This window comes from Chryseobacterium paludis (assembly GCF_025403485.1).
GTDB classification, from domain to species: Bacteria; Bacteroidota; Bacteroidia; order Flavobacteriales; family Weeksellaceae; genus Chryseobacterium; species Chryseobacterium paludis.
The window spans coordinates 4498529-4556199 of record NZ_CP099966.1; the positions used below are offsets into that span (position 1 = coordinate 4498529).

The 57671-nt window shown below is 33.6% G+C and carries 55 protein-coding genes and 1 pseudogene (2 of these 56 running past the window's edge); 29 read left to right on the top strand and 27 right to left on the bottom strand.

The genetic code is table 11. The annotated features are described in order from the left end of the window. Window positions 1-501, top strand: the 3' portion of a protein-coding gene (locus NG806_RS20435) for a porin family protein (protein ID WP_214832631.1). Its footprint begins 168 nt before the window's first position; 501 of the gene's 669 nt are visible here — the last part of the coding sequence; its start codon lies off the left edge, out of view; the stop codon is at window positions 499-501. A 70-nt stretch (window positions 502-571) separates the two neighbouring features. On the opposite strand, the gene NG806_RS20440 is transcribed toward NG806_RS20435, so the two are convergent. The 3 genes from NG806_RS20440 to NG806_RS20450 form a co-directional block, all read right to left on the bottom strand. Beyond that, the gene (locus NG806_RS20440) at window positions 572-1882 is read right to left on the bottom strand and encodes an ABC transporter permease (protein ID WP_261511168.1); all 1311 of its coding nucleotides are present in this window, start codon (window positions 1880-1882) and stop codon (window positions 572-574) included. 4 nt (window positions 1883-1886) lie between these two features. Continuing rightward, window positions 1887-2798, bottom strand: coding sequence for an ABC transporter ATP-binding protein (locus NG806_RS20445; protein WP_261511169.1), 912 nt, complete (start codon window positions 2796-2798; stop codon window positions 1887-1889). Between the two features lie 105 nt (window positions 2799-2903). Further along, on the bottom strand, window positions 2904-3254 hold the full coding sequence (locus tag NG806_RS20450) for a T9SS type A sorting domain-containing protein (protein WP_214832625.1): 351 nt from the start codon (window positions 3252-3254) through the stop codon (window positions 2904-2906). A gap of 119 nt (window positions 3255-3373) precedes the next feature. Between NG806_RS20450 and hemB the strand changes: the two genes are divergently transcribed. Beyond that, a complete protein-coding gene (gene hemB / locus NG806_RS20455; protein ID WP_214832624.1) occupies window positions 3374-4363 on the top strand; it encodes a porphobilinogen synthase in 990 nt (329 codons plus the stop codon). Window positions 4364-4417: 54 nt separating this feature from the next. On the opposite strand, the gene NG806_RS20460 is transcribed toward hemB, so the two are convergent. The 3 genes from NG806_RS20460 to NG806_RS20470 form a co-directional block, all read right to left on the bottom strand. After that, a complete protein-coding gene (locus NG806_RS20460; RefSeq protein ID WP_214832623.1) occupies window positions 4418-4600 on the bottom strand; it encodes a bacteriocin in 183 nt (60 codons plus the stop codon). Window positions 4601-4644: 44 nt separating this feature from the next. Beyond that, a complete protein-coding gene (locus NG806_RS20465; protein WP_261511170.1) occupies window positions 4645-5373 on the bottom strand; it encodes a hypothetical protein in 729 nt (242 codons plus the stop codon). A gap of 71 nt (window positions 5374-5444) precedes the next feature. Then, a complete protein-coding gene (locus NG806_RS20470; protein ID WP_214832620.1) occupies window positions 5445-5738 on the bottom strand; it encodes a TM2 domain-containing protein in 294 nt (97 codons plus the stop codon). A 104-nt stretch (window positions 5739-5842) separates the two neighbouring features. Between NG806_RS20470 and lptB the strand changes: the two are divergent. The 3 genes and pseudogenes from lptB to NG806_RS20485 form a co-directional block, all read left to right on the top strand. Next, window positions 5843-6568, top strand: a pseudogene (gene lptB, locus NG806_RS20475) (LPS export ABC transporter ATP-binding protein); the annotation flags it as partial. A gap of 646 nt (window positions 6569-7214) precedes the next feature. Then, window positions 7215-8294 (top strand): baeRF3 domain-containing protein, encoded by a 1080-nt coding sequence (locus tag NG806_RS20480; protein ID WP_261511171.1) that lies wholly within the window; start codon window positions 7215-7217, stop codon window positions 8292-8294. A 183-nt stretch (window positions 8295-8477) separates the two neighbouring features. Continuing rightward, window positions 8478-10205, top strand: a complete 1728-nt coding sequence (locus NG806_RS20485) for an ABC transporter ATP-binding protein (RefSeq protein WP_261513131.1) — start codon at window positions 8478-8480, stop codon at window positions 10203-10205. 71 nt (window positions 10206-10276) lie between these two features. Here the strand turns inward: NG806_RS20485 and NG806_RS20490 are convergent, their stop codons facing one another. Together NG806_RS20490 and NG806_RS20495 are read right to left on the bottom strand one after the other, a co-directional pair. Further along, entirely contained in the window at window positions 10277-10738 is a 462-nt protein-coding gene (locus NG806_RS20490; protein ID WP_261511172.1) for a carboxymuconolactone decarboxylase family protein, read from the bottom strand. A gap of 78 nt (window positions 10739-10816) precedes the next feature. Continuing rightward, entirely contained in the window at window positions 10817-11386 is a 570-nt protein-coding gene (locus tag NG806_RS20495; RefSeq protein ID WP_261511173.1) for a Crp/Fnr family transcriptional regulator, read from the bottom strand. 99 nt (window positions 11387-11485) lie between these two features. On the opposite strand from NG806_RS20495, the gene NG806_RS20500 reads away from it, so the two are divergent. Beyond that, complete coding sequence (locus tag NG806_RS20500; protein WP_214832610.1) at window positions 11486-12439, top strand: helix-turn-helix transcriptional regulator; 954 nt, start codon at window positions 11486-11488, stop codon at window positions 12437-12439. Window positions 12440-12455: 16 nt separating this feature from the next. Then, window positions 12456-13556, top strand: a complete 1101-nt coding sequence (locus tag NG806_RS20505; protein WP_261511174.1) for a linear amide C-N hydrolase — start codon at window positions 12456-12458, stop codon at window positions 13554-13556. A gap of 87 nt (window positions 13557-13643) precedes the next feature. Here the strand turns inward: NG806_RS20505 and NG806_RS20510 are convergent, their stop codons facing one another. Continuing rightward, the gene (locus NG806_RS20510) at window positions 13644-14147 is read right to left on the bottom strand and encodes a DinB family protein (protein WP_214832606.1); all 504 of its coding nucleotides are present in this window, start codon (window positions 14145-14147) and stop codon (window positions 13644-13646) included. Between the two features lie 185 nt (window positions 14148-14332). On the opposite strand from NG806_RS20510, the gene NG806_RS20515 reads away from it, so the two are divergent. The 5 genes from NG806_RS20515 (at window position 14333) to NG806_RS20535 (ending at window position 18753) form a co-directional block, all read left to right on the top strand. Further along, window positions 14333-14917, top strand: coding sequence for a hypothetical protein (locus NG806_RS20515; RefSeq protein ID WP_214832604.1), 585 nt, complete (start codon window positions 14333-14335; stop codon window positions 14915-14917). A gap of 120 nt (window positions 14918-15037) precedes the next feature. Next, window positions 15038-15607 carry a cob(I)yrinic acid a,c-diamide adenosyltransferase gene (locus tag NG806_RS20520; RefSeq protein WP_261511175.1) on the top strand — a complete coding sequence of 190 codons (570 nt, stop codon included), beginning with the start codon at window positions 15038-15040 and terminating at the stop codon, window positions 15605-15607. Next, entirely contained in the window at window positions 15597-16244 is a 648-nt protein-coding gene (locus tag NG806_RS20525) for a thiamine diphosphokinase (RefSeq protein WP_261511176.1), read from the top strand. Before NG806_RS20520 ends, NG806_RS20525 begins: the two co-directional genes overlap by 11 nt. A 111-nt stretch (window positions 16245-16355) precedes the next feature. Then, the gene (locus NG806_RS20530; protein WP_261511177.1) at window positions 16356-17231 is read left to right on the top strand and encodes a tyrosine-protein phosphatase; all 876 of its coding nucleotides are present in this window, start codon (window positions 16356-16358) and stop codon (window positions 17229-17231) included. A gap of 130 nt (window positions 17232-17361) precedes the next feature. After that, window positions 17362-18753, top strand: a complete 1392-nt coding sequence (locus tag NG806_RS20535; protein WP_261511178.1) for a type III PLP-dependent enzyme domain-containing protein — start codon at window positions 17362-17364, stop codon at window positions 18751-18753. 71 nt (window positions 18754-18824) lie between these two features. Here the strand turns inward: NG806_RS20535 and NG806_RS20540 are convergent, their stop codons facing one another. After that, complete coding sequence (locus NG806_RS20540) at window positions 18825-19487, bottom strand: HAD family hydrolase (protein ID WP_214832595.1); 663 nt, start codon at window positions 19485-19487, stop codon at window positions 18825-18827. Between the two features lie 207 nt (window positions 19488-19694). Here NG806_RS20540 and speB point away from each other — a divergent pair, with 207 nt between their 5' ends. From speB to NG806_RS20560, 4 genes are all read left to right on the top strand, one after another. Further along, a complete protein-coding gene (gene speB / locus NG806_RS20545; protein WP_214832593.1) occupies window positions 19695-20549 on the top strand; it encodes an agmatinase in 855 nt (284 codons plus the stop codon). A gap of 68 nt (window positions 20550-20617) precedes the next feature. After that, window positions 20618-21475 (top strand): bifunctional helix-turn-helix domain-containing protein/methylated-DNA--[protein]-cysteine S-methyltransferase, encoded by an 858-nt coding sequence (locus tag NG806_RS20550; RefSeq protein ID WP_214832591.1) that lies wholly within the window; start codon window positions 20618-20620, stop codon window positions 21473-21475. 23 nt (window positions 21476-21498) lie between these two features. Continuing rightward, complete coding sequence (locus NG806_RS20555) at window positions 21499-22209, top strand: class I SAM-dependent methyltransferase (protein ID WP_261511179.1); 711 nt, start codon at window positions 21499-21501, stop codon at window positions 22207-22209. 4 nt (window positions 22210-22213) lie between these two features. After that, a complete protein-coding gene (locus tag NG806_RS20560; protein ID WP_261513133.1) occupies window positions 22214-22822 on the top strand; it encodes an alpha-ketoglutarate-dependent dioxygenase AlkB family protein in 609 nt (202 codons plus the stop codon). Between the two features lie 37 nt (window positions 22823-22859). On the opposite strand, the gene NG806_RS20565 is transcribed toward NG806_RS20560, so the two are convergent. The 3 genes from NG806_RS20565 to NG806_RS20575 all read right to left on the bottom strand — a co-directional run bounded on the left by NG806_RS20565 (window position 22860) and on the right by NG806_RS20575 (window position 25803). Next, window positions 22860-24719, bottom strand: coding sequence for a CocE/NonD family hydrolase (locus NG806_RS20565; RefSeq protein WP_261511180.1), 1860 nt, complete (start codon window positions 24717-24719; stop codon window positions 22860-22862). 170 nt (window positions 24720-24889) lie between these two features. Continuing rightward, on the bottom strand, window positions 24890-25309 hold the full coding sequence (locus tag NG806_RS20570; protein WP_214832584.1) for an SH3 domain-containing protein: 420 nt from the start codon (window positions 25307-25309) through the stop codon (window positions 24890-24892). A 5-nt stretch (window positions 25310-25314) separates the two neighbouring features. After that, window positions 25315-25803, bottom strand: a complete 489-nt coding sequence (locus tag NG806_RS20575; protein WP_261511181.1) for a BON domain-containing protein — start codon at window positions 25801-25803, stop codon at window positions 25315-25317. Between the two features lie 202 nt (window positions 25804-26005). On the opposite strand from NG806_RS20575, the gene NG806_RS20580 reads away from it, so the two are divergent. Both NG806_RS20580 and NG806_RS20585 read left to right on the top strand, forming a co-directional pair. Beyond that, complete coding sequence (locus tag NG806_RS20580; RefSeq protein WP_214832581.1) at window positions 26006-27256, top strand: dicarboxylate/amino acid:cation symporter; 1251 nt, start codon at window positions 26006-26008, stop codon at window positions 27254-27256. 15 nt (window positions 27257-27271) lie between these two features. Continuing rightward, the gene (locus tag NG806_RS20585) at window positions 27272-27991 is read left to right on the top strand and encodes a phytanoyl-CoA dioxygenase family protein (RefSeq protein ID WP_261511182.1); all 720 of its coding nucleotides are present in this window, start codon (window positions 27272-27274) and stop codon (window positions 27989-27991) included. A 186-nt stretch (window positions 27992-28177) separates the two neighbouring features. On the opposite strand, the gene NG806_RS20590 is transcribed toward NG806_RS20585, so the two are convergent. Beyond that, the gene (locus NG806_RS20590; protein WP_261511183.1) at window positions 28178-30979 is read right to left on the bottom strand and encodes a GH92 family glycosyl hydrolase; all 2802 of its coding nucleotides are present in this window, start codon (window positions 30977-30979) and stop codon (window positions 28178-28180) included. Window positions 30980-31072: 93 nt separating this feature from the next. On the opposite strand from NG806_RS20590, the gene NG806_RS20595 reads away from it, so the two are divergent. Next, window positions 31073-33415 (top strand): outer membrane beta-barrel family protein, encoded by a 2343-nt coding sequence (locus NG806_RS20595; protein WP_261511184.1) that lies wholly within the window; start codon window positions 31073-31075, stop codon window positions 33413-33415. 14 nt (window positions 33416-33429) lie between these two features. Here NG806_RS20595 and NG806_RS20600 read toward each other — a convergent pair whose 3' ends face one another. Next, window positions 33430-33891: a hypothetical protein gene (locus NG806_RS20600; RefSeq protein ID WP_261511185.1), complete on the bottom strand. Its 462-nt coding sequence runs from the start codon at window positions 33889-33891 to the stop codon at window positions 33430-33432. Window positions 33892-34047: 156 nt separating this feature from the next. On the opposite strand from NG806_RS20600, the gene NG806_RS20605 reads away from it, so the two are divergent. The 5 genes from NG806_RS20605 (at window position 34048) to NG806_RS20625 (ending at window position 39062) form a co-directional block, all read left to right on the top strand. After that, window positions 34048-35157, top strand: coding sequence for an Mrp/NBP35 family ATP-binding protein (locus NG806_RS20605; RefSeq protein ID WP_261511186.1), 1110 nt, complete (start codon window positions 34048-34050; stop codon window positions 35155-35157). Window positions 35158-35201: 44 nt separating this feature from the next. Then, on the top strand, window positions 35202-35450 hold the full coding sequence (locus NG806_RS20610) for a NifU family protein (RefSeq protein WP_214832573.1): 249 nt from the start codon (window positions 35202-35204) through the stop codon (window positions 35448-35450). 112 nt (window positions 35451-35562) lie between these two features. Then, a complete protein-coding gene (locus NG806_RS20615) occupies window positions 35563-36129 on the top strand; it encodes an NfeD family protein (protein ID WP_214832571.1) in 567 nt (188 codons plus the stop codon). A gap of 28 nt (window positions 36130-36157) precedes the next feature. Further along, a complete protein-coding gene (locus NG806_RS20620) occupies window positions 36158-37741 on the top strand; it encodes a flotillin family protein (RefSeq protein ID WP_214832569.1) in 1584 nt (527 codons plus the stop codon). 706 nt (window positions 37742-38447) lie between these two features. Further along, window positions 38448-39062, top strand: a complete 615-nt coding sequence (locus NG806_RS20625; RefSeq protein WP_214832567.1) for a response regulator transcription factor — start codon at window positions 38448-38450, stop codon at window positions 39060-39062. Between the two features lie 70 nt (window positions 39063-39132). Here NG806_RS20625 and NG806_RS20630 read toward each other — a convergent pair whose 3' ends face one another. The 4 genes from NG806_RS20630 to ppk1 all read right to left on the bottom strand — a co-directional run bounded on the left by NG806_RS20630 (window position 39133) and on the right by ppk1 (window position 46431). Continuing rightward, window positions 39133-42174 carry a choice-of-anchor I family protein gene (locus NG806_RS20630; protein ID WP_261511187.1) on the bottom strand — a complete coding sequence of 1014 codons (3042 nt, stop codon included), beginning with the start codon at window positions 42172-42174 and terminating at the stop codon, window positions 39133-39135. Window positions 42175-42448: 274 nt separating this feature from the next. Continuing rightward, on the bottom strand, window positions 42449-43108 hold the full coding sequence (locus NG806_RS20635) for an NAD-dependent epimerase/dehydratase family protein (protein ID WP_261511188.1): 660 nt from the start codon (window positions 43106-43108) through the stop codon (window positions 42449-42451). Between the two features lie 369 nt (window positions 43109-43477). Beyond that, a complete protein-coding gene (locus NG806_RS20640) occupies window positions 43478-44362 on the bottom strand; it encodes a Ppx/GppA phosphatase family protein (protein ID WP_214832562.1) in 885 nt (294 codons plus the stop codon). Continuing rightward, on the bottom strand, window positions 44359-46431 hold the full coding sequence (ppk1, locus tag NG806_RS20645) for a polyphosphate kinase 1 (RefSeq protein ID WP_214832560.1): 2073 nt from the start codon (window positions 46429-46431) through the stop codon (window positions 44359-44361). Before ppk1 ends, NG806_RS20640 begins: the two co-directional genes overlap by 4 nt. A 622-nt stretch (window positions 46432-47053) precedes the next feature. Here ppk1 and dnaK point away from each other — a divergent pair. Further along, a complete protein-coding gene (dnaK, locus tag NG806_RS20650) occupies window positions 47054-48949 on the top strand; it encodes a molecular chaperone DnaK (protein WP_214832558.1) in 1896 nt (631 codons plus the stop codon). A 261-nt stretch (window positions 48950-49210) separates the two neighbouring features. Here dnaK and NG806_RS20655 read toward each other — a convergent pair whose 3' ends face one another. Continuing rightward, entirely contained in the window at window positions 49211-50107 is an 897-nt protein-coding gene (locus NG806_RS20655) for a winged helix-turn-helix domain-containing protein (RefSeq protein ID WP_261511189.1), read from the bottom strand. A gap of 146 nt (window positions 50108-50253) precedes the next feature. Between NG806_RS20655 and NG806_RS20660 the strand changes: the two genes are divergently transcribed. Next, window positions 50254-50784, top strand: coding sequence for a hypothetical protein (locus tag NG806_RS20660; protein ID WP_261511190.1), 531 nt, complete (start codon window positions 50254-50256; stop codon window positions 50782-50784). A 182-nt stretch (window positions 50785-50966) separates the two neighbouring features. Here the strand turns inward: NG806_RS20660 and NG806_RS20665 are convergent, their stop codons facing one another. The 3 genes from NG806_RS20665 to NG806_RS20675 all read right to left on the bottom strand — a co-directional run bounded on the left by NG806_RS20665 (window position 50967) and on the right by NG806_RS20675 (window position 52643). Beyond that, window positions 50967-51320 carry a cupin domain-containing protein gene (locus tag NG806_RS20665; RefSeq protein WP_261511191.1) on the bottom strand — a complete coding sequence of 118 codons (354 nt, stop codon included), beginning with the start codon at window positions 51318-51320 and terminating at the stop codon, window positions 50967-50969. 16 nt (window positions 51321-51336) lie between these two features. Then, window positions 51337-51762, bottom strand: a complete 426-nt coding sequence (locus NG806_RS20670; RefSeq protein WP_261511192.1) for a DoxX protein — start codon at window positions 51760-51762, stop codon at window positions 51337-51339. A gap of 92 nt (window positions 51763-51854) precedes the next feature. Further along, window positions 51855-52643, bottom strand: coding sequence for a helix-turn-helix domain-containing protein (locus NG806_RS20675; RefSeq protein ID WP_261511193.1), 789 nt, complete (start codon window positions 52641-52643; stop codon window positions 51855-51857). 490 nt (window positions 52644-53133) lie between these two features. Between NG806_RS20675 and NG806_RS20680 the strand changes: the two genes are divergently transcribed. Together NG806_RS20680 and NG806_RS20685 are read left to right on the top strand one after the other, a co-directional pair. After that, complete coding sequence (locus tag NG806_RS20680; protein ID WP_214832496.1) at window positions 53134-54240, top strand: heparan-alpha-glucosaminide N-acetyltransferase domain-containing protein; 1107 nt, start codon at window positions 53134-53136, stop codon at window positions 54238-54240. Window positions 54241-54344: 104 nt separating this feature from the next. Further along, window positions 54345-54866: a thioredoxin family protein gene (locus NG806_RS20685; protein WP_261511194.1), complete on the top strand. Its 522-nt coding sequence runs from the start codon at window positions 54345-54347 to the stop codon at window positions 54864-54866. Between the two features lie 65 nt (window positions 54867-54931). Here the strand turns inward: NG806_RS20685 and NG806_RS20690 are convergent, their stop codons facing one another. The 3 genes from NG806_RS20690 to NG806_RS20700 all read right to left on the bottom strand — a co-directional run bounded on the left by NG806_RS20690 (window position 54932) and on the right by NG806_RS20700 (window position 56006). Beyond that, window positions 54932-55330: a DUF7674 family protein gene (locus tag NG806_RS20690; protein WP_261511195.1), complete on the bottom strand. Its 399-nt coding sequence runs from the start codon at window positions 55328-55330 to the stop codon at window positions 54932-54934. A gap of 53 nt (window positions 55331-55383) precedes the next feature. Continuing rightward, window positions 55384-55515 carry a hypothetical protein gene (locus NG806_RS20695; protein ID WP_261511196.1) on the bottom strand — a complete coding sequence of 44 codons (132 nt, stop codon included), beginning with the start codon at window positions 55513-55515 and terminating at the stop codon, window positions 55384-55386. Window positions 55516-55649: 134 nt separating this feature from the next. Beyond that, on the bottom strand, window positions 55650-56006 hold the full coding sequence (locus tag NG806_RS20700) for a DUF7674 family protein (RefSeq protein ID WP_214832489.1): 357 nt from the start codon (window positions 56004-56006) through the stop codon (window positions 55650-55652). A 370-nt stretch (window positions 56007-56376) separates the two neighbouring features. Here NG806_RS20700 and NG806_RS20705 point away from each other — a divergent pair, with 370 nt between their 5' ends. Further along, the gene (locus NG806_RS20705) at window positions 56377-57390 is read left to right on the top strand and encodes a nucleoid-associated protein (RefSeq protein WP_214832487.1); all 1014 of its coding nucleotides are present in this window, start codon (window positions 56377-56379) and stop codon (window positions 57388-57390) included. Between the two features lie 122 nt (window positions 57391-57512). Here the strand turns inward: NG806_RS20705 and NG806_RS20710 are convergent, their stop codons facing one another. Then, window positions 57513-57671: the 3' end of a succinate dehydrogenase/fumarate reductase iron-sulfur subunit gene (locus NG806_RS20710; protein WP_261511197.1), read on the bottom strand. It continues 591 nt past the right edge of the window; 159 of the gene's 750 nt are visible here — the last part of the coding sequence; its start codon lies beyond the right edge, outside the window; the stop codon is at window positions 57513-57515.

The window sequence follows — 57671 nt, forward strand, 5'->3', positions numbered from 1 at the left end:
GCCCTTATTCCAGTAGGAAAAGGTAATCAGTTTTATATCCAACCCGAAGTACTATATTATGGTGCCGGAGAAACGGGGAAGGATAAGGATGCTAAAGGTAGAGATGGTTATAACGCTGTATATGCAAATAATTACCTTAGTGTACCTGTTTATTTCAAAGGATACTTTTCAGAGGCAGAATCTGAATTTTTTGGAATGATAGGTCCAAGATTTAACTTTTTGCTAAACCAGAACGTTAAAAATGCTCCTGCAAGCAGAGCTTATTATGATCCGGATGTAAATGATCCAAAACATCCTGGGGTTAGTGGAAAAGCTAACAGTTTTAATTTTGGATTAGGTATAGGCGTAGGATATAGCTATAAGAGACAATTGGAATTAGCTTTAAAGTATGATTATGGATTTTCCAATACATATCCTGATCTTGCAAAAGAACCTGATGGAACTAGTAAGGGTAAATCAGAACAAGTTCTTAGTTTAAGTCTTAGTTATATCTTTCAATAAGAATAATTCATTCAAATAAAAAAATCCCGAGATTATTCTCGGGATTTTTTGTGATGTCTAATATTTTATACTAATTTCTAATCCATCTCCAAAGCTCTTTTAAGGTAGCTTTATTACCGTACATTAAAATACCTACGCGGTAAATTTTTCCAGCTAAGAATATCATAAAAATAGTGGTCAGTACCAAAAGTGTGATGGATAACGCAATCTGCCATGCCGGAACTCCAAAAGGAATTCTTGCAATCATTGCTACTGGAGAGGTAAAAGGAATCATCGATAACCAAAATCCTAAAGGTCCATCCGGATTGTTCATTAGCGAAAAGCTCCCATACATCCCTAAAGTTAAAGGTAGTATTGCAAATAGTGTAAACTGTTGAGTTTCTGTTTCATTATCAACAGCAGATCCAATAGCCGCATAAACAGAGCTGTAAAAAATGTATCCAAGAAGAAAGAACACAATAAATACAAAAATGATCAACGGGAAATTAAGCTCCAGCAGACTATGAGAAACCTGAGTAGCAATTTGTGCTATATCCAGTTTACTAGCCATTCCTTCACTTCCTCCGGGGATATTTTTTTGAATTGATGAAAACCCTGTATTGAGAACTAATGCTCCGATTACTGACATTGTAATCCATATGATAAACTGGGTTAAAGCAACCATTGTTACGCCCAATATTTTACCCATCATAAGCTCGAATGGCTTTACTGAAGAGATAATAATTTCAACCACTCGGTTATTCTTTTCTTCTAGAACGCTTCTCATTACCCTAACTCCATAAATGATAATAAACATGAAAGTAACATACATCAGAACCATACTAAGTCCTGTTTTTACTCCGAAAGTCATATCAGAATCTTCCTTATTGTCTTCTGAAACATTAATCGTTTTTAAAGTGAAGCCTTTATCAAGATTGTCCAATTGAGTTTCAGCAATACCCAATTGCTTGATCTTTTCTTTCTTAATAACATTTGTAATATCTGAAACGATTCGCTGCTTGGTATCAAAACCAATTTTACTATTGATAACCAGTCTTGTGTTTTTTTCCAGATCATCAAAGTTATTAGCATTCAGTTCAGGTAAAATAAGGATGCCATCTAAAGTTTCATTTCCTTTTAATTTGTTAACCTTTGATTTCTCCTCAGCAGAAGGAATAAAAGTATAATTGAGTTTGGAATCCGATGGTAATTTATCTTTAAATAAACCACTCTTATCAACAACTTCAATAACACTATGTGATTCATTAGCCTTAAACATTAGCCCTATAACCGCACCAAATGCAATGATCATGACAGGAGCCAGCAACGTTAATATAATGAAGGACTTCTTCTTAACCTGTGTAAGGAATTCCCTTTTTGTAATTAAAAAAATATTGTTCATAAAATTAAGAATGATTACCTACAGCGTTAATAAAAACTTCATTCATGCTGGGGATTCGTTCATCAAATGACCTGACTTTTCCAACATGTACTAAATCTAAAAGAATATTATTTTGATCACTCTCGTTTTTCAAATCAAAAGAAATCAGTTCATTCTCATTAGAAAAATTGAAAACCTCATATTTGTTTTTGAAATTTTCAAAATTAGAATCACTGACTTCAGAAAGGGTGATTCCAAAAATATTTTTCTTAAATTTTTCCCTTACATCGAAAACCCTACCATCAAGAATTTTTTTAGAATTGTCAATAAGGGCTACATAATCACACATCTCCTCTACGCTTTCCATTCTGTGAGTAGAAAGTATGATAGTGGTTCCGTTATTTTTGAGATCGATAATCTGATCTTTGATAAGATTCGCATTTACGGGGTCAAATCCTGAAAAAGGTTCATCAAGAATTAAGAGATGAGGTCTATGAAGAACAGTAACTACAAATTGGATCTTCTGAGCCATTCCTTTTGAAAGCTCAGAGAGTTTTTTCTTCCACCACTGATCGATATTAAGTTTTTCAAACCATTTTTTAGCCTCACCCAATGCGTCGTTTTTACTCATTCCCTTCAATTCACCGAAGTAGAGGATCTGATCCCCAACACTCATATTTTTATACAGTCCCCTTTCTTCAGGCATGTAACCGATGTTTTTAATATGACTGGGATTTAGCTTTTCTCCGTTGATAAATATATTCCCGGAATCAGCTTGAGTAATTTGATTGATGATACGGATAAATGAAGTCTTTCCCGCTCCGTTAGGTCCTAGAAGACCATAAATACTCCCTTTTGGGACATGTATGCTAAAATCATCCAATGCTGTCTTTTTTCCTGCATTGTAGGTTTTAGTAATATGTTCAGCTTTTAGCATTAAATTGTTTTTTACAATTAGTATGAAAATCTCCCGAAAGTTACGGAATAATTAAGGGAGAACTAACGTAAAAGAAAAAATCCTGATGATTATCAGGATTTAATTTTATTGTTTTACTATTTGGGTAACCTTTTGTGTGTTGTCACTTAAAATGTAACGAATTAAATATTTGCCGGGTTTCAATTTTTCAATATTTATTTCTCCCGAATTCATATTAACGGTATAAGTTGCAACCTGTGTACCCAATATAGAGTAGAATGTAACACTTTTGACTCTTAAAGAAGAATCTTTTGCCTTTACGATGAGAAAATCCTTCGCGGGATTTGGATAGGCAATAAAAACTCCATCATCTGATTTTTGTGAGATGGAACCAGGCTCTCTAAGTTGAGCTTTAACATTGCTGGAAAATCCAACAAAAGTGCCTACGAAAAGAATTAAAAGTAAAAGTTTTTTCATCAAATTATAATTTCTCAAGTATTTAAAAACAAAAATATAAAAAATCTACCACTCCTCAATATATTTTTTCATATAACTTGTAGTAAATTTGCATAAACTTATTCAAAAAGTATTCCAAAATGATACATTCAAGAAATAGAAGGCTAAGAGTTAATGAATCAATGAGAAGTTTAGTAAGAGAAAATATACTTACAACTAATGATTTCGTAATGCCAATCTTCGTAATGGAGGGTGAAAACAAGGAAGAACCAATTGCATCAATGCCGGGAATTTTCAGGCGGAGTATAGATTTAACCGTGAAGGAATGTAAAGAATTATTTTCCCTTGGTGTAAAATCGGTCAATTTGTACATGAAGGTGTCTGATCATTTGAAAGATAATACAGGAAAAGAAGCATGGAATAAAGATGGCTTAATGCAAAATACCATCAAAGCGATCAAAGATGCGCTTCCTGAAATGATTGTAATGCCTGATGTTGCCTTAGATCCGTATTCAATTTATGGACATGACGGTATTATTGAAAATGGAAAGATTGTAAATGATGCCACCGTTGATGCGTTAGCCAGAATGTCTGTATCTCATGCAGAAGCAGGAGCTGACATTGTTGCCCCTAGTGATATGATGGATGGCAGAGTATTGGGTATTCGTGAAGCTTTAGAGGACAATGGGTTTACAGATGTGGGGATTTTAAGTTATTCTGCAAAATATGCAAGTTCTTTCTATGGACCTTTTAGAAGTGCTTTGGATAGTGCTCCAAAAGATAATATGGAAATACCAAAGGATAAGAAAACATATCAAATGGATTTCCATAATTCCCGTGAAGCTTTAAATGAAGTATTCAAAGATATTGATGAGGGAGCGGATATTATTATGATCAAACCGGGACTTCCTTATCTGGACATTGTTTCTAAAGTTCGTGAAGCTATAGATCTTCCGATCGCCGTCTATAATGTAAGTGGAGAGTATGCAATGGTAAAAGCAGCTGCTCAAAATGGCTGGCTGGATAATGATAAAACAATTATAGAAAGCTTAACCTGCTTTAAAAGAGCTGGAGCAGATATGATCTTTACTTATTTTGCGAAGGAAGCAGCCATACTTCTAAATAAATAGTATTAATTACTTTATATAAATAAAAAAAACACTTCAAATCGAAGTGTTTTTTGTTTATCCAAAACATGCATTGTAATGGGGCTTACCCGGAACAATAGGGTCTCTGCCTCCATCATCAAAAACGCAAATGTTTGAAGGGCATAAATACCAACCTGGCTGACAGTTACCATTAGCGTCAGGAAATCTGATGTTTCCACCATTGATATTTTTTAAGTCCTTTTTTGTTAATTTTTTCATGATAATATTTATTTGTTTAGATAATCTAATATAATAAAAATTTATCACATGATGTTGAAATCTTTTCCTTTGGTAAATTTTGCGGCAAAAGGAGCTTGATTACCTGAATATTTTAGAACAAAATGTTTCTTGGTATCTGTATCTAATTTTGCATCAACCTCTACGTCCTGAGTCTGAAAGCTTACATCTAAAGCAACTGAAGATTCTTTTTCCAGATAAATTTCTACACTCTCAGCATAAAATAAAGAAGTACTCAAATAATTAAACTTAATATTTTTTCTATACGTTTTGGTTTTATCCTGCGTGAAAGCAGAGTAATTTTTTAAAATCTCAATTCCTGGGGAATCAATGTTAGTGATTCTAGATTTTGTTACCCCATTTACTCTTACAGAAAAGCTCTTGGCATTTTTGATCTCTCCATTCACTCCAATATTAAATAAGGATGGCAAAGAAAGCCCATATTCAATCATACTCTCTTTTGTAAATTCGAAGTCGGGAATTAAAGCCGGATGTTTAGGGGTATTAATCAATTGATTTTTGACCGTATTTAAGCTCTCACCAGAAAATAAATATCCAATAAGATTATTACCAGTCGTTCTCCAATTTCTACCATTCCATTCGAAAATTTCACAAAGCAAAGTATCGGTGGACGAATGGGGAAGCAGATCCATATCCTGCCATTTGAAAACTTCTTTAGCATAGGGTCTTCGGTCAACAAGATTGATTCCTAAATCTAGTGTAAGCAGTTCTGTTAGTTCTTTATTATTTTCCATAAAAAATTAATTGTTGATTGGTCCTATAAATTTATCAAATAAAATCGAAAGCTATCGAGTTTATAAGCATGTTATAACCAACCTTTTTTACCATAAACATAAGTGTCATCAAATTGTTTATCACTCATAAACAAATATAAAATACCTTCAATGAAAGGAATAATAGAAGCTGCACCTAAAGTGACAATATTTAAAACAATTTGGATAATTCCTTCTTTGGTATAACCCAGGTAAAATTTATTTAAGGCCAACCATCCAACAAGTATCCCTAACAATGCTGCAGGAATTTTCTTTTCTGAACGATACGTTGCAGTCGCTTGTTGATTTTGCTCATTTTCTGTTTTTGTATAACCGTAATTTTCCATTTTAATAATTTTTATGATAAAGTGAATTGTTTTTAACATAAGTCGAGGAAAAATATGAGTAGTTACAAAATCATAACTTAAAACAAATTTATATCTTTGCGACTATGATTTTACGAGGAGAAAACTTAATCAAGGAATACGGTCCTAAAAAAGTTGTAAAAGGAGTTTCTGTACAAGTTCAACAGGGAGAAATTGTTGGCTTACTAGGTCCCAATGGGGCAGGTAAGACGACTTCATTTTATATGATCGTAGGATTGGTTAAGCCTACTTCCGGAAGGATTTTTCTCGATAAACAGGAGATAACCACTGACGCGATGTATCGTAGAGCTCAAAAAGGAATTGGGTATCTTGCTCAGGAAGCATCTGTTTTCAGGAAGCTTTCAGTAGAAGAAAATATTATGGGAGTTTTGCAGCTGACTAAACTTTCGAAACGTGAGCAGCAAATAAAATGTGATGAACTGGTTGAAGAATTTTCATTGCAGCATGTTCGTAAAAACAGAGGGGATCTTCTTTCCGGAGGTGAAAGACGTAGAACAGAAATTGCAAGATGCTTAGCAACAAGTCCTAATTTCATTCTTCTTGATGAACCTTTTGCGGGTGTTGACCCTATTGCTGTAGAAGATATACAAAAGATTGTAAGAAGTCTTGTTGATAAAAATATCGGAATTTTGATTACCGATCATAACGTTCAACAGACACTTGCCATTACAAACAAAACCTATATTATGTTTGAAGGGAGAATCTTAAAAGAAGGCCTTCCTGAAGATTTAGCTAATGATCCACAGGTAAGAGAAGCTTATCTTGGAGAGAATTTTGTTTATCAGAGTATTTTGGACAAACCTAAAAAGAAAAAATACGCATACAATATCTGGGCTGGAAATTTTGATTCAAAAACTCAGTTTCAAAGTTTTGTAGATAATAAATTCTCTCAATTTGATGATTTGAGATTAATGTATGGTTTTGAAGATATAAGTTTTGCATCATTAGCAAATTCTGAGATTGAACATATCTTTAATGATGTAGTTGATAAAAATGCTAATAACTCTTTTGTGTTCCAAAGAAAAGAAATTACATCTCAGTATTCTTTAGAAGATGCAGGTGCTGAAGCAAAAGAAGCAAGCAAATCAGAACTTCATTATCTTACAACATATCTTTTCGAGGGATAAAAGCAGATTTTATTTTGACTCTATAAATACAGTGGACTTTTTAGTTGCTGTCGAAGTACGTTCAATATTTAGCAGATAAAAGCCTGGATTTTATTTTGCCATGCAAATTTGTTTATTTTAATATATATTATTTCGCATTGTTTTGAGTAATTGCGAAATATTTTCAATACAAAATTTTATTATCATTTATGTTTTTCTTATTTTCATTAAAAGTGATATTTTGATGAACTAAAGGTCTGGTTATTGTATTTAATTATGTGAAATTGATAAAACAGATTGTCTGACTTTATTAATAATTAAAAACGCATATATGTCATTACAAGAAAAATTACAAAAACTCGCCAATGAAAGAAATGAACCATGTGTAAGCATTTCATTAAGCACACACAGAACATTTCCTGAAAACCAACAAGATGAGATCATTTTAAAAAATTTGGTAAAAGAAGCGGAAAATCGGGTTATTGATGAATATGGAAAAAGACCTGCTGCAGGAGTTTTAGAAAAACTGGAAAAGATTGCAGATAAAGTTGATCACCAATATAATCTTGATAGTTTACATATCTTCTTATCCAAGGATACGGAAGAAATTATAAAATCTACATGGACATCAAGAGGCAATGTTGCTGAGATAGATGAGAAATTTGCAGTGAGACCCCTTATTAAGGCAGCAGTACGAGCCCAGGAATACCTTATCTTATTATTAACACAGAATGGAACAAAATTATATGAAGCGTTAAATGACTCTATTATAAACGAAATTCGTGAAGAAGGATTTCCATTTCCACAGAACCCTTTTTATATCACCCATTCAGATGTAAGAAGTGACTCAAAACAGGTCGATAATCAGATAAGAGAATATTTTAACAGGGTTGATAAATCAATTGTTGAAATTAGCAAAAAATCAAATCTGAATGTTATTGTAGTCAGTACAGCGGATAATTATAGTAAACTTCTTGAAGTTGCAGATATCCCCAAGATATACATAGGCCACGATAATAAAAGTTATGTTTCTGCGGAAGAGCATCATATTGTCGAACAAGCTTATGAAATTATTAAAGCTCGACAAAAGGAAAGTCGTACACTAGCAATAGAAGAAATTAAAGAAGCTGTTCCACGGGGAACTGTTCTTACAGATCTACAGGAAATTTATCAGGCTGCATTAGATGGGAGGGGAGATTTACTGATCGTTCATCAGGATTATGAACAACCAGTAAAAATGGTAGATGATCGGACATTTGAATATGTAGATGATTCTAAAGAGCAGGATGCAGTTGATGATATTGTATCCATAATTGCATGGGAAGTATTTTCTAAAAAAGGAAGAGTGCACTTCACCCAACAGGATGGGCTTTTGGATCTTGGAAAGATTGTATTAAAAACGAGATACTAAAAATAAATTTTTGTTAAGAAAGAAGATGAGCTGGCATAATACCAGCTTTTTTTATGTATTATTTTAAAAAAGCTTTAATTTTACTAAAGATCTTTATATCAAATGGCTAAACCTTTTAATAGAACAATTACTTTATTCGGAATATATAAACAACTCATTCCGTTTATCAGACCTTATCGTTTGATGATCTATGGAACACTGTTTCTTACTTTTTTAGGAGCATTAGCTGCACAAGTCAATCCTTTGGTATTAAAATATACAGTGGATGAGGTAACCACTCTTACACATCTTCAACATCCTATGTCTGAAGGTATTCATGTTCTGGTAGTGATCTCCATCATTTTACTGGGAAAAGAATTATTAAATATCTTTATCAACTTCGGCCAGAAATTTTACGGTGAGAAAATTAGAATTAATGTAAGCTCTGTCCTGGCACAATCAGCAATTGATAAAATATTGACATACAGAGTTGCTTATTTTAATGATGAAAACCATGAATCAGGGAAACTTCAAATAAGAATAGATCGGGGAATAGAAAGTTTAACAAAGCTTGTTCAGAATTTTTTTATTGATATTTTACCTCTATTCTCGAATGCTATTATTGCACTGATTATTATGTATATGCAAAATGTTTATGTAGGAATGGTTTCCACCATTATTGTTCCTATTTACTTTTACATCAGTTCTCTTCAGGCCCGTAAATTAGGAGGAGTTCGTCGTCAATTGAGAAATCAGCGGGAGCAGAAAACTTCAGGACTTTTAAATCTGATCAATTCGATCATGGTGATTAAGAGTTTTGTACGTGAAAAGTTTGAAGGTAAAAAGCAATATGACCTGCAGATGCAATTAATGGAAAGTCAGATGTTCACAAGGAAAACCAATTTTATTTATGATGGATTGAAGACCTTTATAGAGCAGTTTGGAGTTGTTCTTATTATTTTATTGACCGTTTATCTTGTATTGGATCAGCAGATGACCATTGGTGCTATCATGCTTCATATTATGCTTTTCAATAATGTCTCGTCCCCCATTCGCCAGCTTCATCGTATTTATGATGATATGAATGATGCGATGATCTATGCTGAAGGCTATTTTGATATTCTGAATGCGGATGACGAAAAAGAACAAAACGGAACATTTGTGGAAAAAGAAATTAAAGGAACATTCGAACTTAAAAATGTAGATTTTGCCTATCCTAATGGAACTAAAGCTTTACACGATGTTTCCATGAAAATTGAAAATGGTAAAACAACAGCTTTAGTAGGATTGAGTGGTGCCGGGAAATCCACAATAATTAATCTTTTATGTAAGTTTTATCCACCCAGTTCTGGAGAAATTTTATTGGATGGTGTTAATTTGAATGATTTTGATAATACTTTTTTAAGAAATGATATAGGTTTGGTACTTCAGAGAAACCATATTTTTCAGGGAAGTATTGAAGACAATATCCGTTATGGAAATATGAATGCCGGTTTTGATGATATTCAGGCGGCTGCAAAAAAAGCTTATCTGCATGACCAGATCCTTGATCTACCGGAACAATACCGTCATGATGCAACTCAGCTTTCAGGAGGACAACAGCAAAGAATTGCTATTGCAAGATTATTTTTAAAAAACCCACCTATTATATTTCTCGACGAGCCTACGGCAAGTTTAGATGCTATTGCAACAGAGCAAATAAAAAATTCTTTGGATGCTATTAAAGAGGGAAGAACAGTAATTATTATTTCGCATTCTTTATCTCAGATCTTAGATTCAGATAAGATTTATGTGATGAAAAAAGGAAGGGTAGTTGAAAGTGGAACTCATAGTGAGCTGGTACAAATGAACGGTACTTATCGGGAGATCTTTGATGCTTCTGCGAGAAGCTTAAATCTTGATAAACTAATAAATACTTTTAAAGAAAACTAGATTGATCTAGGAAAAAAACGAGCTCAATGAAAAAGAAATCATTGAGCTTGTTTTTGATGATAGAATTTGATTTATTTTTTTTCCGGAACCTGATACGTACCAACTTCCGCTCCAAAAGCTATATTTACTCTGTTATAACTGTTAATTGCAATAATAGCCATGGTAAGATCCACCATTTCGGTTTCTGAAAAATGTTGACTTACTTCTGAATATATTTCATTAGATATCTCTTTCCCATTTAGAATAGTAAGGCTTTCTGCCCATAGTAATGCTGCTTTTTCTTTTTCAGTGTAGAAAGAACATTCTCTCCATGCACTTACCAAGAAAATTCTTTGTTCGGTTTCTCCTTTTGCTCTGAGTTGTTTCGAGTGCATATCCAGGCAAAAAGCACAGCCGTTCATCTGTGAAACACGGAAGTATAAAAGCTCGAGAAAAGCATTATCAATTGATGAGTTTTCTACATGGTATCCCATCGTGTGAAGTGCATTTACAGCTTTGTTTCCCATAGCGAATGCGTTGACTCTTTGTGACATAATTTTAATTTTGATTGATTAATTATGTGACAAATGTAGATCGGTTTTATTTCAGATTTTTTTACAAATGATAAAAAATCATTTTTGCGCCCGGATTCTGCTTAACGATACCTGAGTGATTCCAATATAATCTGCAAGATCTCCCAGACTGATCCTTTGGATAAGTTCCGGCTTTTGTTTTAAAAAATTGTGATAACGCTTTTTACCATCATCTTCCAACATTTCACTTATCCTTCCCATCATATTAACAGGAGCCATTGAATACAGTTTGCTGAAAAGTGTTTCAGCAGAATGATACTTTTTACATAGATCATCCACCACATTTTTTCGAATAGAATATACCTCAACAGGTTCCAGAGCAACAAACATATATTTTGAAGGTTTGCCTGTAAGAAATCCACTGAGTTCTGTGAAAAAAGAATTTTCAGAAAAGAATGTCATTATAAAGTCTTTATCCCCATTATCAAAGAATAATTTTACCAGTCCTTTTTCTAAAAAATAAAAATGTTTGCAGGTTTCATCAGATTTTAATAAAAAATCACCTTTTCTGTAATTTTTTAATTCTAAATTTGAAATCAGTTCATCAATGACAGCCCGTTCGGGATTAGAAATTTTTTCAATAGTCTGGATGAAATTAGTGTAACTCATTATTATTAAAGTGTGGTTCTTGAATATCTAAATATAAATAAAATTCTTGTTTTATAGTATTTAAAATTCTCGCACAAAAGTTTAGATTGATCAGATAAAATGAATGACCATTATCTCAAAAAGCTCGATAGAGTAACAGCAATTCTTACCCAATTACAATCCAAGCCCTTGGTAAGAGCTCAAGATTTAGCGGAAAAATTTGAGGTAAGCATAAGGACGATTTATAGAGATGTTAAAACGCTTGAAAATGCTGGAATTCCAATTTTAGGAGAGGCAGGAAGTGGATATTCTTTAATGGATGGCTACAAACTTCCACCCGTGATGTTTACTAAGGAAGAGGTTTTAAGTTTTATTACCGCCGAAAAACTAATGCAAAAATATTCACATCAGAGTTTGGGCTCGCACTATCAGACGGCCATGGAAAAGGTACGTTCGGTTTTGAAGAATTCAGATAAAAACTTAATTAAAAATATTGAAAAGCAGATTGATATTTTTAATTACCACGCTCCAACTATAGAAACGATCAAAAATATAATTCCTACTATTCTTGAAAGTATTGCAGAAAAAACTCAACTATCAATAGAATACAAAAGTATTGATTCAAAGGTTTCTAATAGAGTTATAGAGGCGGTTGGTGTATTTCTGGAATTTAATTACTGGTACATTATGGCTTTTTGTACTTTAAGAAAAGATTTTAGGCAATTTAGAGTTGATCGTATTCTGCAGGTTGCTAAAACCAGTAATCCTTTTTCACAAGAATATGGAGGTATTAATGATTACCGAAGAAATTCGAAAAACGAGGTAACTGTAGTGAAATTACTGGTAGAGAAGAAAATAATGAATCATCTTGCCAATTCTAAAAAATATTATGGATTAACAGAAGAGGTAGAAACTGAGGAAGGCATGTTATTGACTTTTGAAACCGAATGGATCAATGATGGTTTTCCACGCTGGCTAATTACATTTGCAGATTACGCTGTAATTTTAGAGCCTGAAATGCTCAAAGTGAGGCTTAAAAATTTGATTACAGATATTTCTGAAAAATATAAATAACTTTAAACTAAAGATTATGAAATTTTTATTTTCACGCTGCTTGCTTCTGTTGGCAGTTACATATTATACTCTGGCTTCGGCCTGTTCAGCATTTTTATTAAAAGGAAACGACTATTGTGTAGTAGGATTCAATGAAAATTGGAAAACAATGCCAGGAATGATCGTTGTAAACAAACGAGGTGTTACGAAAAGGAATATAAGTTGGGAAAACCTTACAACGAATCATTTGACCGGATCTAAAGAATGGAATTCCCAATATGGTTCTGTTACCTTTAATCTCCTTGGATATGATTTTCCTTGTTATGGCGTAAATGAAAAGGGACTTTTTTTAGTTGAGCTTTCTTTGGAGGAAACAACAAAGGTATTTAATCCGACACAACCCAACATGTTTTGGGCACAGTGGATACAATATCAACTGGATAATTATAAATCTGTCCAGGAAGTTGTAGATCATTTAAATAGTGGCCCCAATATAGACTGGTGGCCTAGTGCAGGAGGTAGCCATTTTTTTCTTAGTGATGCTAAAGGAAATACAGCAACAATCGCATTGCTGAATGGGAAATACAAAGTAATTGCAGGTAAAGATATGCCTATGCCACTTTTATGCAATAACCAGTATAAAAAAGATTTTGATAATATTCAAAGGTTTGATTTCTTAGGTGGAAAGGAAAAGTTCGACATTAATCAACAGAGCAAATGGGAAGATCGCTATAACAAAGCCTACTATATGCTGAATAATTATAAGTATGATAAAAAGCCTGTAGATTATGCCTGGAATATTCTCAATTCCGTATATGCGGGAGAATGGCAAACTGTAATTGATGTGAAAAATATGAATCTTTATTTCCGGTCAGATCTGAAAAAGGAAATTAAAACTATTGATATCACAAAGCTTGATTTCTCAAAACAGGCTTCAGTTAAATTTTTGGATATTCATACAGATAAACTTGGGAAAGTAAATGACGATTTCCAGACACTTACTTTGCAGATAAATAATGAATATGTAGAAAAAGGTTTTCCAATTGGTTATGACAATAAAGAGTTTGGAACTTCCGACACCTTTACTAAGCTTAAAGAAAATATTGTAAGTTTCTTTAAAAATATCCTACCTGGTTAAACAAAATTACAAAAGCTTTCAGAAATATTCTGAAAGCTTTTGCGTTGGCTTAATTTAATAATTTGATGAGAAGTTTTATAAAAAGAATTAAAATCTCTCCCAGAAGAAAGGAGGTTCAATTCCTAAAGATCTTAAATAAACATATCCTTGTCCACGGTGGTGAATTTCATTATCTATGAAATAAAGGATATTTTGAAAAACCGGAAATTCATACTGACCGAATAGATTGAAAGTCTCTTGAAAACGTTGTTCAGAAATTTGATTGAAATAATGATTGATCACTTCAGTTTCTTCGTCCCATTTTTTTAGTATTTCCTCTTTAGTTTTAGGATTAAAGCCTTCTTCATTATAAGCTTCCATATTTTTTTCGTTGATTCCCTTTAAAGCTGGTCCTGCGATGCTTATTAGCTCTACTGCTAGTTTTGCAAAAGGTCTCATTCCTGCAACAGAAAATTCAAATAATTCTTTTTCAGGAAAAGCTTCGATCACTCTTCTTGTCAGATTTCTATGCCCTTGCCAATGTTCTAATAACTGTTCAGTAGTCATGAACTGTTTTGTAGCTGTAGCTGTGGTAGTTGCTGTAGTTGTCATAATATTTTTGTTTTAGTTTGTTATTGTTGATACAAAGATAAGAGCAGGTTATGACAACAGTTTGTCAGTAGGATTTTATAGATTAAAAAAAATATTTATTTTTAATTTCAAAATATCATTCAGATTTTTCCGTTTAGAAAAAAGAAGTATTGCTAAAGCGGATAATTATTTATAATTTCAAAGAAATGAAGAAGTTAATTTTAGCTGTTACAAGTGCTTTGTCGCTATTAGCTTGTAATAAAATCAGCGAAAAAATAGATCAGACTGTTCAGGAAACCACTGAAACAGTAAAACAGAAAACCCAGGCCGCTGTAGAAGAAAGAGTAAAAAAAACGGTGAACGAATCTATAAAATCGCTTACCAATTCCGAAGATGTTCAGTTTAATCAGGTCTTTCCTCATTCAGGAAAAGGATTTATATCTGCAGAAAGTGGAAAGAAGTTTGTATTTCCAAATGGAACAAAAGGCTACATTTTTAAGTATAAGGCAGATAAGGCAGACTTAATTCCGTTTTTGGAAAGTCAACCCTCTACTGATGAATCGCGTTCTGATAAAAAAGCCCGAAAAGTAGATGGGCAGAATATTGTAGATAAAATAAGTTTTATAGAAAAATTCCTTCCTGAGAATACGATTGATAAAGGCATTTTAGATGATATAAAGAATGATGAAGGTATTGAATATTATAAATTAAAACGATTTCCTAATAGCAGTACAATCATTTATAATTCTAAAAATAAGACAGTGTTGCAATATGTAGAGGTAGATAAATAATTTGAAGATGACTGGTTTTAACCAGTCATTTTTTTATAATAATACTGGAAAGTAATAATATCCATAAAAACAGGACTTGAAAGTATTGTAGAGATAATTTTAAAAAAGTAATTTAGTACTATGAAAATTTACACGAAAACAGGAGATAAAGGACAGACTGCTCTTTATGGTGGAACGAGAGTTTCTAAAGCCAGTGCTAGAGTAGAAAGTTATGGAAATATAGATGAGCTGAACTCTTTTATTGGCATTGCAAAAAGCCATATTGAAGATACTGAAGTTTTACAACAATTAAAAAAAATTCAGTTTGATCTGTTTACTGTAGGTTCTGAAGCAGCAACACCTACTGATAAATTGATGCTTGCTAATGGGAAATCCCGTCTTCCACTAATTATTTCGGAATCTGAAATTGAAGAATTGGAACAATGGATGGATAATTTTGAAACGAAGCTTGAACCTCTTCAATATTTTATATTACCGGGTGGAGGTAAGTCAGCTACATTTTTACATGCTGCAAGAACTATTTGCAGGAGAGCAGAACGATCTCTGGTTTTCTTAAATGAAGCAGAAGAAGTCCGTCCTGAACTTATTAAATACCTTAACCGACTTTCAGATTACCTTTTTGTTTTGGCACGTTACGTTTCGAAATTAAATAACGAACCGGAAGAATACTGGAATCCTAATGAAAGATAAAGCACTACTTTTTATTAACGGAGAACCTCCAAAATCTTTTCCAACTTTAAATGATTACGATTTAATTGCTTGTACCGATGGTGCTTTTCATTATCTGAAACAAGGAAATTTTCCTTTGGATCAATTGGATTTTATTTCTGGTGATTTTGATTCGCACACGGGATCTGATGAAAATGTGTATCAGGAAAAATTCATTCTTACTTTAGATCAGGATAAAACGGATTTTCATAAAGCTTTAGAAATTATCCTAGAAAGGGGATTTCATTCTGTAGATGTTTTAGGGGCTAGTGGTGGTGAACAGGATCATTTCTTAGGAAATCTAACGGTAGCATATGCATTTAAAGATCAATTGAATATCAAATTTTATGATGAATTCTCAGTGTATTATTTTATTTCTAAAAATTTTAAATTGAATGGAGTGAAAAATAAAATGATCTCACTTTATCCATTCCCTTCAGTAGAAAATATAACAACAAAAGGATTAAATTGGCCTTTAACAAACGGAAGCTTAAGTATTACCTCAAGAATTGGAACCCGGAATTTTGCAATTGAAGATGAAGTTTCAGTTGAATATGAATTAGGAGATCTTCTGTTTTTTGTAGGGCGTGATGAAATAAAATACCCTGAGATCTATTAAAATAATTTTTACCATCATATCCCAAAAACTTTATAAAATATAATTGTATTCAGCAGTCTCTAAAAACTTTTGTACCTTTTGTGGTCAAATCATGTTTCTAAGATCTAAATTTTGAAAAAATTATTTAAAATATCGCTTCTAATTATTATTCTACACTGTGTTTTTTCCTGTAAAACACAAAATTTTACTTCACCTGAATATGGTAAAAATGAAGGAGCCGAAAACATCGAAATAAAAAAAGTATACAATTTCAGAACACTGGAAAATATTAAAAATTCTGAAGGAAAAACGTTAAAGGAAGGTCGGTTTTATAGAAGTGGTCATCTTAATAAGCTTAAGAAAAAATCCTTTGATAGTCTTAGAATGTTAGGAATCAAGGAAGTTATTGATCTCAGAAATGAAAAAGAAATCACGTCGAAACCTGATCGGCTTCCTGAAAATCTTATTTATAAAAAATATTCGGCCTTTGAAGATCAGGGAGATCAGCTATCGCAAGCTAGAAAATTAGTTTTAAAGGGAAAGGTAAGTGCTGAAGATGCTGATAAAAGGATGATCGATTTTTATCGTGAGTACGTAACTGAAAATCCTGAGGTCATAAAAAAGATCATTACAGAAATTTTAGATGGAGATCAACCTGTTTTGTATCACTGTACGGCTGGAAAAGATAGAACGGGAATTATTACGGCTTTAATTCTTACGATATTAAAGTTTGACAAAGCAACCATTTATAATGATTATCTATTATCTAATAATTTCAGGAAGGAGATGATCATAAAGAGACTTGGACTTGCAAACAATCTACACTTTTTATATCCAAAAATGGATTTAAAAGTATTGGAAAAATTGAGCTGGGTCGAAAAAGATTATCTGGATGCAGCATTTAATGAAATTGATAATAAATATGGCTCAATAGATGTTTATATTCATAAGGTGTTGGGTATTTCTGAGGATAAAAGAGAATCTTATCTTAAGAAGTTTACGTATTAATAAATCTTAAAAATGTAATTATTGTTTTAGATGCAGGTCTTTAGGGGAACTGACGAAAATTATAATAATTTTAACACCAAAAAATCAAACTTTTTTAGCAATTTTGCATTCTTAATTCACTTGTTAAAAAATGAAAATAAAATACTCGGAACTTATTGATCAGACATTATATTTTCCAACGGAAGAATTTAATGTTTCTGAGAACAATTTGTTGTTTCACGATATTCCTTTAATGGAAGTTGTTGAAAAGTTTGGAACACCTTTAAAGGTTAGTTACCTCCCGAAGATTTCTCAAAATATTCAAAAAGCAAAAGGCTGGTTCAAAGAGGCTTTTGAGAAAATCGAATATAAGAAAAATTACCGATACTGTTATTGTACGAAATCCAGTCATTTTAATTTTGTTATTGAAGAAGCGCTGAAGAATGATATTTCAATTGAAACGTCTTCGGCTTATGATATGGACATTGTAAGATCTCTTTACAAAAAAGGAAAAGTAGATAAGAGTATCGAAGTGATCTGTAACGGATTCAAAACAGATGATTATCTGGCGAAGATCTCCGATATGATCAACAGTGGTTTTGAAAATATTACACCTATTCTTGATAATTACAGAGAGCTTGATAAGCTTACAGAAAGTATTGACAGTACTTTTGATATTGGAATCAGAATAGCCTCGGAAGAAGAACCTAAATTCGAATTTTATACCTCAAGATTAGGTATTGGATATAAAGATATTATTCCATATTACAGTCAGAAAATTGCTGAACATCCAAATGCTAGATTGAAGATGCTTCACTTCTTCATTAATACGGGGATTAAAGACACTGCTTATTATTGGAACGAATTATATAAATGTCTTCGCGTTTATGCACGTTTGAAAAAAATTGCTCCAGAAGTTGATTCATTGAACATTGGTGGTGGTTTTCCAATTAAAACTTCTTTAAACTTCGATTATGACTATCAGTATATGGTTGAAGAAATCGTTTCGCAGATCAAAAAATTCTGTGAAGAAGAAGGAGTAGAGGAACCGAATATCTATACTGAATTTGGAAGTTTCACAGTTGGAGAAAGTGGTGCTAACCTGTATAAGATTATTTCTCAAAAACGTCAGAATGACAGAGAGAAGTGGAATATGATCGATTCATCATTTATGACCACACTTCCTGATACGTGGGCGATTTCAAGACACTTCATTATGCTTCCGTTAAATCGTTGGGAAGATACTTATGAAAGAGTTTTCCTAGGTGGTCTAACATGTGATTCAGATGATTATTATAATTCTGAACAGCATACCAATGCAATCTATTTGCCTGTTTTTAGTGATACAAAACCACTGTATATCGGTTTCTTCCATACAGGAGCTTATCAGGAAACAATTGGTGGCTATGGTGGGGTACATCACTGTTTAATGCCTCAGCCAAGACATATCCTGATCCAGAAAGACGAAAACGGGGAATTTCAATATGAGATATTCCGTGAAAGACAGGAACCTGAAGATGTTCTTAAACTTCTGGGTTACTAGCATAAAAAATAATTAGTCCTTTTTTAATGACTAACCGATATAAAAAAGGGTTCTCAGCTGAGAACCCTTTTTTACTCAAAATAATTTGAAATCTTATCTAATTCCAATTCAGTATAATCTGAAACGATAATATTAGCTAAAGTATAATCTTGATTAAGGGAATGTTCGCTTTTATAGGCTGCGCAAAAAATATTGGCATTGTGGGCTGCTAAAATTCCATTTGTAGAATCTTCAATTACCATACAGTTTTCAATAGGTTCACTGGCCATTTCTGCTGCCAGAAGAAAAACTTCAGGATGAGGTTTTGATTCTTTTAATTCAGCACCACTTATTTTTCCATTGAAATATTTTTCAAGTTCAAATTTATCAAAAACCATATTTATAGTGATCATACTTGCAGATGATGCAACGATTAATTTGATTCCGTTTTCATAATAATGCTCAATTAATTTTCGTACTCCAGAGATCAAATCGAAATCTGCATCATTGTAGAAATAATCTTTAAAATAATCCCTTTTGATGTTGCTAAGTTCTTGATAGGTATAATTAAGTCCATAAGTTTGAATTAATATTTCACAAACTTTTTTGGTAGAATATCCGGTAAATGAAGTGTATAGGTCTTCTGATACTTCAATTTTCAGATCGTTAAACATTTTGAAATAAGCTTTTCTGTGCAATGGTTCTGTGTCTACTATAACCCCATCCATATCGAAAAGCACAGCTTTTAAGGACATATTTTGTTTTTTGCAAAAATAAGGTTTAATATTTAAATAATGAAGGAAGGAGGAAGTTAGGAGTTAGATTTAAGTTTTAGCTCTTGTCTATTTGTATCTTAATCTTCTTTCAAAAAATTCAGGGACCTTGCTTCCGACTTCCAACTTCTTTGTATCTTTGTTGCTCAGTATTTCAAATTTTAAATCATTTAATTTTTAAATAAAAACATGAAAACATACGCGGGAATTCCTGAAGAAAATGCATCATTAGAAAACTCAAAAGTAATGTTGGTAACAGTTCCTTATGATGGAACCTCAACGTGGGGAAAGGGAGCAGATAAAGGTCCTGAATTATTCCTTGACGCTTCTGAAAATATGGAGCTTTATGACATTGAGACAGGAACTGAACCTTATTTGGAAGGTGTTTATCTAGGTGGAGAAATTTCTGAAAATTCTACACCGGAGGCGATGACAGAAGCTGTTTATCAAAAAACAAAAGAACTGTTACAGAACGATGGTAAATTGTTTACACTTTTTGGTGGTGAGCATTCTGTTTCTATTGGTTCTATCCGTGCTGTAGGTGAAAAATATGAGAACTTAACAGTCTTACAATTAGATGCCCATACAGATTTACGCCCTGAGTTCCATGGTTCTACCTCCAATCATGCTTGTGCCGTTTTTGAAGCCAATCAGAAGCACAATCTGGTTCAGGTGGGAATCCGTTCAATGGATGTTGAAGAGTACCAATATTTGCCTGAAGGAAGAGTGTTTTTTGCTCATGAGATTGCAGTAAATGAAAACTGGATCAATGATGTATTGGAGAAGGTTTCTGGTAATGTTTATATTACGATAGATTTAGACGCTTTTGATCCTTCCATTTGTCCTTCTACGGGAACTCCGGAGCCTGGCGGTTTACAATGGTATCCGACATTAGAATTATTAAGAATGGTATTTGAAAAATGTAATGTAGTTGCTTTTGATATTGTAGAATTAATGGATTCTCCAATGGCTAAGCCTAGTGCTTTCCTGGCAGCTAAATTATACTATAAAATGTTAGCTTATTATCACATTAGCAAAGGCTAAAATTCCACAAGAATCGGATTTTTTCTGCGGAATTTTCTTTGGAAATTTGTGAGATAAAATACAAAGATATGTCTACACAAAGTCAAATAGATTATAACCGAATTGCGAAAGCGATAGCGTATATCCAAAGTAATTTTAAACTTCAGCCAAGCTTGGATGAGGTAGCAGAAAAAATACATCTGAGCCCCACTCATTTTCAGAAAATATTTACTGATTGGGCTGGGACAAGTCCGAAGAAATTCTTACAATTCATTAGTCTGGAACATGCAAAAAGTCTATTGAAAGAAGAAAAACTCAGCATATTTGATGCAGCTTATGAAACGGGATTTTCCAGTACCAGCAGGCTTCATGACCTGTTTGTAAACATAGAAGGAATGTCTCCTGCAGAATATAAAAATGGTGGAAAAAACCTTGTGATCAACTATAGCTTTTCCGAAAGTCCTTTTGGAAATGTTATCGTAGCTTCCACTGAAAAGGGAATCTGCCATCTGGCTTTTGAAAACGATAAAGAAACGGCATTAGGAAACTTGAAAACTCAGTTTCCTAATGCTTCTTTTTTTGAAAAACATGATGAGCTTCAAAAAAATGCTCTTTCAATTTTTGATAAAGATTGGAACAGATTAAACACTATAAAACTTCATCTTAAAGGTACCGACTTTCAGCTTAAGGTCTGGGAAGGGCTTCTCTCTATTCCAATGGGTAAATTATCAACGTATGGTAATCTGGCCGAAAAGATAGGGAATGCTAAAGCTTCGAGAGCAGTAGGTACGGCAATAGGGAGTAATCCCGTTGCTTTTCTTATTCCTTGTCACCGTGTGATCCAATCTTCAGGAAATATGGGAGGCTACCGTTGGGGAAGTGATCGAAAACAGATGATTATCGGTTGGGAAGGTTCACATACTTCTAATATGGCTAATTCAATCTAGAAAGCATAATATAAAATAAAAGCATGATTAAAAATAAGATCATATCTGCTTATGAAGAGATCGCTGAGAAATACAATGAGCTGATTGATCATAAGCCGCATAATGCATATTATGACAGGCCTAATACACTGGAGTTAATTCAGGATGCCAAAGGGAAAATTATCCTTGATGCAGCCTGTGGTCCGGGAAAATATGCTGAAATATTATTGTCTGAAGGTGCTATAGTAAAAGGTTTTGATATCAGTTTAAAAATGGTGGAACTTGCACAAATAAGAAATAATAACAAAGAAGATTTTTTTGTTCATGACTTGTCTTCACCCTTTGAAATGTTTAATGATGAAAGCTTTGATACTGTTATTTGTACATTAGCCCTTCATTATGTAGAAGATTGGAACCTTACGATTAAAGAATTCTACAGGGTATTGAAACCTGGCGGAAGTCTTGTTATATCGATTGAGCATCCTTTTTTTGAATACAATTACTTCAAATCAGAGAAGTATTTTGAAATTGAGCATGTGAATTGTACATGGAACGGATTTGGCGATCCCATTGAAATCAACAGTTTCAGACGACCGCTTAGCAAATGTATAACTCCTTTAACTGATAATGGATTCTATATTGATAAACTAATCGAACCTAAACCAACAAAAGAGTTTGAAAAACTTGATCCAAAACATTATAAGGAGCTTAATGAGTTTCCTGCCTTTATGTGTATCCGTGCAATAAAAAAATAAAATGATGAGTTTATTTGAAGAAATATCAGATTTTCCAATTAATATCCTTCCCAATGATGGAGTAGTCAATTATTATGGCACCGTTTTCTCTAAAGAAAAGTCGGATTTTTATTATGATTATTTATTTAATCAGATTCCATGGGAAAATGATCAGGCAGTGATATTCGGTAAGTTGATTTTAACTAAAAGAAAGGTTGCATGGTTCGGGGAAAGGGCTTTTGAATATACGTATTCCAACAGAACGAAATATGCAATACCATGGACTCCTGAATTATTAGAATTAAAGCTAAGATGCGAGGAAGTTTCAGGGGAAACCTATAATTCCTGTCTGCTGAATTTGTACCATGATGGAAGTGAGGGAATGGCTTATCACAGTGATGGTGAAAAAGATTTGAAAAAACATGGTGCAATTGCTTCTGTAACATTTGGAGCAGAAAGAAAATTTTTATTTAAACATAAGGAAACCAAAGAGAAAGTAGAAATCTTCTTAGAAAATGGCAGCTTATTGGTGATGAAAGGAACGACACAGGACAACTGGCTCCACAGACTTCCGCCTACTACGAAGGTGAAAACTCCCAGGGTTAATTTGACGTTTAGAACGATTGAAGAATGAAAAAAGGTGGCTGAGATTCTCGAAGCCACCTTTTTTTTTATTTTATAACCTCAGCTTCAATAGCGCTGTCATTGTAAATTTTAATAAAAGCCTTTGTATAATCTTCCTTAGTCGCCATATTCGGATTATCGATAAATTTCTGTGGATTTACAGAAAAGAGCGGGAACCAAGTGCTGCTGATCTGGACCTGGATCTTATGTCCTTTTTTAAAGGTATGAACAACATCCTGTAACCTAAAGTTAACGGCTGTTTTCTGATTTGGTACCAAAGCCTCTGCTTTTTCTCTTGAATTTCTAAACCTTGCAGGCATAATCTCACTTCTTACCATTTGATGATAATTGCCGTAAATAACACCATCTTTCTTCTCTGTTGGCTTAAAATCTTCCGGGTATATATCAATTACTTTTACAGCAAAGTCAGCATCTGTAGAAGTAGATGCAATGTTTAATTTAGCCATAATTTCACCGGCAAATGTCATATCTTCTGATAAAGCATCTGTTGTAAAGGTAATAACATCTGGTCTTCCTTCTGCAAACCTTTGATCTTCCGACATATAATTTCTGGGAGTAAAGCCATTAAAATCTTTCAGACTTGAAGAACTTAATACCGGGTTATTTGGATCACTGTAATATTCTGAAAATCCTTGATCTGAAACATTTTTCAGAGTTCCGTTAGTAAGATAAAAATTAATCTTTTTAGCCTCTTTTGGAGGATAGGTTGCAAACTCTTTCCATTGCTTTGCTCCGGTATCATACATCATTGCTTCTGGAAGACCTGCATCCTGTTTTGTATTTCCTTTTAGATAATGATTAAAAAACTTGGTTTCAATATTTTTCTGATAATAGGTTGCAATACTGTCTCCAAAATAGATCTCATTGTGGAAGTGTTTACCCATTTCCTGAGACCATCCACCATGAGAGAAAGGTCCCATCACAATAGTATTTTTTGCTTTTGGGCTTGTTTTTTCAATCGTTTTGTAAATGTTAAGCGGTCCGGATAAGTCTTCCGCATCAAACCATCCACCAACGGTCATTACAGCATGGTTTACATTTTTAAGATGAGGAAGTAGGCTTCTTTTCTGCCAGTATTCATCATAGTTAGGATGATTCATTATTTCGGTCATAAAGAAGTTGTCTTTGTAATACTTATCGTAACCGTCTTTTAAAGTTCCCATATCTCTGTAGAATTTTAAACCGTCTTCAGAAGTAGGCTTGATAAAAGTATCCATGTACCAGGCCTGCTTTTCAGCTTTGGTCTTCTGAACTCCAAAAACCGGGAATGTTCTGAAATAACCCAGCATAAATCTTCCGTTGTGAAGGAAATCATCATTCCAGAAATCTGAAATTGGAGCCTGAGGAGATGAAGCTACCAAGGCAGGGTGATCAGCCAGAATTCCTACAGCCGTATAAAAACCAGGATAAGAAGTTCCGAATTGTCCTACCTTTCCATTATTATTTTTTACATTTTTCAATAACCATTCTATAGTATCATAGGTATCTGTACTTTCATCTACATCTTTTTTAGTTTTTCTTTCTACCTGAGGGGTCATATTGGTAAAAGTACCTTCACTCATGTATCTTCCACGCACATCCTGATATACAAAGATATATTTGTCCTGCATCAGATATTGATTAGGACCCACTTTGGCCTTGTATTCATTCTCTCCATAAGGAGCAATACTATAGCAGGTTCTCTGCATTAAGAATGGATATTTATTTTTGTTTGTGATATCTTTTGGGGTATATACTGCTGTGAAAAGCTTAATACCATCACGCATAGGGATATAAAATTCCTGTTTTGTAAAATTGTCTTTTACAAAAGTGTCCTTTTGGTTGGTATTTTGTGCGTTTCCAAGGATGAAAAAGAAAATAAATAAAATGGAAATATGGATTTTCATAAATAAAATTTGTCGCTAATTTAAAAATAAAAACGCTTTGACCATGATAAATATTGCTTTATCAGTGTTAAATCACAAGAAATGATCAGAGTTATACAGGCTATTTTAGATTTGTAAACAAAAAAAATCCCCGAAATAAATTTCAGGGATTCAATATTTATTATAATGAATTAAGCTTTCAAGTATCTTGAATAAGCATATCCTTCCTGTCCATCAGCAGTTTTTACTTTCCACCAATCATCAGAAGTTTGTTCAATTAAAGTTACCGAAGAACCTTTTGATGCTTTTCCTACAACAGCAGCTTCAGTAGAAGGCTCCTGTCTGATGTTAAGGTTTGAATCCTCAGTAGCAACTGTAAGTGCTGCTCCAGAAGCAAGACCTGCAACCTGTACGTCAACATTGATATCTGAAGCAGAATAAGTAGAATCAATAGTTCCTAAAGCATTCCATACTGCATCTTTTGCTGCTGTATTAGAAGCTGCTCCTGAAATATATAAAATTCCATCCTGTTCCTGAACCTGAAGATTTGAAATTCCTGCAGACTGAGCTGCTGAAATAACCCCTGAATATTTATCTTGTAATGTACTCATTTTAATTATTTTACAGTGTAATTATAGTTTACTTTTCCAGCCTTTAAAGCATCTACAGACTGCTTGATTTTTCTAGCTTGCTCTTTAGAAACATTTCCTGTAAGTGTTAATTCACCATTTACCACTTCTACTTTTACAGAAGGGAAATCTTTAACAGCATCCTGAACTTTTTTCTGAACAGCCGGATCTACAGCTGAAGTTGTTGCTACAGGAGCAGCAGTAGCTTCAGGAGCAATAGTAGACATATCCATAACATCTTTTACTCCATTTACTGCTTTAAGTTGTTTGATCATGGCATCTTTAGAAGCCTGATCCGGGAACGTTCCGCTTAAGTGTGCTACACCTTCTTTTACTTCAACAGAAGCGCTAGGGTTCGACGTTACAATTGTTGTAGCTTGTGTCTGAAGATCTGCATCAGAAACTTTCTTTTTACAAGAAATAGCTCCGAAAGATACTGCCAGAGCAAGGGCAGCCATTGCGATTGTTTTTTTCATAGTTGTATATTTAAATGTAATGTATTGATACTATAAATGTAATAATAAAATTTATACCAAATGATTAAAAATTAGCTAAATGTTTCTTAATTTTTTTACAATGTTTTTAAAATCAGCGTTTTAATTTTGCCTATGTTCCAATTTAATAAGTAGTACTGAACAATTTAAAAACTATTATATTTGCGAAAGTTGAACTATTTATATGAAAGGACAAAATAAGCTGTTTATAGCAATTATTATTGCACTTATCTTGGGTGTAGGAATTGGAGGGGTTATTCATGTGCAGTACCCGGAGAGTGCAGAACCTTTTTCTAAAAATATCAAATTATTAGGAACTATTTTTATCAGACTTGTTCAGATGATTATTGCTCCGTTGGTATTTACAACGCTAGTGGTTGGTATTGCTAAAATGAGCGATATCAAAATGATCGGAAGAGTAGGAACAAAGGCTATGCTATGGTTTATTTCCGCATCTCTGATGTCTCTTTTTATTGGATTGATACTTGTAAACTGGCTAGAACCCGGACATGTGACCAAGCTGCCTATTCAGGATGCGGCTTCAGCCGAAGAACTCTTGAAAAGCAGTAAAGGATTTTCTCTTGAGGATTTTGTAAAACATGTTATTCCAAAAAGTATATTTGAAGCTTTTGCAACCAATGAGGTTCTTCAGATCGTTGTATTTTCAATTATGTTTGGGGTTGCATTAGCTAACTTGGGTGAAGAGTATGCACAGCCGGTTATTAAGTTATTTGATATTGTTGCTCATGCTATTCTTAAAATGGTAGGGTACATCATGTGGTTTGCTCCGTTTGGAGTACTCGGCGCAATTGCTGCAGTAGTCGCTATGAATGGCTTTGAGATATTTAAAGTATATGCAGTCTACCTGAGAGACTTTTTCTTTGCACTAGCAGTTCTTTGGCTGGTTCTTTTATTGGCTGGTTACCTTATTTTAGGAAACCGTCTTTTTGAATTACTGAGAAGAATTAAAGCACCTTTACTAATCGCTTTTTCTACTACAAGTTCCGAAGCTGTATTCCCAAAATTAGTTGAAGAGTTGGAAAGATTTGGATGCAACAGCAGAGTGGTATCTTTTATTTTACCTCTAGGATATTCATTCAATCTTGATGGAAGTATGATGTATATGACATTTGCTTCGATCTTTATTGCTCAGATTTATGGGATAGAAATGACATTGGGACAACAGATCACAATGCTTTTGGTTCTTATGCTTACATCAAAAGGAATTGCCGGGGTACCTAGGGCTTCGTTGGTCATTATTGTAGCTACCTGTTCTATGTTCGGAATTCCACCGGAAGGAATTGCCTTGATTTTACCTATCGATCACTTCTGTGATATGGGAAGAAGTATGACTAATGTTTTAGGAAATGCTTTGGCGACATCTGCAGTATCAAAATGGGAAGGGCAGCTGGAAAATCCCGGCGTGGAGTCGTAATAAGCGTAGGCTTTAATGAGAGGATATGATTTGAAGGCTTCTAAGAGTGAGGTTGTAGAAAATGGCTTTGCTGTTATCAATAACATCTTTTCTGATAAAGAAATTGAAGGTATAGTTAATGTTATTCAGGATATGGATACGTCAAAAAATACGTTTAGAAAATCTGAAGACCTGTTTGCTATAAGACAGTTCTTAAAAGAAATTCCTGAAGTTACAAAACTTGTTTTCACGGATCGGCTTAAAGACATAATAAAAGAAGTTTTCGGAGATAAATATTTTGCAGTAAAAAGTATTTATTTTGATAAACCGGAGAAATCCAATTGGTATGTGGCTTATCATCAGGATCTGACTATTTCAGTGGATAAAAAACTCAATTTACCTAACTTTGGACCCTGGACGACTAAGCAAAATCAGTTTGCTGTTCAGCCACCCTTGGATATACTTGAAAATATATATACTATAAGAATTCATTTGGACGATACAGATGAGCATAATGGTGCTTTAAAAGTTGTTCCGAAATCCCACGCCAAAGGAATTTACAGACCAGAAACAATAAATTGGGGAATAGAGACTGAAGAGAATTGTAAAGTGAAAAAAGGTGGTATAATGATTATGAAACCTTTGCTTCTTCACGGCTCAAACAGAACAACCAATTCTAAAAAAAGAAGAGTAATTCATATTGAGTTCTCGGATAAGGAACTGGCGGAAGAACTTCAATGGTCAGAAAGAATATAGTTATAGCCATTGATTCTATCTGAGCTTCGGCCTCAGAATAAAGCGTAAAGACAATGAAGAATCTCTACAGTAAATTTAATACTAAACATAATACAACACATTAGGAGATTTCTCCTGTGCTCAAAATGACATAAAAACCCGCCTTTGATTTGAAGGCGGGTTTTATTTAATTAAAATCTGGAAGAATTATTTTATAGAAATTTCATCCACAAATAGATAAGAGTCACCACCCGCGCCCTTATGCCATTCCGGAAGTTTTCCAAAATGATGGGCTTTTACTTTTATATAACGGGCTTCAGTGGGTAAAATATCTGCTGTAAAATCTTTGACCTGAACTTTTTCATCTTTAGGATCAATAGTATTATCAATGGTTTTAAGGAGAATAAAATCTTTACCATTCATAGAAGCATAATACTCAACCTTTTTAGGCATTAAGATCCAGGCTCTGCTATCCTGAAGATAGGTCGAAGATAAATTTTTGATCTTTTGTGGAGATTTAAAATCAAGGATGGCTTCAAAAGTCTGTCCCTGATAGCCTTGCCATTCACCTTTTCTCCAGTTTTCAACACCATTAATACCATCGATAAGGGCAAGTTTCCCACCTGCTGTATATTGAGGATTTACAGTCGAGTTTACGATAATATCCCAATGGTTAGGCCTTCTATTGTAATTCGCTGAGGTGATAGAACTTTTTTTACCGTTCCTTTCGGTATAGGCAGAAACTTGAGTGGTTTTGTTAATGGTAAATGGACCTTTATAGGTCGTAAAAGTTTTTCTTACATTCTTATCATTTTCATCCATTGTCATATAGTATACCTTATCCTTTTCATTCAATGGGGTAATTTCCACTTTAGTAGAAAATTCAAAAAGCCTATCTGCTGTGATAACAGGTGATGCCGTTTGTTCCATGTATTTAAAATCTTTTACAGGTTTTATATTTTCGAATCCCAGTCTTTTCAGCTCCTCTTTGCTTGTATTCTTGGTAATGGTTTTTGTGGTTCCATCTTCCAGATGAATTTTAATTTCATCAAAATAAGGAGTTACAGTTTCCCATTCCGGTTTCCCTGGAGTTACGGAATAAATACCTATGGAACTTAAGATATACCATGCACTCATTTGCCCGCAGTCTTCATTTCCGATCAATCCATCTGGAGTATTTTTATAGAAATTATCAAGGATATATTTGATCTTTTCTTCTGTTTTTTGCGGCTTGTCAACAAAGTTATACAGATAAGCGATATGATGGCTTGGTTCATTGCCCTGTGCATACTGTCCTATAAGTCCGGTAATGTCCACCTGTTCTCTTCCAGTTGTCGTATTAGGTGCAGCGAAAATAGCATCAATAAACTGTTCAAACTTTTCCTTCCCACCATGAGCCTGAATTAACCCCGGAATATCCTGTGGAACAAAATAAGAGTAATGCCATGAATTTCCTTCTGTATAATTGTTATTAACTTCTCTAGGCTCAAAAGGCTCATACCAGTTTCCGTTTTTTCGGGCCTGCATAAAGCCGTTTTTCGGATTGTAAAGATTCTTCCAATTCTGAGAACGTTTCATGAAATATTGATAGTCTTCTTTTTTATTTAAAATTTTTGCCATTTGAGCAATACACCAGTCATCATAAGCATATTCCAATGTTTTAGAAACACTTTCATGTTCATCGTCAATGCTGATGTAGTTATTTTGTTTGTAGGCATTTAATCCAAAAATATCCAGCATAGCCGAATTTTTAGACGCTTCGAATGCTTTTTCATAATTAAAACCGGTAATTCCCTTCGCCATCGCATCTGCAATTACAGAAACAGAATGATATCCGATCATACATTCAGTTTCATTGGAAGCCAGTTCCCAGACAGGAAGTTTTCCACCCTGTTCATATTGTCTGATAAAAGTATTAATGAAATCAGAAGTTCTTTTTCTATCAATTAAGGTCATTAAAGGATGTGCTCCTCTGAAGGTATCCCAAAGTGAAAAGACAGAGTAGTAATCAAAGTTTTTAGTTGTATAAAATTTATTATCCCGCCCTCTGTATTTTCCATCAACATCCATATTGATGTTTGGCTGCGTAAAAACATGATACATTGCAGTATAGAAAATACTTAGTTTGTTTTTATCTTCCGACTTCACTTCAATTTTCGAAAGTTCCTTATCCCAATCCCTTTTTGCCTGTTCCTTTATCGTCTCAAAGTCATTGGATTTTCCCTCAGCCAACATGTTTTTTGCAGCACCTTCATAACCTGTTGGGGAAAGGGATACTTTTACGTAGATCTTTTCTCCTTTTTTAACAGCTGTTGAAAATGCCAAAGCTAACTTTGTTCCTGTATAAAGATTATTTTCCTGCTTTCCATTCGTTTCTATTTTTGAAATTTTCATCGGTTTTGAAAACTCAATTCTGGCATATATATATTGATTGGTAGCCCAGGCTTCACTCCTTCTGAAAACTTCAATGGTTTTGTCATCAATGACTCTTACTTCACCTTCAAGAAGTTTATCCCTATGATTTAGGTCTAAGATAATGTTGGCATTTCCAACATTATTAAAGATATATTCGTGATATCCGACTCTTTTAGTAGTGGTTAAACGGACATCAATATTATTTTTATCCAGTTTTACGGCATAAAATCCTGCCGTAGCTTTTTCATTTTTATGAGAGAATTTTGAAGAATAGTCTTTGTTATTAAGACTCGGATTTCCCATAGTAGGCATCAGCATAATATCACCATAATCTGAAACTCCGGTACCATTAAGATGGGTATGAGAAAAACCATAGATTACTGAATCAGAGTAATGATAACCACTACATCCATCCCAACTGCCATCTACTCTTGTGTCAGGTGAAAGCTGTACCATTCCAAAAGGAACAATAGCTCCGGGAAAGGTATGACCATGACCTCCGGTTCCTATAAATGGATTAACATGTTGAGAATAATTCTGGGAATAAATAATCTGAGCAATAAATAAAGAAAGAATAATGAAACTTTTTCTCATAAAATAATTTTATGCTAGCGAATATATTGAAAAATACACGAACTAAAATGTAATAAAGGGAAGATAAGACTTGTCCTAATAAAAACGATAACAATGAAAATATTTTTAGTTTCAGGATTGATATTATTTCCAATTTTTGCGATATCTCAAACTATAACAGGGAAAATCCATCAGGATAGAAATGAAGCATCATATATTGAAGTTATTGCTGTTAAAGATAAGTACAGACAAACAGCTATTTCAGATGAAAACGGAAATTATACATTAAAATTACCTGAAAACGGAGATTATAATATTAAACTTATTCAGGATGGAGCTGAGGTTTTGACTACCAGTATTGTTGTAACCATGGATACAAGAAGGGATTTTACAATTGAGAAAAGACAGGAGAAGCAGATTGAGAAAGTTAGTCTTACTGCCAGAAAAAAGCTTATTGAAAGAAAAGCAGATCGGTTGATTTATAATATATCTGCCTCTGTAGCTTCACAGGGAATGGATGGGATAGAAGCTCTTGGAAATACACCGTTGATCAAAGTGGATGAGAATTCAGGTATTTCTATGGCAGGAAAAAGCGGATTAGCAGTAATGATCAATGAAAGAATCTTAAATCTTTCCGGAAGTGAGCTTATCAATTATTTAAAAAGTTTAAGATCAGAAAATATTGAAAAGATAGAAATAATTACAGCACCTCCGGCAAAATATGAAGTGCAGGGAAATAGTGGCTTGATTAATATTGTTCTAAAGAAAAATCAAAAACTTGGATGGAACGGAAGTTTAACTACCAGTTTAGTCCAGACAACTTATACAGGTGTTTCTAATGCAGCCACGATTAATTATCAAAATGAAAGACTGCGTTTTTCACTTAAATTAAGGCAATATGATAATGAGAAAAGATCATATGAAAATTATAAAATTATTGGAGAGGATGGATTGGTAAGTTCAGATAAGAGAAGAGACTTTAGTGATGGGATAGGTGCTAATCTTAGTGTGGATTACCAAATTAATACGAAATCAAATACTGGATTTATTTATGATATTGGTTATGGTCATTCAAATATGGATATTTATAATACCTCAGATTATTTCCAAAATGGAAACTATACGAATACATTATTAACCTATGCAAAACACCGCTCAAAAAGTAGCCAACAGACAATAAGTGCCTATTATGACCTTAAATTTGGAAAACAAGATAATAAGTTGAGCATTACAGGTAATTACTTTTCTAATATTCCAGAAAGTAATATCAATTTTACAACTACTGAGAACTCAGGAAGCAATTCCGTAGTGAGAACACCCTCTACTGTGGATTATAAAATCTATTCTGGACAAGCAGATCTCTCATTGCCTTATAAGTTTGCAAAAATAGAGAGCGGGGTGAAGTTTACCAATTTCGACAATAATTCTGATGTAGCCTATCAAAACCTGATCAATGGAAACTATATTACAGATCCTGGCAAAAGCAATATCTTTGAATATAACGAGAAAAATTATGCAGCTTATTTGAGCATGGAAAAAGAATTTAATGAAAAGTGGACAGCGAAAGCAGGTCTTCGATATGAATATTCTACTGTAAATGGGAATTCTGTAAATTCCAGTCAGACAACCAGCAATTCTTATGGTCAATTATTTCCGACCGCCTACGTTACCTATAAAAGCAATGAGAATAATACCTTTAGCATTAATTATTCAAAGAGGATCAACAGACCTGGGTTTAGAGCAATTAATCCCTATCGCTGGTACATTAATGTAAACTCATATTTTACAGGGAATCCTGTACTGAAGCCTTCGATCAACCATAATTTTGAATTGTCTTACATTTATAAAGGAAAATTATCAGCTACTGCCTATTTTCAAAGAATTTTAGGTGCATTTGGCCAATTGGTAAATCTGGAGGGAGAAAGCAGAATAAGTACTTTTGATAACCATTACAATCAAAACAGTGCAGGAATAACATTGAGTTATTCAGATACTTTTTTAAAATTATGGGAGGTTAATTATTCGGCAGATGTATCCTATATGAAAACACATGTTTTTGCAACAGACGCAGCATCTTCAAAGGGAAATGCTTATACAATGGATTTCCAGAATAACCTATCATTGAATAAAGCTAAAACCATACAGCTAATCCTAAACTACTGGTTACGTTTGCCTTCTAGTTTTGGAAATACCTACTCTTATTTTGTAGGAAACTTTACCTCAGGAATTAAACTCAATCTGATGGATAAGAATCTTCAAATGAACCTGGTAGTTTCAGACATTTTCAGGCAAGCAAAAAGCAATGGTGAGATATATTATACCAACTCAACCCATTTTTATGATAACTACTATGATGGAAGAAGACTTAATCTTTCATTAACTTATAATTTTGGAAACAAAAAAATAAAGGGAACAGATCGTAATATAAAGTTTGATGAAAAGAACAGAGTAAATTAAATCAGCATACTAATTTAAACCTCACCTTCAAACAGATGATCTAAATATTGCTGTTTGCTGTTTTCTTCTCTATCTGTCCCTAAGAATTTTTTCCATGCCTGTGACTCATGATATACAATTCCCATTTCCCAGACACAATAGGTAGGTATATGATTGCTTTTTCTTTCCCAGATTTCAAACTTTCCTGAGCCATCATAATACACACTTTCCCATAATTCGTTTTCATTTCTCCAGGTGCAAACTAAGAGGAGGTAGTTTTCGCCACATCTATGAAGAATAATAAACCCTAAATCATTTATATTCTGAAATTTTTCATCAGAATTTTCTATACATGCTTTGGCATTCATAATATCCTGAGTAGATATATTTTCAATATTCTCTGCCAGATTATACCATTTGAATCTTGTTTTTCCAACTTTAAAAGTATCTTGATGAGAGGCAGTTTTGGAAGGATATGAAGTTATTTTTGTGTCCATTTTTCTGTGATTTAGGGATTGTTTTTTTTAGGTGGGTCTTTAAAAAAATTAATTAGGTGTTTTTTGTGATGCGATTTATCACCTTGAGTTATAGATTTTATTCATTCTAAATTATAGAAAAATTACGTAAATTTGTAAACAATTTATAGCAATTTTATGTTGACGAAAGAAAAGGTTCAAGATTTCCTTAAAGAAATAGAAGTAGATGATTTAGTAAATAATATTCAGATTGTAGGGAATGATGTTTATATAGATATGACAGCTCATTCACCGGCAATGCATGAAAAGAAAAAATTAGAAGCTGCCATGAAGCAGGCTTTTGCAAGTGAGTTTGGAGAAGAGATTCATTTAAAGCTTAAAATTGTTTCTCCTGAACCTAGCGAAATTCAACAAAGCCAGATCAAAGGAAAACAAATTTCAGGAATTCAAAATATTATTGCGATTGCCTCAGGAAAAGGAGGAGTTGGTAAATCTACCGTTGCCGCAAATATGGCCGTTACTTTAGCTAAAATGGGCTTTAAAGTAGGTTTATTAGATGCTGATATTTATGGACCATCTGTTCCTACGATGTTTGATACTGAAGGGCAGAAGCCTATTTCTGTGGAGGTTAATGGAAAGAATCTAATGAAGCCTGTAGAAAACTATGGAGTGAAAATGCTTTCAATAGGTTATTTTTCCGGAGCTAATCAGGCAGTAGTCTGGAGAGGTCCTATGGCTTCTAAGGCATTAAATCAAATGATAAGAGATGCTGATTGGGGTGAATTGGACTTTTTATTAATTGATTTACCTCCGGGAACTGGTGATATCCACTTGTCAATTATTCAGGAAGTACCTGTAACGGGTGCCGTAATTGTAAGCACACCTCAACATGTTGCTCTGGCAGATGTAAGAAAAGGGATTGCCATGTTCCAGATGGAAAGCATAAATATTCCGGTTCTTGGATTAATCGAAAATATGGCGTATTTTACACCAGAAGAATTACCTGATAATAAATATTACATCTTTGGAAACCAGGGAGCACAATATTTAGCTGAAGATTTGGGAATTCCGGTACTGGGAGAGATTCCGTTGATCCAAAGCATCAGGGAGGCAGGTGATGTTGGAAGACCAGCAGCATTACAGGAAAACTCTAAAATTGCAGAGATTTATACTGACACAGCACGTAAAATGGTAGAGAGTCTTGTTGAAAGAAATAAAAGTCTTCCACCTACTGAAGCTGTAAAAATTACAACAATGGCCGGATGCTCACCAAAGGCAAAAAAATAATATTTCAAATTAATTTTTGAAAAAACCGAATTGAACTGAAAAATATGGAAACAAACGTAGCACACGAAGATACTGTAACAAGAGTAATGGAGGCTTTAGAAAGTATTCGTCCGTTTTTAAATAAAGACGGCGGGGATATTGAGCTTATTGATGTGAAAGATAGCTCAGTTTATGTAAAACTTTTAGGAAACTGTTCCGGGTGTTCTTTGAACTTTTCAACCCTGAAGCTGGGCGTTGAAAATACAATTAAACAACACGCTCCGGAAATCGAAAAGGTAATAAGCGTAGAGTAAAAGAAAGTTTATAAATATTAAGAGACAGGTTTTTTAAGCCTGTCTTTTTTTATTGCTCTCCTTTTCGGAATTATAAGGTAGTTTTTGTTATATTTGTGAAAAGCACATACTTATGTTTGGATTTTTAGAAAATTTAGAACCTCTTAATCAAGGCTTTTGGTATATTGCTTTGGCTGCCAGTTTAATATTTTTATTTCAAACGATCCTTACTTTTATAGGTGGTCATTCTGATGGTCTTCATACAGATTTTACAGGTGATGCTGGTCATGGTGATACCCCTTTTCAGTTATTCTCTTTCAGAAATTTAATTAATTTTCTCCTGGGATTCGGATGGGGGGGTGTAGCATTCTACAATTCAATAGGTAGTAAGGCATTGTTATTTGTGGTAGCGATCCTTATTGGAACAGGGTTTTTATTTATATTTTTTATTCTTATTCTTCAAATTTTAAAATTAACAGAAGACAATACTTTTAAGATGGAAAATCTTATTGGAAAAACCGGTGAGGTCTATCTTACTATTCCAGCCAATATGAGTGGCAAAGGAAAGATTTTGATTTCTGTAAATGGAGCCAATCATGAACTTCAGGCTATGACAGAAGCAGAGGAAAGTATCCCTTCAAGTCATTCGGTAAGGGTGATATATATCTACGATAAAATTCTTGTCGTTTCGAAAGTCTAATTAATTATCAATATTTTACAAACTATATATGGAAATTCCCGGAACTCTTATTCTCACAGTTGTAATAGTCGTTGTGCTATTCGTCACATTCCTAGCGCTTATTTCGCGATACAAAAGATGTCCTTCAGATAAAATCTTAGTAATTTATGGTAAAACAGGTGGAAGTTCTGCAAAATGTATTCATGGCGGAGGTGCTTTTGTTTGGCCGGTAATTCAGGATTTTGCTTATTTGGATCTGAAGCCAATTTCTATTGAAGCTAATCTTACCAATGCACTTTCACGTCAGAACATCAGGGTGGATGTGCCATGTCGTTTTACGATTGCTATTTCTACGGAACCTGATTCCATGGGAAATGCAGCAGAACGTTTATTAGGTCTTTCCCCGGAGCAAATTCAGGAGCTTTCTAAAGATATACTGTTCGGTCAGTTACGTTTGGTTATTGCAACAATGACCATTGAAGAAATTAACTCAGACAGAGATAAATTCTTAGATAATATTTCGAAAAACGTTGATACCGAATTAAAGAAGATTGGTTTAAAATTAATCAACGTAAACGTTACGGATATCAGGGATGAATCCGGATATATTGAAGCTTTAGGTAAAGAAGCTGCTGCTAAAGCGATCAATGAGGCGATTATTAGTGTTGCAGAACAGACTAAAATCGGAGAAACAGGAAAAGCGATTGCTGATCGTGAAAAAGACACTCAGATTGCCGAAACGCAGAGAGATCGTGATGTGAAAATTGCCATCACCCAAAAAGACAGAGAAGTAAGTATTGCTGCAGCAGGAAAGGATGAAGCAATCGGAAAGGCAGAAGCAGCAAAAGAAGCACGTATTGCAACTTCCTTAGCCAACTCTATCGCTGTAAAAGGAGAAAACGAAGCAAAAATTACCATTGCAAACTCTGATGCCGAAAGAAGAGAAAAAGAAGCTGAAGCGCTGAGAATTGCTACTGCTGCCGAGAAAGTTCAGGCCGCAAGATCATTGGAGGAATCTTATCTTGCCGAACAGAAAGCCGAAACAGCCAGGGCTGAAAGAGAACGTTCTACCCAACAGGCGAATATTGTTGTTCATGCAGAAATTGCAAAGCAAAAGGCAATCATTGATGCACAGGCAGAAGCTGAGAAAATAAGAGTTCAGGCAAAAGGTGAGGCAGACGCTATTTTTGCTAAAATGGAAGCTGAAGCAAAAGGTCTCTACGAGATTCTGACAAAGCAAGCTGAAGGTTACGACAAAATAATACAGGCAGCTGGTGGTGATACGAACAGTGCATTCCAGTTATTGTTAATTGAAAAACTTCCTGAATTGGTTAAAACCCAGGTGGAAGCTGTTAAGAATATTAAGATCGATAAGATTACAGTATGGGATAGCGGAAATGATAAAGATGGAAATACTTCCACAGCTAACTTTGTTTCAGGAATGATGAAATCAGTTCCCCCATTGAATGATTTATTTAATATGGCGGGATTAAATTTACCGGATTATCTAAAAGGAAAACCGGAAGAGGTTCAAAAGGAGATTGTTAAGATCATTGAGAAGAAAGAAAAGAAGAATTTTGATGATATGACTTTGGGAAATGAAGCTCCAAAAGATGATTCTTCAAAGGGTTAAAAATGAAGTCCATATATCTATATATTTAAATATTTATATTCAATTTCCGATTTTATTAATTTATTCAATTATAATAATATAATATGTTTAAAGACAGGTTTTTAGAACCTGTCTTTTTTTTGTGATCTTTACTCAAGAATATGTGATTAATAATTAGAATTAATATTAAATTCATATAGAAATAATTCTATGTTTTTGTGAGTTTTATTAATGTTACTTTTGTAAAAAATTTATTTACAACACTATATGAGGCTTTTCTTACTCCGGCTATGCTTTTTATTTTCCTATTTTGATGTGCAGTACTTTTCAATTTGGTCTCAATCAACCAATGAAACGATATATAAGAGACCAAAAAGTATTACAGGAAATAATTATGGCTTAATATGGCTTGTGAATATAAATGCAATTTCCATGACTACGATTGTATATTAATTGAGACTAAACCAAAATTGATCGTTACTAGGATTATAAATGCGAGACAACTGGGAGTCATTAAAATTGACAATTCAGGATATAGGTTTCTTCGAAACAAATAGATGGTAGTAAAAATTATATGTAAAACCTTATTATAAAGAAATTTCTTTGAAAAAAGATAGTATCGGCCTACATGTTGTATTGCATTTCGTGCTAAAAATCGGAAGAGGAAATGCTTTCCAAAAGAATAAGAAAAATTCCTTTTGGAAGTTATGATCAAAAACTTAGAACTATGAAAAAAATACTCATTGCGGATGACCATTATATTGTGAGAACGGGTACTGCGCTGCTTTTAGAATCAAAACTTCAATATCCCTGTGTAATAGATTTTGCCGAAAATTATACAGAAACCAAAGAAAAAGTTTCTAAAAAAAAATATGATCTGGTAATCCTTGATACTGATATGCCTGATAGCATTTATAAAGCAATGGTAAAAGAGCTTAAAAAGAAAAAGGATGATCTTAAAATCATGATATTTTCCATCTATGATGAAAGTGTAGGTATTCAGTATATTGAAGAAGGAGCAGAAGGGTTCCTTAATAAAGGGGCTTCAGAATCTGAAATACTGAGAGGGATTACCGCTATATTTGAAGAAGGGTATTATTATCCTTCAAAAATGGTGAATAAGCTTTTAAACCACTCCAAAGATAGTCGTACTGTAGAAAAGCTTTCTAAAAGAGAGTTTCAGATATTTAAACTTTTAGCAGAAGGAAACGGAAATATAGAAATAGCTAATATTCTGGATCTTAAAATGTCTACGATCAGTACCTACAAAAAGAAAATTTTTGATAAACTAAAGGTTAAAAATGTTGTTGATCTCGTTCGTATTTACGATGATATGCATTAAATAATTTAAGCCTATAACAAAAGAGCTTCAGACATTGTCCGAAGCTCTTTGCTCAACTAAATAATATATTCTACTTTACAATTAATCTCTTAATTGTACCATCTGAAGTTTTAACCAGATATACTCCTGTAGAAAGTCTGGAAGTATCAATTGTTAAAGCATTTTTTTCTTTTCCAATTAGCTTTCCTGACATATCATACAATTCATAATCCTGGGCTCTGTTAAAATACAAAGTATTTCCTTTTGCAACTGGATTAGGGAAAATATTGAAAGTTGCTTTTTCAGCCTTTATTTCCCCTGTTCCTAATGTCGGCGACTGTGCCACCTCATACATTGATAGTGTACCACTGATCTCATTGGCGATCACTACATATCCTTTTCCTGTTGTTGTATTTTGAGGAGCTATATAAATAATGCCTTCCGGACCATTATCACCTCCATAAGCGGATGTAGAACGAGAGTTCTTGTAGTCAGTAAATGTTACGTTATTAGGATCCGTAATATTGTAAACCATGACACCTCCTGTTCTTTCCAAAGTGATGAAAGCAAAAGTCTGCCCGTTGATAGTTCCTAAAGCGACGCCCTCGGGTTCAGGACCCTTTGCGCGGCTTCTGTTTTTAGCACCGTTTGCTTCATTATCAGCATTGAAAATTAATGGATGATTGGCAGCAATATACCTTTCAAATCGGTCACCACTATCATAGGCAATCTGTTTTGTGTCGGCATTAAAGATAGAGAATGAACGAGCTCCCATTGCATTGATTTCCTCATATTCAGCATCTCCGTCTGTATTTCCATTTACCGATGTTACTCTGAATCTACCTAAGTTATGGGAAGCTTTTAATACAGATGAATTAGGGAAAACTGCCGCATCCAAAGCATAGCCATTAGCTCCTACTGTAGTTCTTTCACTAAACCCAGAAAGGTCTTTTTCATCACCTTCATTAGCCGTTACAATGTAATTGGTACCACCCACTTTGTAGTTTTGTACTGCATCCGGAGTATAGAACGTTTTTACCGGCCAGTTGGCAATTAATACTTCACCATTATTATCTGAAGCATCGAATCCGTTGCCAGGTAAGCTCATATCTTTTTTACCCAGACCCCAAATGCTTGTTATGGTTTTTGTCGCAAGATTTACCTCAGCGATAGCATTATTCTCCTGAAGAGTAACCCATGCTTTTTGACTGTCTGAGCTTACAGTAACATATTCAGGCTCTAAATCCTGGGCTAGTGTACTCGTAGATTTTACTTTTCTAAGACCTGTTGCTATAAGAGCAGCTTCTTGAGAATTAAAATTGGTGAAATTAAGCGTAGTAACATTCGTTTGGGTAACATTATTAACTCCGCCAGAAATATCAATAATACTTATAGAACCTTCCGGATCTACAGTATAAGCATCATTAGGTTCTCCTTCATTTGCTGTGATTACTTTTGTACCATCCGGAGTGAACGTGATCATATCAGGCAAGGCACCTACGGTTACCTGCTTAAGGAAGTTTCCATTTATATCAAAGAAAATTACAGAACCGTTTTGTTGTGGATTAGCATTAGGAGAGGAAACAGCTAAAATCCCATTTTTTACAGCGATACTTGTAATTCCTCCGTAAGGAGCCATATTTACTGTTTTAGTAACTACTGGTGTGGTTGGATTAGTAAAATCAATGATATCAAAAACATCTGTTAAGGAACTGATCGTAAATAATCTCTGCGTGGCAGGATCATGAACAACAATTTCTGTAGAACTATTGTTATTACCTGAAGGATCAAAACTTCCGATATAGTTCAGCTGAATCTGATTAGAAGGAACCGGAGCAGCTTTGTCATTGTCTACAATATATATTGTTGCCGAATTATCTCCCGTTATGGTTGCCCCTACAGGGTTCTCAAGACTTACGACAAAGTATTCAGCCTGTTGCTCTTCCAGTGTATCATCAATAATTGGAATATTCACCGTATAACTGGTTGTTGACGGTGTGATATTGATGGTCTGATTGCTTAATGTAAAATCATTGCTTCCCGCTGTACTGAAAGGAGCTGGTTTTACCACAAGATTTACAGTAGAATTTGAAGGATTGTTGATGTTGATCTTAAAGCTTAAGCTACCCGCATTCTCATTGACTTTTACAAAGTTTTTATCTAAAGAAATACTTGTACCTGCAGTGGTGAAAACGGTTGAAGTTGATGTGGTCACTGCATTATCACTTAAGTCTTCAACAGTATTAGGTTTTAATGCTAAATAATAAGTGTGATTTGGAAGTAAACCTGCAGTTGGGATCACCGTGATCTTATTATTACTGAACGTTGTTGTAAAAGGAACTTGTGTTCCTGAAGCACTTCCCAGACGGAATTCAACAAGATTTTGTGCATTAATATCGTTGATCGTAGAGTTATCGATCAATCTTATATTTTCATTAAAAGAGATACTTGGGTCAACAGTTGTGGAAGCATTATTGGTATTGTTTGCCGGAAGATATGCTACAGAGGGTGGAGTAGTGTCTGCACCACCTGCCGCCACTGCATCAACAGTAAAGTTATCAAAACGGTTGTTACCTACATTTCCTCCCGCTCCTGTTGAAAATTCAACTTTTAATTTGAAATTTGGATTATTGGCAACTCCAGCGATACTTGAAAAATCAAAACTAATCAGCTGTGGATTTCCATCTTGTGGATTCACGGTTTGATAGGGTGTAAAAGTAGTCCCGTCAAGTGAATAGAACCAGGATTGTGCTCCTGCTCCTGAACCTGATCTTCTCGTTGTAAATTTTACAACCACGTTATTGTATCCTGTTGTTGGTAAAGAAAATTGAAGTCCACCACCAATTGGATTATTAAATCTTAAATGGGTTCCGGCAGGATCATTATTTCGGGTATTTAAATTATCGACATTGAAATTTTGTCCGGTTCCACCCGCAAAATCAATAATACTTGTTCCACCTGCAATGGCAACGAGGGAAGAACCATTTATTAAAGAAGAAGTGGGAGCGGTAATGGAAGTTTCTGAAGTATTGTTATTGAAATTCCAATAATGGATCAATGATTGTCCAAAAATACTGCCTTGAAATAAAACAGCGATAGGAAGGAAACCTCTTAAAAGGTAGTTATTCGTCATTTTTACTTTAAATTTTGATTAATGCAAAAATGGACTTTATCCTTTGTAAATATTTTAATGGAATCTTAAGAAATGATTAATAATGTGTAATAATATAAATTTTGTTCATACTTAATCAGATTCTAAAGCTATTTTTGGTTCTTTCCTTTTTGTATCCAATGTTTTTCTGCTGATACTTTTTCTAATGGATGTTTCTGAGTATATAAAAACCCTGAAATTGCAGTTAAAACAAGTAATATAAAAATAACAAGGATTATTCTTTTTAGCATTTCTCTCATATTGCAAGTTTTTTAATGTCTCTGATTTCTAAAACTGATGTCGGATATCCCTTCTTAACAACATTGATCATAGCTTTTCCTACCTCATGCAATGTTAAAGATTTCGAAGGTAATAGAATAGGAAAGAGCCAGATAAAAGGTTTAAAAAACCACTTTACGTTCACTTGCCCATCTACAGGTTTCATAAAGCCTGGACGGAAATTATAAGATCCTTTGAAACCTAATTTTTTCAAAGAGTTTTCAGTTCTCCCTTTTACTCTTGCCCACATAGTCTTTCCACTTTCCGTACTATCAGTGTGTGAACCAGAAACATAATTAAAAACCATATCTGGATTTTGATCCAATACAGCCTGGGCAAAATGAAGAGTCGTTTCGTAAGTTATTTTAGTGTAATCTTCTTCGTTCATTCCTATACTGCTGATCCCAGCGCAGAAAAAACAGGCATCATAACCTTTCAGGTTTTCATCATTTGAATTGATGCTCAAAAAATCAGAAATAATATACTCTTTTAATTTAGCATGTTTTTTTCCTGAAGGTTTTCTGCTGACACTTAAAACTTCTGAAACAGAAGGGTTTTCAAGGCATTCCATTAGAACACCTTCTCCTACCATTCCTGTAGCTCCTGTGATGATTATTTTGATTGGATTTGAACTCATGTTATTTCGATTATACTTTTATAACGATTGGGCACTTAAATTTACTTTAAAAAAAATTAAATTCTTAAAATATTTTTAAACACTTTCGTTTGTTTTAGCTGTGCCTAAAAGGTAAGTGTCTTGTATACCTACAATTTATGCAGTTTTTATTGAAAGCGAATATTTTAAACATATTGTCATTTTAAGTAAATTTTAATAAAAAAGCATGGAAAAAACGTGGTAATAAAGTTTGCTTGAGGTCAATTTGTTTTCTACGGTATAACCAAATAACTATGCTAAGAATAAAAATTTATGAAAATGAGTTAAGAAAATAAAAAAACCAGTTGCAATGACAACTGGTTTTACGATATGCTTACAAATTAAATGTAATTATTTTTTCTCATGTAACTGACTGTAAATATTGTGAATAAGACCATCAGCAACAGAGATTTTTGGAACAAAGATCCTGTTGATATCAGACCACAACATTACATTATTGAAAATCTTTAAAGCATGAACTAAAACGTCCGCTCTATCCTCCCTCAAATTATGTTTTGTCATTCTTTCATCCACACTCAATTCATCAAACTCTTTATGCACCTTCTTCAAATGCGATAAAGTCATGGGTTTTCCGTCCTTTGTTTTGCTCATAGAGAAAACCTTATTAATGTTTCCTCCTGATCCAATTGCAACGATTGGTTTTTTGCTTATAATATTTTTCTTTACCTCCTGCTTCATTTCATACCAATTGTCGGCAGTTACGAAATTATTCAGAAGACGTATTGTTCCGATATTGAAAGATTTTTCATAAACCATTTTATCATTCTCATAAAAGGTAAGCTCTGTAGAACCTCCGCCAACATCAATATATAAATATGCAAAATCTTTATCTAAACCTTCTGCAACATGATTTTCATAAATTAATGTAGCTTCCTCATCTCCAGAAATAATTTCAATATTAATTCCAGAAGTTTCCTTTACCTGCTGAATGATTTCCTGTCCGTTTTTAGCATCACGCATAGCACTGGTAGCACAAGCTCTATAATGATCTACCTTATAGATCTTCATCAAATCACTGAAAATTCTCATTGAGTCAATGACCATTTTCTCCCTTTCCTTACCAATTTCTCCATGAGTAAACACATCCATTCCTAATCTCAGAGGAATTCTCAGAAGATTAAGCTTTATAAATTCGGGGTGTTTATTGGTGATTTTTACTTCATTAATTAAAAGTCTCGCTGCATTACTTCCTATATCTATCGCTGCAATCTTCATTTGATATTTGTTTTAGCTTTTAAATATTTATATGTTTCAATTTGAGAACGACATTCCTGTTTGTCATTTCTCACATATTCATTGCCTAGCCTTTTATCTAAAATTCTAGCTTTTACATTGTCTCTTAGCTGTATATCAAGAATGTCTTTCAGCTCCTTTTTCAGATCTTTGTCTGTGATTTTAGCTGCAGCCTCAATCCTGTAATCAAGATTTCTTGTCATCCAGTCTGCGGAAGAAATATACATATCTTCAACGCCTTTATTATAAAAGTACATCACTCTTGCGTGTTCCAGGTATTCATCAACAATACTTATACCCTTTATTTTTTCTTTAAATTCTTTTTGGTTAACAACGCAGTAGATTCCTCTTACAATTGTTTTTACCGTAACCCCCGCCAGTGCAGCATCATAAAGTTTTGTAATTAAAGCACGATCACTTACTGAATTTGCCTTAATGATAATTTCAGCTTTTCTTCCGGCTCGGGCTTCATCGATTTCCTTGTCGATATGATGTACAATCTTTTCACGCATGAACTGTGGACAAACAACAAGATTTTTGCACGTTTTCAAAACAGAGATATAATCTTCCTTAGGCTTTTTAAGAACATTAAAGACTTTATTGATATCTGCCATAACGCCTCTGTCTGCCGTCATCAAGAGATGGTCACCATAAATTCTTGCTGTTTTTTCATTAAAATTACCGGTACTTATAAAGCCATATTGAATGGTTTTATTATGAGCCCTCTTTTTAATGACACAAAGCTTTGCATGAACTTTTTTATCAGGAATTCCTACCAAAACATTTATGCCTTCAGGTTCCAGCATTTCTTTCCATTCAAGATTCGATTCTTCATCAAACCTTGCCTGAAGTTCAAGCATGACTGTTACTTCTTTGCCATTTCTTGCTGCGTAGATCAGTGCATTGATTATTTTCGAACTGCTGGCTAAACGATAGGCAGTGATCTGTATTGATTTTACATCAGGATCCATTGCCGCTTCACGAAGAAGATCGATAACTGGATTATATTTATGATAAGGGAAACTGAGAAGTACATCTTTTTTTAATATAACATCCGTTACTCTTTCGCCATGTTCAAAAGCCTGGTGTGTAAAAGAAGTTCTTTCCAAAGGTCTTGTGTAAGTTGCAAAAACATCAGGGAAATCCATGAAATGTTTGAAATTATGAATTTTTCCTCCGGGAATGATACTGTCTTTTTTTGTCAGGTTAAGTTTGCGGATAAGCAATTCCAATAATGCCTTATCCATATCTTTATCAAAAACGAATCTTGTAGGTTTTCCTTTTCTACGGTTTTTTAGACCTTTTTCTATTTTTTCAGCGAAGTTGGTTTTGATATCATTATCCAAATCCATTTCTGCATCTTTTGTTACTTTAAAGGCATTGGCAGCGAATTCATCATAACCGAAGTATGAAAAAATATGTGGTAAATTAAAGGTAATTACATCTTCTAGAAGCATTACATTTTTTTCCTCAGGATCTTCTGTTGGCAGAAGAACAAATCTTCCCACAAAACGGGAAGGGATTTCTATAATGGCATAATTACTCTGATACTGCCAGTCTTTTTTTCTCATGGCAACCCCAAGATAGAGACTTTTATCTCTTAAGTAAGGCATTGATGTATTTTCGTGAAGAAGGATAGGAATTACATTGGATTCTACCACTTCATCAAAGTATTTTCTGACAAACTCTTTTTGTAAAACAGTTAGGTTTCTTGCGTTTTTAATCGAAACCTTATGATCAGCCATTTCACCCTGGATCTTTTTCCAGGTTTTATCGAAATTCTGCTGTTGACTTATTACAATTTCATTGATTCGCTGTAAGATCTTGGAAGGTGGCTGATAGAAAGATTCAGCGATTACCTTTTCTTTAAAATCCATGGCGCGCTTTAATCCGGCAACACGTACTCTGAAAAATTCATCTAAATTATTGGAGAAAATTCCCAGAAAACGTATTCTTAAATGCAATGGTACATTCTCGTCCATTGCTTCCTGTAAAACCCTTTCGTTAAAAGCCAGCCAGGTAATATCCCTCGGATTAAAGTGTATTGACATATTTATATAAAAAATTTATCAAAAATAAGGATTAAAACATATTTAATGTTGATAAACAAGATTAAACTTTGATTAATAATTTTGAATGGGAACATCTACATGACCTTCACTAATAAGAGATCGAATTATTTTGTTCCAGTATGAGCCACCTGCCCATAATCAGTGTGCAAGGACAATACTGACTTTCTTCACTAATATATGTTTTTTTAAGATTCAGTCATCTATTTATTATTGATTTTTCAAGTTAAATTTACTTGTTGCCTTTAACCCTAACTATACAAATTACACATCGACTAATTTGATATGATATTTTATACCATGTAAAGATGTATTATTTTATTTTTCTCAGATCTGTTTATGAAAATCTTCATTCTTAGTTTTTAGTGAATGGAAAATTAAACATGAAGGTTTGTCATAAAGAATGATAAAAAGATTCAAAGATGAATTATTTTATAATCTACTGAAAAATAATGAAATATTTTGAATTGATGGCTTCATGAAACCTTGGGTAAATCAAGTCTTTTTACTTATTATGTCAATTTGTCATATAAATTTGAATGGTACGAATATTGAGAAATGTAGAGTGTAAATCAAATTAAAAATTAGAAAAAATAAAAATATTATGAGTAAAATAATTGGAATTGACTTAGGAACGACCAACTCTTGTGTTGCTGTAATGGAGGGTAAAGACCCTGTTGTTATTCCTAATGCAGAAGGTAAAAGAACGACTCCTTCTATTGTAGCATTTACAGAAGATGGTGAAAGAAAAGTAGGAGATCCTGCAAAAAGACAGGCTGTAACGAATCCAAAAAAGACAGTATATTCTATCAAAAGATTTATTGGAACTCATTTTAAAGATGATGCAAGTGAAATTTCAAGAGTACCTTATGAAGTTGTAAAAGGTCCGAATGACACTGTAAAAGTTAAAATTGACGATAGAGAATATACACCACAGGAAATTTCTGCAATGACACTTCAGAAAATGAAGAAGACTGCTGAAGATTATCTTGGACAAGAAGTAACAAGAGCAGTAATTACTGTACCTGCTTACTTTAATGATGCACAAAGACAAGCTACTAAAGAAGCTGGAGAAATCGCAGGTCTTAAAGTAGAAAGAATTATCAACGAACCTACGGCTGCAGCGTTAGCGTATGGTATGGATAAAAATCACAAAGATCAGAAAATTGCTGTTTATGACCTTGGTGGTGGTACTTTCGACGTTTCTATCCTTGATTTAGGAGACGGTGTATTTGAAGTATTATCTACTAATGGAGATACACACCTAGGTGGTGATGACTTTGATGATGTTATTATCAATTGGATGGCAGATGAATTTAAAGCTGAAGAAGGAGTAGATTTAAAATCTGATGCTATTGCATTACAAAGATTGAAAGAAGCTGCTGAAAAAGCTAAGATTGAATTATCTTCTTCTCCACAAACTGAAATCAACTTACCCTATATTACGGCTACAGCTACAGGTCCTAAACACTTAGTGAAGACTTTAACAAAAGCTAAATTTGAGCAGTTATCCGCTGACTTGGTAAGAAGATCTATGGAGCCTTGTAAAAAAGCATTAGCTGATGCAGGTTTATCTATTTCTGAGATCGACGAAGTGATCTTGGTTGGTGGTTCTACAAGAATCCCTATTATCCAGGAAGAAGTTGAGAAATTCTTCGGTAAAAAACCATCTAAAGGAGTTAACCCGGATGAGGTTGTAGCGATCGGTGCAGCAATCCAAGGGGGAGTTTTAACAGGAGATGTAAAAGATGTATTACTTCTTGATGTTACACCACTTTCTTTAGGTATTGAAACAATGGGTTCTGTATTTACTAAATTAATTGAAGCGAATACAACAATCCCAACTAAAAAGTCTGAAACATTCTCTACTGCTTCTGATAATCAACCAGCAGTAAGCATTAGAGTAGGACAAGGGGAAAGACCCATGTTCAACGATAACAAAGAGATCGGTAGATTCGACTTGGCAGACATTCCACCAGCACCAAGAGGAGTTCCTCAAATTGAAGTAACTTTCGATATTGATGCGAATGGTATTCTTAGCGTTTCTGCTAAAGATAAAGGAACTGGCAAAGAACAAACGATCAAAATTCAGGCATCTTCAGGTCTTTCTGATGAAGAAATCGAGAGAATGAAAAAAGAAGCTCAGGAAAACTCTGCAGCAGATGCTAAGAAAAAAGAAGAAGTTGAAATCTTCAATAAAGCAGACGGATTAATCTTCCAGACTGAAAAACAATTGAAAGAGTTTGGTGATAAATTATCTGCTGATAAAAGAGCAGCTGTAGAATCTGCAGCAGCTGAATTGAAAACAGCATTCGAATCTAAAAATTCTGATGATACAAAAGCTAAAACAGAAGCTTTAGATGCAGCTTGGATGGCAGCTTCAGAAGAAATGTATGCAGCAGGACAGCAAGCTCAAGGAGCTGATGCAGGTGCTCAAAATCCTGGTGGAAACGCAGGAAGTGAAGATGTGCAGGATGCAGACTTCGAAGAAGTAAAATAATTATTGATTAATATTAATCAATAAAACATATAAAACCGCTATGGACAAAGGTCCATAGCGGTTTTTATTTTTTTAATAACTATTGTTTATGTGTTTTATATTTCGTTTTTAATTATTTGTACCAGAACTTAAGTTGCGATAAAGTGAAACTTAAGTAAATTTTTACTATAATAGGATTAAAAAAAGTGTCCCATTTATGATGCACAGTTTATACCTAAGACTGTCACCTCGGTTTATTGTACCGAACAATGCGGTAAGTTCTTAAGCGTTAATTTCAAGCTTATATCCTTTTCCGCGTATAACAACAATTTTGATATTCGGATCAAATTCCAGTTTTTTTCTAAGTTTTGAAATAAACATATCCAGACTACGCCCCACAATAACACCTTCATCTTCCCATATCTCTTTTTGCAACCTGCTTCTCTCTATAGTTTCGTTAGGAGATAATGCGAAAATAAGTAACAGACGTGCTTCAGTTCCGGTCAATTCTATTGTATTTCCATTTATTATAAGCTTACGGTTCTTCGCATCGAACAACACTGAGCCCAAAGTGAACATATCTGTATGCTGATTTTCAGGTAAAGTTTTCCGGGGCTGAGCATATCTGAAAATAATAAAACCAACAAATGCTAAAAATGACAGGCCACCCAGAAGATACCCATTTTTCACTATGTTTATTCCTGTGGGTTTGAATTTAATTTTGATCATATAGCAGGCAACGGGTTGCTTTCTTCCTCTACACGGTACAACATCATCTCGTTTATTTTTAGATATAGCATATCCATAGGCTACGCTGGAGTTGTCACAGTTAAGTACATTTACAATATAATCACTTGTGAGCGGGTCTTTGGCTAACAAACGTTGAGTTGTATTCACTAAGGAGTCCGGTTGAAAAGTAATTTTATTCTCAAAGCTGATCAGATATTCATTTTTCGCAATTTTTTTCACAGGGAGTACTCTTGATATACTATCACCCGACTGTAGAAGTATTTCATGTCCGATTCTGCGGAGCAAAACTTCCCTTCTGGCAAAGTCAAAGTCGTCACTATTCTCACTGCTGAAATCCGCATATACATAGATTACACAAATAAATGAGAGAAGTATTAATCCGAACAGGTATTTGCGTTTTCCTGAAAGGAGATTTCTGCTATTAAACATAGTGTCAAGTTTTTTTTACAAAGTTTACATTTTTATTTACAATTTTAAGTTCACAGGCAGAAAAACATTAAAGTAATTTTATCACATAAACTTTAAAAGAAGATAAAGCGATGTTATTAATTAAACCTACAAAAAACATGAAAAAAATGATTTATGTGCTGAGCTTGCTGCTGATTGTGGTAAGTGGATTGGTATTTGCTAATCGTGAAATTAAAAATGAAACTTCTAAAAAATCAATCCCAAAGACTCTCTCTTCTGCTGAAAGGAAAGCTGCATTGAAACAGTGGGAGGCTACTCCTGCTGGTATAATGTATAAAAAATGGGAAGTGTCTCCCGCAGGTAAAAAAGTGCGGGACGCTGAAGCTAAAATATGGAAGAACATTAAAGATTATACCAATATGGATGGAGTTGTAACCTCACTTTCTCTTCCGCCAGGTTCAAGATTAGGTTTTGGGGTGATGGTCAGAATTAATGGTGACGATTACATTGTAAAATTTGAGCCGGAAAAGTCTCAACTAAAACAATTGCATAGTCTGAAAGTTAACGACAAAATAATTGTAAGAAGCCATAACATATTGCATGCACCCAAGTATTCATACCCAATAGTATCTGGCGAATATGTAGAACGGGATAGTAAGATAATTTTTCAACGTATCCCCCGCAAAGGAGGCTGTTAAGTAAATAAATTATGATATACATCTGCATGAGAAGCGAGAAAAAACAACGAACCAATATTGTTCTATAATGATGCTTAGAAAAAGGTTTTGTGTGTAATAATATATAGGTAATTCTTTACACTTGATTATACAACCGGAGTAAAACATTGTTTTACCCCGGTTTTTTTATTGAAATAAATACTTTAAAGAATCTCTACTTCTTCTGGTATCATGAAAAAAAGTATACAACCATTCTCTGATTTCACGGAATGTTTAAAATTTGGTGGAGTATATAAATAATCCCCTTTTTCCAAATGTGCTCCTGCAATAACAGCATCTCCTTCCATTACAAATAATTCTTCTCCAGCTGGATGATTATGATAGGGATAACTCGCACCTGGCTCAAATTTTAAAAGTATGGTTGTAGACCGGTTTTTTTCAGGATCAAATTTTAAAGACTTTACAAATATGCCTTCGTAGTGAATTCCTTTTTCAATTAATGGCTGCCACTCTGTTTGTTCTGTTTTTACGATGTAATCGTGGATGTTTGTGTTCATGATATTAAAATTTAAATTATTTTATTGTGTTTAAAAACTCTTCTAAAGTCCATTTGTAACGTGAGAAAGTACTTAGCAAAAATGCTCCCGCGCTGAATGCAAAAACTGAATAATCCAAAGGCTCTTTACAACCAAAAGAAATAGACATGGCTAATGCAAATAATAAAGTGAGAATAGAAGCGGATAAAGCAGTTTTACTGATTTGATAGCCAACAAGAAGAAAAATACCAATCGATAATTCAGTAATAGTTGACAATAAAGCAATACCTGGTGCAAATGTCTGTGGTAAAAAGGAATTGGTTTCAGCGGTATAACTGACGAAATTTTTCCAACCCGAAGAATAGCTACCCCAAAAACCAAGCCTGCTTGCAACAGCTGATAAAAAACCTGTCGCTAATGTTATTCTTAACAGGAAAACGGCTATATCTTGTTTAGTCTTCATACTTAAAAATCTTAGTTGATTAATTACAAGTACAAAGTTCGGTGATAGCCGTAGCCTAAAGAATAGACAATTCTGGGAAAAGCATATAATATTTAGTTTTTTACCGACTTCTGATAATCTTTTGGAGATAGGGAAGTGTGTTTTTTAAAGAAGTTGGAAAAGTAAAAGGGATCATTGAACCCAAGCTGGTAGGCGATTTCTTTTACAGTTAACTTCTCGTAAAGTAATAATCTTTTAGCCTCAGAAATGATAAGGCTGTAAATAACATTCTGTGCTGTTTTGTTAGTATGCAGTTTTGAAACTTCATTCAATTTAGCTTCTGTAGTTCCTAGGAGATCTGCAAAATGAGATACCTGATAGTTTTCTGCAAAATGATTACGTACGCTTTCCAGAAATTTTAAAAATAAAGCGTCAGGCTTCCAGATCTCATCACCATTTGCTATTTTACTGCGGTTGATCTCAATAAGTAATAATTCAACCAGTGAATGTGTTGAAATTAAATACTGATAGGGCTTCTCACTGATTTCATTCTCAATTAGATTCAATGTTTCAGTGAAAAATAAGGGTTGACGGACACTTATCTTTTCATTCATTCCAAAATGACAGAATAAACCGTTGTGAAAAATGAGTTCAATATCGCTGTCATTTTTACTAAAGAAATCAAGAGTAAACTCAAGTGCTGTCACTTCTCCTTCAACAGCTCTCAATTGATGAAACTGCCCTGAAGTGATGGTTACTGTTTCTCCAGCCGTAAGATTAAAGATATTTTCATCAATCAAGATTTCAGCAGATCCACTCTTGCACCAGAATAAGGTGTATCTGATCACCCGTCTTGGTTCAGAATGGTTTATTTGATTTGAATATTTTTTTATTTCAATCATGTTTGATGAGCATTAGAATTGAGTTTATGTTCAACCAGAAATGAATCTATGTTCTTATGAATCGTTGTATTCTTTGAATCTAAATTACAAAAAAAGTGAATGTAAAAACAGGGTCGAAAGATTAGGTTTCTATTTAACTGATATTATATTGAAAGGGCAGTTAGCGGTATCCAAGTGACTTTCATATCCAGACTAATGGTATTTAATTCTGGAAAATCACCAAAATATTATGAAAATTTATTACCAAAATAAAATATTTACTTTTTATTTATATATTTGTTTTTATTTATTCTAAATAAAATATAATTAATTTGGGATGAGAAAAGTATTTGGAGAATCCAGCAAAATAAGGAATTAGAGAAAGGTTGATTATTCTGCTAAAAAAATTATAGTAACGAGATAACAGAAATTTAATACAAAAAGGACTTTCGATAGCTTCAAATAGTTCATGTATGATAGAATTTGAAGCTTTTTAAAAACTAAAAAAATTATGAAACAAAATAAAAGAATTCTGGCACTGGATTTAATAAAGGGAATGAGTGTTATAGGAATGGTCATTATTCACACCTTACTCATATTTGCAAATGTGAAATCGCAATCAGAAACAGCTATCGGCAGTTTTATTGTCTTTCTGGGCAGAGGTACTTCTATTTTTCTGATTTGTATGGGGGTAACATTTATGACGTCCAGTCATCAAAGTCTTAAAAGTTCAATAAAGCGAGGTGGTTTACTTTTACTGGCAGCTCTTTTCATGAATTTTATGAAATTTATGATTCCTGTAATTTTTGGTTTTGCACCGGATAATTTTATTCAAAAGTATGGATGGCATGCCCCAATAGAGCAGCAATATGTGTATTTGGTCTTGCTAGGTGATATTTTACAATTAGCGGGAATGTCTTTACTATTTGTTGGCTTTATAAGAAAATATGTTAAAAATAAATTTGGCATTCTGGCTATAGGATTGTTAGTAGCGTTGGTATCCAGAGAAGTTAGTGGAATTAATATTGACGTTCCGGGAATTAATTATGTTTTAGATCTTCTTTTTAACAATGACTTTCCTGCTTATGTCTATTTCCCTGTTTTTCCGTGGATGTCCTTTATTATCATTGGGATGTTTTTTGGTAAATGGTTTCAGGAGTTAAATTATGACAGTAAGAAATTATTTAAAAACATGCTGTATGTGGGACTTGTGTTTGCAGCATTTGGAGCACCATTAGTTTTTGTGTATGGAGACTATAATTACAATGGCTTTTATCATATGGGGCCTGGAGGTGTTATTTATTTTGCAGGATGGACTTTGATCTTTCTTTGGGTTATTTTTAGGATGACTTCCAATGCTAAAGAAAATGCATTCATGAGAATTTTAAAATATTGTAGTAAAAATCTGACATCAATGTATATGATACAATGGATACTAATTTCTTGGGGTAAAGGTATTTTCGGATATAGACAACATGGAATTGGATTCGTATTACTCCTTATACTATTTTATTTGATTCTTACATTTTCAGTTCAGATCCTGTTAGATATCTTAAGGAAGAAAGAACCGTTAATTATTTTTCGACGAATCGCAACAGAGGAAACTGTCCTGAAGTAGTTATTACGATTTGATTAATCTTCGTAAAAGATATTTTTGTCAATCAGAATTTTCAAAAGAAAAATTAAGTACATTCGTTTAGTTAAATTTTTAAAAAGACAAAAATGAAGTATTCTAAAATTATTTTGGTTCTTACCTTATTGTTATTTCAGATAGGTTTTGCACAGGAAAAAGCAGATGTAGTATTAAATAAAGCGCTTAGTGAAGCAAAAAAAGAAAATAAAAATGTCCTTTTAGTGTTTCATGCTTCATGGTGCCAATGGTGTAAGCTAATGGAGAAAAATATGAACCTGCCGGAAACAAAACCACTATTTGATAAAAACTATGTTACCGCTTATCTTGATGTTCAGGAAAGAGGAGAAAAGAAAGTGCTTGAAAATCCGGGTGGGGTGGAAATGATGAGCAGGTATAAGGGAAAAGATGCAGGACTTCCTTTTTGGTTGATCTTAGATCCTAAAGGCGAGGTTCTGGCAGATTCTTTTAATGATAAAGGCGAAAATCTAGGATCTCCGGCAACACCAGAAGAGGTTGACGTTTTTTTAGCTAAACTGGAAAAAACAACAAAGCTCAATAAAGAGGAACTTTCTACTATTCAAAAGGTTTTCGTGAAGAAAAAAGCTCAATAGGAAAAAGAGATTAAGATAAAAAATACCCCCAGGATCTATTGATTCGGGGGTATTTTTATTTAAAATTATTTTTTACCAAAAAATATTTGATCTTTTTTTTGTTGCTCCAGATAGATTTCCTGGAAATTGACAGGCATGTACTGGAAAATGGCATTCCAATGCTGTATCTTAGTATGTTTCTTAAAACTTTCAAAAGATCTTACGAAAAGATTTTCGATAATATCTTTTACATATGAATCTGCATTTCTATAGATCCCTTCCATCAGTTTGATGTGATGGCCGATAATATTGATTTTGGACTCTCGTAAAAGGTTTTTTAAGTAGTTTACAGTTGATTGGATAATACCTGCAAAATTATTTTGCACCGATAACTGTGTAATTTCACTTCTAAGAGTGGGATAGAAAAATTTTAAATACTCTACAGCGGTCTCTTCATTAATAGTTTGCATTGGCTCGTTCATCATAAATAATATTTTATTTTTCAAACACTTTTACTGCCGCTAAAAGTGTACCAAACTTATAAGCAGGCAGCAAAAATAAATACTCCGATGATCAGTGCAATGTGAGTAGCTAGGATTTCAATATTGTGTCTGGAATTCGACTCTTTCCATTGTTTCCAGTCAAATTGTTTTCTGATTTTTGTCTTCATAATCGTAATAATTTTGTAATGAAATCGTTGAAAAATGTAATAAAAAAAAGTAGTGTCAGTTTTTTGAGGAATCTATTTTTAGAAAAATCTCTGTAATGTGACAAAATGATTATTTCTTCTTACAATTACTGCCATTATATACCATGTGTATAAATCTGTTTGGAATAAATTCTCTGAAGATCCTTGGACATATGACTAAAGATAGCTTTTCGGTATTCTTCACTGCAGAAAGTTGTTACATTGTCCAATGAATAGATAAAAGTGCATTCTATGGCATTTTTAAGTACTGCATCTCCGTTTTTATAGATCGTACCCATCTTTTTTAGACTTTTAAATAAAAGAGGTCTTTCATTTTGACGAATCATTCTTTTGATGTGATCTGTAAAAGTATTCATCATACTATAAGAACTCTGCGTTTTAGTTTCATCCAATTCATACTGTATGCTAGGAATTACTTCTGTAATTTCCTGAACGGCTTGTAAATAATTCATATTAATAATGATTTTGTTCTAAAAATTTTATAAATCCTCCAAAAATAAAAATCACTAAGAATGCTATAAGCAACAGATGATAGGGCTTCATCCATTTTGGAGTTTTTGGCCCTGTGCTTTTTAATCTTCGTAGCTTGTCGATTTTGTTTAAAGTTTTTAAGTCCATTTTTGTATGTTTTGATAATGATGATGCCAATTGCATTCCTTTAAAGATTAATTTATTTTAATTAGTTGTAATTCAATGTGTTGATTCTTTTTGTTGAATTTTATAATGCAAAAAAGCTATCCAAAATGATAGGGTTATTATCAAAACGAAATGCTGCTCGATATTTGAGATTATTAATATCTTTGCAGTCCATAAAAATCAAAAATGTTTTCAAAAATTATAGTACACAGAGTCGGTAATAAGATCAATGGTGAGTCTTTAACACTTTCTCAGGAAGAATTGCAGTTGGAAGAAGGGATGGCAGAAATGCTTGAAGATTATTTTTTAGGTTCTTTTAAAACAGAAGAAACCTATCAGTTTTATAGTGATACTTATTTAGTAAATAATCCTGTTTACAGTTCTGTAACAGAAATTTTTGAGGATAAGGCTAAATTCCTATGGGAGTCTGAAAACATTGCTAAGCATCTTTTTGAAGCTGCTGAAAACCCTAGAGTTCAGGGGGGTGAGTTATTTATTGTATTCTTTGAAGATGAGAGAGAAGGGGATGAGAAAGTAGATAAGATCGGGATTTTTAAAACTGAAAAAAGAGAATCTTTCTTAAAGATATTCCCTCAGGAAGAAACTTTTGCATTGGAAAAAGATCAGGGTATCGGATTATCAAAAATTGATAAAGCAGCTTTGATCTATAATAATCATAAAGAGAATGGATACGTATTATCTGTAGTTGATAACAACAAAAACGGAGATATGTATTATTGGTTTGAAGATTTCCTGAAAGTGAAACAGCGTGATGATGAGTATTTCCACACTCAGGAAGCGTTAATGGTTTATAAAGATTATATTACAAAACAGCTTCCTCAGGAGTTTGAAGTTTCAAAAGCAGATCAGGCTGACTTTTTAAATAAATCGATTAATTTCTTCAAAGAAAAAGAGGAATTTAAACTTGATGATTTTGCAACTGAAGTATTAGGTGACCAGCATGTGATAGAAAGTTTCGTTAATTTTAAAACAGATTATGAACAGGATATGCAGATCAATATTGCTGAAGAATTCCCAATCAGTGAAGCTGCAGTGAAAAAGACGCAGCGACATTTTAAGAGTATTATCAAATTAGATAAGAATTTCCATATTTATATCCATGGTGATCGAAAAATGCTGGAGCAGGGACAAGATGAAAAAGGAAAATTCTATATGCTGTATTTCGATAAGGAAGTTTAAAACAAAGGATAAAAGCAGTAAAGCGATGAATTGCTAAAGTCGCAGAAAAGAATAGATGAGTAGGAAGGGTAAAAGTAATTTTACCCTTTTGCTTTTTACAGTTTAGGACTATCACTATTCAACTACTTCTTCCCGAAGAATAAAGCTCTGCTATACTCATAATTCATTCTGGCGATATTGAGAACTGAAATACCTTGCGGGCATTCTACTTCACAGGCTTCAGTGTTGGAACAATGTCCAAATAACTCGCTATCCATTTGCTTTACCATATCTATAACGCG

What these genes read in the sequence shown, in the direction of transcription:
- NG806_RS20560 (WP_261513133.1), top strand. Translation starts at nt 22,214, where the DNA reads ATGAGTTTATTTGAAGAAATATCAGATTTTCCAATTAATATCCTTCCC.
- NG806_RS20670 (WP_261511192.1), bottom strand. Translation starts at nt 51,762, where the DNA reads ATGAAGACTAAACAAGATATAGCCGTTTTCCTGTTAAGAATAACATTA.
- NG806_RS20675 (WP_261511193.1), bottom strand. Translation starts at nt 52,643, where the DNA reads ATGATTGAAATAAAAAAATATTCAAATCAAATAAACCATTCTGAACCA.
- NG806_RS20495 (WP_261511173.1), bottom strand. Translation starts at nt 11,386, where the DNA reads ATGAGTTACACTAATTTCATCCAGACTATTGAAAAAATTTCTAATCCC.
- speB (WP_214832593.1), top strand. Translation starts at nt 19,695, where the DNA reads ATGAAAACATACGCGGGAATTCCTGAAGAAAATGCATCATTAGAAAAC.
- NG806_RS20600 (WP_261511185.1), bottom strand. Translation starts at nt 33,891, where the DNA reads ATGGACACAAAAATAACTTCATATCCTTCCAAAACTGCCTCTCATCAA.
- NG806_RS20605 (WP_261511186.1), top strand. Translation starts at nt 34,048, where the DNA reads ATGTTGACGAAAGAAAAGGTTCAAGATTTCCTTAAAGAAATAGAAGTA.
- NG806_RS20660 (WP_261511190.1), top strand. Translation starts at nt 50,254, where the DNA reads ATGATTTATGTGCTGAGCTTGCTGCTGATTGTGGTAAGTGGATTGGTA.
- NG806_RS20525 (WP_261511176.1), top strand. Translation starts at nt 15,597, where the DNA reads ATGAAAGATAAAGCACTACTTTTTATTAACGGAGAACCTCCAAAATCT.
- NG806_RS20570 (WP_214832584.1), bottom strand. Translation starts at nt 25,309, where the DNA reads ATGAGTACATTACAAGATAAATATTCAGGGGTTATTTCAGCAGCTCAG.
- NG806_RS20505 (WP_261511174.1), top strand. Translation starts at nt 12,456, where the DNA reads ATGAAATTTTTATTTTCACGCTGCTTGCTTCTGTTGGCAGTTACATAT.
- NG806_RS20550 (WP_214832591.1), top strand. Translation starts at nt 20,618, where the DNA reads ATGTCTACACAAAGTCAAATAGATTATAACCGAATTGCGAAAGCGATA.
- NG806_RS20615 (WP_214832571.1), top strand. Translation starts at nt 35,563, where the DNA reads ATGTTTGGATTTTTAGAAAATTTAGAACCTCTTAATCAAGGCTTTTGG.
- NG806_RS20540 (WP_214832595.1), bottom strand. Translation starts at nt 19,487, where the DNA reads ATGTCCTTAAAAGCTGTGCTTTTCGATATGGATGGGGTTATAGTAGAC.
- NG806_RS20590 (WP_261511183.1), bottom strand. Translation starts at nt 30,979, where the DNA reads ATGAGAAAAAGTTTCATTATTCTTTCTTTATTTATTGCTCAGATTATT.
- NG806_RS20630 (WP_261511187.1), bottom strand. Translation starts at nt 42,174, where the DNA reads ATGACGAATAACTACCTTTTAAGAGGTTTCCTTCCTATCGCTGTTTTA.
- NG806_RS20485 (WP_261513131.1), top strand. Translation starts at nt 8,478, where the DNA reads ATGATCTATGGAACACTGTTTCTTACTTTTTTAGGAGCATTAGCTGCA.
- NG806_RS20460 (WP_214832623.1), bottom strand. Translation starts at nt 4,600, where the DNA reads ATGAAAAAATTAACAAAAAAGGACTTAAAAAATATCAATGGTGGAAAC.
- ppk1 (WP_214832560.1), bottom strand. Translation starts at nt 46,431, where the DNA reads ATGTCAATACACTTTAATCCGAGGGATATTACCTGGCTGGCTTTTAAC.
- NG806_RS20585 (WP_261511182.1), top strand. Translation starts at nt 27,272, where the DNA reads ATGAGAGGATATGATTTGAAGGCTTCTAAGAGTGAGGTTGTAGAAAAT.
- NG806_RS20610 (WP_214832573.1), top strand. Translation starts at nt 35,202, where the DNA reads ATGGAAACAAACGTAGCACACGAAGATACTGTAACAAGAGTAATGGAG.
- NG806_RS20555 (WP_261511179.1), top strand. Translation starts at nt 21,499, where the DNA reads ATGATTAAAAATAAGATCATATCTGCTTATGAAGAGATCGCTGAGAAA.
- NG806_RS20685 (WP_261511194.1), top strand. Translation starts at nt 54,345, where the DNA reads ATGAAGTATTCTAAAATTATTTTGGTTCTTACCTTATTGTTATTTCAG.
- NG806_RS20700 (WP_214832489.1), bottom strand. Translation starts at nt 56,006, where the DNA reads ATGAATTATTTACAAGCCGTTCAGGAAATTACAGAAGTAATTCCTAGC.
- NG806_RS20580 (WP_214832581.1), top strand. Translation starts at nt 26,006, where the DNA reads ATGAAAGGACAAAATAAGCTGTTTATAGCAATTATTATTGCACTTATC.
- NG806_RS20535 (WP_261511178.1), top strand. Translation starts at nt 17,362, where the DNA reads ATGAAAATAAAATACTCGGAACTTATTGATCAGACATTATATTTTCCA.
- NG806_RS20620 (WP_214832569.1), top strand. Translation starts at nt 36,158, where the DNA reads ATGGAAATTCCCGGAACTCTTATTCTCACAGTTGTAATAGTCGTTGTG.
- NG806_RS20520 (WP_261511175.1), top strand. Translation starts at nt 15,038, where the DNA reads ATGAAAATTTACACGAAAACAGGAGATAAAGGACAGACTGCTCTTTAT.
- NG806_RS20655 (WP_261511189.1), bottom strand. Translation starts at nt 50,107, where the DNA reads ATGTTTAATAGCAGAAATCTCCTTTCAGGAAAACGCAAATACCTGTTC.
- NG806_RS20665 (WP_261511191.1), bottom strand. Translation starts at nt 51,320, where the DNA reads ATGAACACAAACATCCACGATTACATCGTAAAAACAGAACAAACAGAG.
- NG806_RS20490 (WP_261511172.1), bottom strand. Translation starts at nt 10,738, where the DNA reads ATGTCACAAAGAGTCAACGCATTCGCTATGGGAAACAAAGCTGTAAAT.
- NG806_RS20625 (WP_214832567.1), top strand. Translation starts at nt 38,448, where the DNA reads ATGAAAAAAATACTCATTGCGGATGACCATTATATTGTGAGAACGGGT.
- NG806_RS20595 (WP_261511184.1), top strand. Translation starts at nt 31,073, where the DNA reads ATGAAAATATTTTTAGTTTCAGGATTGATATTATTTCCAATTTTTGCG.
- NG806_RS20640 (WP_214832562.1), bottom strand. Translation starts at nt 44,362, where the DNA reads ATGAAGATTGCAGCGATAGATATAGGAAGTAATGCAGCGAGACTTTTA.
- NG806_RS20695 (WP_261511196.1), bottom strand. Translation starts at nt 55,515, where the DNA reads ATGAAGACAAAAATCAGAAAACAATTTGACTGGAAACAATGGAAAGAG.
- NG806_RS20515 (WP_214832604.1), top strand. Translation starts at nt 14,333, where the DNA reads ATGAAGAAGTTAATTTTAGCTGTTACAAGTGCTTTGTCGCTATTAGCT.
- NG806_RS20470 (WP_214832620.1), bottom strand. Translation starts at nt 5,738, where the DNA reads ATGGAAAATTACGGTTATACAAAAACAGAAAATGAGCAAAATCAACAA.
- NG806_RS20450 (WP_214832625.1), bottom strand. Translation starts at nt 3,254, where the DNA reads ATGAAAAAACTTTTACTTTTAATTCTTTTCGTAGGCACTTTTGTTGGA.
- NG806_RS20680 (WP_214832496.1), top strand. Translation starts at nt 53,134, where the DNA reads ATGAAACAAAATAAAAGAATTCTGGCACTGGATTTAATAAAGGGAATG.
- NG806_RS20480 (WP_261511171.1), top strand. Translation starts at nt 7,215, where the DNA reads ATGTCATTACAAGAAAAATTACAAAAACTCGCCAATGAAAGAAATGAA.
- NG806_RS20635 (WP_261511188.1), bottom strand. Translation starts at nt 43,108, where the DNA reads ATGAGTTCAAATCCAATCAAAATAATCATCACAGGAGCTACAGGAATG.
- NG806_RS20465 (WP_261511170.1), bottom strand. Translation starts at nt 5,373, where the DNA reads ATGGAAAATAATAAAGAACTAACAGAACTGCTTACACTAGATTTAGGA.
- NG806_RS20575 (WP_261511181.1), bottom strand. Translation starts at nt 25,803, where the DNA reads ATGAAAAAAACAATCGCAATGGCTGCCCTTGCTCTGGCAGTATCTTTC.
- NG806_RS20565 (WP_261511180.1), bottom strand. Translation starts at nt 24,719, where the DNA reads ATGAAAATCCATATTTCCATTTTATTTATTTTCTTTTTCATCCTTGGA.
- NG806_RS20690 (WP_261511195.1), bottom strand. Translation starts at nt 55,330, where the DNA reads ATGATGAACGAGCCAATGCAAACTATTAATGAAGAGACCGCTGTAGAG.
- hemB (WP_214832624.1), top strand. Translation starts at nt 3,374, where the DNA reads ATGATACATTCAAGAAATAGAAGGCTAAGAGTTAATGAATCAATGAGA.
- dnaK (WP_214832558.1), top strand. Translation starts at nt 47,054, where the DNA reads ATGAGTAAAATAATTGGAATTGACTTAGGAACGACCAACTCTTGTGTT.
- NG806_RS20705 (WP_214832487.1), top strand. Translation starts at nt 56,377, where the DNA reads ATGTTTTCAAAAATTATAGTACACAGAGTCGGTAATAAGATCAATGGT.
- NG806_RS20510 (WP_214832606.1), bottom strand. Translation starts at nt 14,147, where the DNA reads ATGACAACTACAGCAACTACCACAGCTACAGCTACAAAACAGTTCATG.
- NG806_RS20445 (WP_261511169.1), bottom strand. Translation starts at nt 2,798, where the DNA reads ATGCTAAAAGCTGAACATATTACTAAAACCTACAATGCAGGAAAAAAG.
- NG806_RS20440 (WP_261511168.1), bottom strand. Translation starts at nt 1,882, where the DNA reads ATGAACAATATTTTTTTAATTACAAAAAGGGAATTCCTTACACAGGTT.
- NG806_RS20500 (WP_214832610.1), top strand. Translation starts at nt 11,486, where the DNA reads ATGAATGACCATTATCTCAAAAAGCTCGATAGAGTAACAGCAATTCTT.